Genomic DNA, 57,671 nt, shown 5'->3' with positions numbered 1-57,671 from the left:
ATAACTAAAAGACAAAAATTATTATATGGAAAAGAAAGATGATATGCGAATAATATCCTTGCTAGTACGTTCCAAAAGGAGAATAGAAGTGTTGAAATCACTCGAATTTGAAGACAAAATACCATCCAAAATAAGCAAGGAAATTGGAGATAACAGCAATCATGTTTCAAAATACCTTAAAACCCTTAAAGACGCTAAACTGGTTGAATGCCTCAACGAAGAGGACAAAAGATACAGGATTTATCGTATCACCGAAAAAGGAAGCTATTACCTAAATATTGTAAAGCAATACGAATAATTTAAATCAAAGATAAAAAGTCATAAATTACTTTTGCTGCAGTTACGGCAGTGTTTTCGCCCAGCTTATCCGTTGCAGTCTCAACAACGTCCAGACCGACAACTTCCTTAAATGCCAAAGCCTTGATTACATCCTCGACTTCGGAAGTGAACAGTCCTCCGGGAGCAGGGTTTCCAACGGCAGGAGCGATTGCAGGGTCGAAAACGTCCATATCCACTGATAGATAAATCGGCGTTTCAACAGTTGCCAGATAATACTCAACTGCGTCCATGTGACGATGAACGTCCTTGTTTTTAAAGGTCTGAATGTTATAGGTTGACTTGACGAATTCCTCTTCTTCCCAGGAAGATGACCTAATTCCGACCTGAACCAGATCAACACCCAATTCATGAACCCTTCTCATTACGGTTGCGTGTGAGTATTTCTCGCCGATAAAGTCAAATGCCAAGTCACGGTGAGCGTCAAGGTGAACTACAGTCAGTTTCTCATACTTTTCGGTTAACGCCTTGATGACACCGATTGAAGCTGAGTGCTCTCCCCCAATTGTAATCGGCTTTACGCCCAAATCAAGGATTTCCCTTACGGTATCCTCAACAATCCTGCAGGTTGCTTCACAGTTTCCCGGAACGACATTAACGTCACCGAAATCATAAAATGTAGTGTCAAGATCGCTTTTAAAATTGGTATTGTACTTTTCAAAGCCGTAAGAGGCTTCACGAACAACCACCGGACCCAGACGTGATCCTGAATGATATGATGTTGTGCTGTCAAAGGGCACTCCGATTATGCCATATGAATCCTTTTTAATGTTATCAAAATCAGTATCTGCGGAAAATGCGAATTTCCACGGTTCATAAGTATTCAATAGCATAAGGTCTCAGTATAAAAAAAGTAAAAGGTAGAGAACTTATTTAGTTCTCATGATTTTCATATTTCCTAAAGCTACGATGTATTCGACTTCAATACCTTCGGTAATTTGGTCTTTCAATTCATCAGGCATTGGCAAGTCTAAGGTTTCGTAACTTTCCATGTCCATTAACTGTACGTTAGGACCTTGGATAGATAAGACTTGACCTACTCTTTTATCGATGATAGGAATGTCTACTTTGGTATCTACAGGTTTAACGATACTTCTTTTTTGGTTATCAAAAATACCTACTGCTTCTAATCTTGCTTTAGCAGCCCCGTGTTTACCTGGGGATGAGGTAGTTAAACTAGTGATTTTAGATGCTTCTCCACCCAATACGATATATTTTCCGACTTTTAATGTTTTAATCTCTACTACTTTAGTTGACATTAATTTTCCTCCATAAATTCCAAATTTATAATCTACAATAAGAATTATTTTAGATTAATTATAATTTTATTTACTATTTTATTTAAAGTATTCGTTTTCAAGCAATTAAAATGAATGATATTGCCAAAAGGATTGTCATTATAAAAACCCAGATTATGACAAATACCTTCTTCATATCGCTTTCGCCTTTCGTAATGTAGGATTCCCCTTTTTTGTCCGATGAGATTTTCCTGTTGTTTTTATAGGTATCGTCATTTCGCAGATAATTGTAGAAAAGCCTTGAAAGCAATACAAAAGCTATTATCAAAATGCCTGAAAAGGCAATATGAAATTGTGAGCCGAATAAGGTCACCACTGACGACAACAAAAGCATCAGCATTAAAAAGAAACATCCCGTGATTACCAATGATAAAAATTTATTTAAAATCATATTCATATATTAGTTAAAAACAACATAATAAAACTTAGTGATAAAATGAAAATAGCTATTGTAAGTGGAAAGGATGAAGGACCTACAAAACTTAATGCATTTGACAACGCCCTAAGCGATGCCGGAATAGGTGACGTTAATTTGATAAGAGTTTCAAGCATGCTTGGGCCGAATACTGAAATACATGAACTGCCTTGCCTAAAACCGGGCTCAATGGTCAATTGCGTACTTTCAGACATAACATCAGACAATCCCGGCGATGAAATAACAGCAACGGTTGCAGTAGCTATCGGAGAGGAATTGGGCTGTGCTGTCGAAACACAGGGAATTAACAGGCCGCCTGAGGAATTGAGAGAAGAAGCGGAATTCATGGTTAAGTATATGATGGAAAAGCGTGAAGTTAAAATCAAGGAACTGATAGTAAAAGAAGCTACAACTACAGTTAATGACATTGCAAGCGTTGTAGCATCAGTCGTTTATTTAGAAGAGTGAAAATATGGATGCTAAAGACAAAAAAATAGCTACGGACTTAGCTTATGAGATAATTAAAGAAGTGAGTAGGGCAATCAGGCCATACGTTGGAAAGCCGGAATCAGGCGAAAAGGTTAAAATCGGGGCTGACGGAACGCCAACATCACTTATTGACATTATAGCTGAAGATAAACTAGTTAACATATTAAAGAATGCACCAGTCATGTCTTACATTATCAGTGAAGAGGTTGGCGAGCTTAAACTTGGAAAAGGAACCAAAAGAAGCATTAACTTAACCGAAGAGTTAAGACGTGACGACATTGAAGATGAGGAAAGGCCGAAGTTCATATTTCTGGTTGATCCGATTGACGGAACCAGCAATGCGATTAAAGAGATTCCCGCCTACGGAATTTCAATTGCTGTAGCAGACGTTCCCGAAGGAAGAATCGCAACTTTAGATGATGTTCAATTAGGATTTATCAGCAATTTCGGTAACGGTAATTTCTTTGAAGCCGAAAAGGGAAAAGGATGCTGGCTCAATAACGAAAGGGTTCAGCCAAGTGACGTCGTTAATTTCAGCAAAATGACCCTTGGAGGATTTACAAAAAGCGGAACATTATCAGCTTCCAAACTTGTCGACAGCGCAAGAAGGATGAGGGTTTTGGGTTCCGTTGTACTGGAGCTTTCCTATGTTGCAAGCGGAAGATACGACGCATTTCTGGACTTGAGGGGAAGCCGCATTATCGACATTGCAGCTTCAAAGCTCATCGTTGAAGAGGCAGGAGCCATCATAACATCCAAGCACGGCGAAAAGCTCAACAATAAATTAAGCATCCATGAAAAGGCAATCGTCGTTGCGGCAAACAATGAAATCATGCACAAGCAAATCATCGATATTTTAAATGACAATCAGACTGACGTCATCGGTAAAGTCGGAATCGCAAGCCGTATCGATCAGGACAAGCCTATCTTATTTGCTGCAAAGCTTGTTGACTTTTTCCTAACCAATGGAATTGAAGTTGAAGTCGAAAAGAGGCTTGTTACCAAGATTGAAGAGCTGAGGGACAATCCTAAACTTGAAAAAATCATTAAAAAGACTGTTGAGGAATCCCCCGAACTCAAGGAGCATCTTGAAAACCTTAATCTGAACATTGACTTTAAAAAGCTTGCAAAGGACGTTAATGAATTCAGATGCGACATGGCAGTCGTTTTAGGCGGTGACGGAACTCTCTTAAGGGCACAGGCAAAGCTTAAGGAAGAAACCCCTCTCTTTGGAATCAACATGGGAACGGTAGGATTTTTAACTGACATTGAAGTATCTGAAACCTTCGATGCCCTTAATGCGGTTTTAAGGGGAGAGTACTACAAGGAAAAAAGAACCAAACTTGCCGTTTCACACGAAAACCATAACTTTACCGCAATGAACGAAGTTGTCATCATGACCAACAAGCCTGCAAAAATGCTTCATTTCGAGATTCAGGTTGACGGCGAAACCATTGAAGAGGTAAGGGCTGACGGACTGATTATTTCAACTCCAAGCGGATCTACAGCATACGCCATGTCTGCGGGAGGCCCTATAGTTGACCCTAAGCTCGAAGGATTCATTATCATTCCAATCTGTCCGTATAAGCTTGGCGCAAGACCGTTTATCGTATCCGACAACAGTGAAATAACCGTAAAGCTGCTCAAGAAAGGTAAAAGTGCAGTGTTCGTTATGGACGGCCAGATTAATGAAGAGGCCGATTATCTTGAGGAAATCAAGTTCAAAAAGGCCTACAAGGACGTTTACTTCATCAGGACAAGCAGCAAATACTTCTATGAAAAGGTTAAGGACAAGCTGGGTGAAGGCGGCATCAACAAAAAGCCGGGATGCTTATAATGGATATTTTAGTAATTGATTTGACTCACGGCGGAGTAAAGATTGCCGTAAGCCTTGCAAAGAAAGGCGAAAAGGTATTCTGTTATGACATCTACAATACCCTAAAAGACATTGACAGGAGAATGCTTGATGTCTATGATGTCAAATTAATTCAATTGGAAGATTTGGCTGATTTTAAAGGGAATTTGAAGGTTATTTATCCAATACATTTGCCGTTAACTGAAAAAGAAATCGAATCCTATAATCCCGACATTAACTACACTTTCATTACCCATCATGAAGCTATAGCCGAAATTTTAAAGGATTGGGGCAAAGACATAAAAAAGATTGAAGTTACCGGAGTCAAGGGAAAGACCAGCTGCGTATTCATGCTTAAGGACATATTAATTGATGATAATCCTCTGGTGCTGTCCAGCCTTGGCGCTCTGATTTATGACGATGAAAAGGAAATCGTTTTGAAAAAGAACATATCAATAACACCCGCAAACATCAAGGAAAGCGTGGATTTGGCATATAAGCTTGCAAATCCCATCTGCGGCGGCGAAGTGAAAGAGAGAATCTATGACTGCGCCATTTTTGAAAGTTCCCTTGGAGTTTCAGGCCTTGGAGACGTAGGGCTTTTGACAAATATCGTTGAGGACTATCAAATTGCCGGTAAAAAATCATCTGCAAGCGCCGCTAAAGCACAGGTATTCAGATGTCCGGTAGTATGCATCGAAAAGGAATCATTGGATAAATACTATTCAGACATTGATCATGACAAAATCAATTCGTTCAGTCTGGACGATAAATCCGCAAATATTTATGTAACTGACGTTAACTACTCACTTGATGAAACTTTAATCGATATCAAATATAATAATGTTAATACAATTAATGATGAATTAATAAGCGGAAACATTACCGTAAAGACCTTTGCGCCGGGCTCACACCACGTTTTAAATGTTTTGGGAGTTGTCGGTACCACATTATCCATTAACGTTAATGAAGATAAAATAATTAACGGACTTCGAAATTATAGAGGAATTCCCGGAAGGACAAACAAAAGCGTCGTTAACGGAATTACAATAATTGAGGAAATCAACCCCGGCATTAATACAAAGGCGATTGAAGCTTCCATCAGCATGCTTAATGACGATTCGACGTATCTGATTTCCATCGGCGGAGACTATGGAATTACCTGTGAGGAAATCGATGAGGCAAGCGTTGCCAAATTAATAGAAAAACTTGACAAAGAGATTGTCCTGTGTGGAGAGGTCGGAAAAAACATCCGAAATAAAATAAATAAAGACATCGAATTCATTGAAGATTACCGCAAGGTTTACGGCATTGCGGGCGAAAGAAAAATGAATCTGCTTTTCATATACCGTTCGGATTACAGAAAATTAAATAAAAGATGAAAATGAGTAACGAAAACAACAACAATGTAAGCTTATTTTTACTTAAAATTGAAACATTTAATTATAATTAAATATAGATAATACAATGTAAATTTTTAATAAGTTATAAGTTAAAACTTATATGCATAAAAGAAAGTTTTTTATATAAACTTATTGAAAAGATTGGAGACGATAATTTTGATAGTTGGAACAAGAGGCAGTCAATTAGCACTCGCACAAACCAAGCAAGTTTGTCAGGACTTATCAGCAATAACTGGTAAACCTATTGACCTGGAAATCATTAAAACCAAAGGAGACAAAATCACTACCTCCCAATTATACAATATGGATTCAAAAGGACTTTTTACCAAGGAACTGGACATTGCCCTTTTGGATGAGGAAGTTGATTTCACCGTCCACAGTTTTAAGGATTTGCCTACCGAATTGGATGAAGATTTGGAAATTGTAGCCGTTCCAAAACGTGAATCACCACGTGAAGTATTAATATCTGAAAAAACCTGGGATGAACTGGAGCCAGGCTCAAAGCTCGGAACCAGCAGTCTCAGACGTGAAGCCTTCTGCAATCATTACGACAAGGGCTTTGAACTTAAACCTATCAGAGGCAATATTGAAACCAGAATCAATAAGGTCTTTGAAAGCGATTTGGATGCAACCATAATGGCCGAAGCAGGACTGAAAAGATTGGGATTAACCGAACACATCAAAACCGTTTTTCCCGTTGACTACATCACTCCGCCGGCCGGACAGGGTGCCCTTGCAATAATTACAAGAAAAGATTCAGATAAGAAAAAAATAATATCAAAATTAAATGATTATACGTCAATGCAAGAAGTTTTTGCAGAAAAGAAAGTCTTGGAGGAATTGGGCGTTGGATGCCAATGGCCAATCGGTTCCATAGCACAAATGAAAGAGAAAAAATTTAATATTTACTCAATATTACTAACAAGAGACGGAGAAATCCTTAAAGAGCAAAATGAAACTGGATCAATTAAGGATGCAGTTGAATTAGGTCAAAAGATTGGGAAAGTATTCGGGGACTATGTTTAATTGGAGGAATCAAAATTGAAAGCTATTAATGTAGGAGTTATCGGAGTAGGAGCAATGGGTGAAAACCATGTTCGTGTATACCACAAAATGGAAGAAGCCAATTTAATGGCCGTTTCTGACGTAAGTGAGCGGGCACTTAAAAAGATTGAGCGAAAATACGGTGCCAAGGGATATACCGATTACAATGAACTGCTTGAAAATCCGGAAATCGAAGCGGTCAGCGTTTGCGTTCCAACTACTTTCCACCACTCTGTTGTAATGGAAGCTATTAAAAACAAGAAGCACGTTCTGGTTGAAAAGCCAATAGCATTTACATTAAACGAAGCTGAGGAAATGATTGCTGCTGCAAAGGAAGCTGGAGTAATTCTTGCAACAGGACATGTCGAAAGATTTAATCCTGCTGTTCAAAAGGCGAAAGAACTCATAGACGACGGAGTTATTGGAGATATTGTATCCGCATTTGCAAAAAGGGTAGGTCCGCTCCCACCTAGAATTAAGGACGTTGGAGTGGCAATAGATTTGGCAATCCACGATTTGGATATAATGAATTACCTCTTTGAAGCAGATATCACACAGGTTTACGGTACAATGAACAGTATACTGGATGACTGTGATTTTGAAGACCATGCGGAAATTATGGTGAGTTTCGACAACGAATCAACCGGTATCATTGAGGTAAACTGGCTGACCCCATACAAAAGAAGAGAACTTGAACTTACCGGAACGGACGGAATCATCTCCGTTGACTACATTAAGCAAAGTATTGACGTTTATGGTAAATTCGCCCAAGATATTGAAATCATACACGAAGAGCCTCTCAAAGAGGAATTGAAATCATTCTTAAATGCTGTTGTTAATGATAAAGAACCGGAAATCACTGGTGAAGACGGCCTCAAGGCCCTTAAAATGGTAATAGCAGCAAACAGATCATCAAAAGAACATAGACCAATTAGTTTGGATGAACTTGAGGAATAGGGATATTTATGAAAAGTAAATTAATTCAAAAAGCTCAAGAGCTTAGGCAACACGGATTCACAACCGGAGAAATAGCTGATGAACTTAATGTCAGTATGGACACCGTAAGATGGCTGACCCTTCAGAAAGCAGAAGAAGAAAAGCCTGATGCACCGGTGGACTTTGCAATCAACTGGAACAGCATAGGAGGAAATTCAACCCGTTTAAGCTACGTTTCAGGAGCATTAAGTGACATGGCTCTTTCACATGGCGAAGCTGATGTTGTTTTAGGCATTGCTGTAAGTGGAGTACCATTTGCAACCGTAATGGCTGACTTTTTAGAGGACATGAGTGGAGTGGACACTTCCTTAGCAATTTTCCACCCTCACAAGCACAGAAAGGATCAGGATACTGATGACGAAGGTACAATAAGTACTAATTTCGGAAACGTTAAAGGCAAAAAGGTCATTATTGTTGATGACGTCATTACAAGTGGAAAAACCGTTCGTGAAGTCATTCACACAGTTAAAGACCAGGGTGGAGAACCTACATGCGTTACCGTTCTAATCGACAAGGCAGGCCTTTCAGAAATTGAAGACGTACCTATCGAATCTTTAATCAAAGTAAGTAGATTATAATCATCTACTTCATTCTTATTTTTCTATCCTTACCAGCATCAATGATTTAAAATGGATATCTATTTACTGCAATACGCATCGGCAATACTAATAACGGCCGTAATTGTTTTACTGATTTTCAACAAGCTGAAATTGCCTACGATGATAGGCCTGTTCATCACGGGAATCGTTATAGGTCATGCAATCAATGACACCAGCATCATTTCAACACTTTCAGAGCTTGGAGTAGTCTTTTTGCTTTTTATCATAGGGCTTGAGTTTTCAATAGAGAAATTCTCGGCAATCAAGCGATATGCCCTTATAGGTGGTGCACTTCAGGTATTTCTGACGACGATTGCCATTACTCTTTTAGGTCTCTTTTTGGGCCTTAATTTAAGAAGCGCAATATTTTTCGGATTTCTGGTGGCATTTTCAAGTACAGCTATAGTAATGAAGATAATGCAGCAGAAGCACATGACCCACTCAATTCAGGGAAGGGTTACATTGGGTATTCTGATATTCCAGGATATCGCAGTAATCGGCGTTATTCTCCTGACTCCCATACTTGGAGGGGAAACGATTGAACTACACCTGATTCCGACGGTAATCCTTAAGTTCGTAGGGCTTGGAATACTGATTTTAATCGGAGCCAAATGGTTCATACCTCTGGCGTTAAGGGATGCCGCTAAAACCAAAAACAGGGATCTGTTCATGCTTTTGACCCTGTTCATCTGTATGGGAACCACCTTTGCAACGAGCCTTATCGGAATCGGACCTGAACTCGGAGCGTTCATTGCGGGACTTTTAATTTCAAATACCGAGTATTCACACCAGACCTTAGGTTATATCCAGCCGTTTCAGGACGTATTTATGAGCCTCTTTTTCATAAGTATCGGGCTTATGGTAAACCTGCATCTCTTCTTATACAACATCACAAGCATCCTGATACTGACCGCTTTAATACTTCTGATTAACTTTGCAGTTACATTTTTCGTAGGAATGATTTTAAAGCTGCCGACAAAGGTATCCGTAACGATAGCAATTCTTTTAAGCCAGATTGGGGAATTTTCATTCGTCCTTGCAAGCGAAGGGATGAAATTCGGTTTGATGACAAAGCAGTTCTTTTCAATATTTCTGGGCGTGAGCATCCTTACGATGTCACTGACGCCGTTCCTGCAGAAGCTGACTCCAAAAATCATCAAGCAGTTCGGAAAAATCAGCTATTTCCAGGTTGACGAGGAGCTTAAAAGCATTCCAGAAGAGCTTGAAGAGGCTCGTCCCATCGAAGATCACGTTATCCTGGTCGGTATGGGAAGAATCGGAAAGCAGATGACAAGAGCGTGCAGGCAGTTCAATGTCCCGATACTTGCCGTTGACCAGAATCCTGTTGTTGTCGAGCAGCAGCAGGCCCTGGGCGTTCCAATCATTTATGGAAATGCGTCAAACGAAAGCGTTTTAAAGGAGCTTCGAATTACAAGCGCCCAGTGCATAGTTATTTCAGCTTCAACCTACGAGGGCACCCTAAAGACCATAGATACCGCAAGAAGGCTCAATCCCGACATCCACATCATAGTGAGAACCAAATACCTTAAAAACATCGAGGAAGTAATTGAAGCCGGAGCCGACGAGGTCATTCCCAAAGAGTTTGAAACAAGTATTTTAATGTTTACTAGGATTATGGACTACTACAACAAGGACATGGATGAAATAGCCGAGGCAGTTAATGACCTGAGATCAGACAACTATAACGCTTTTCGTAGCGTTTCATCCGAGGACGTTTCAGCCTATTTAAGCAATTCATTTACAGACATCGAACTGGACTCCCTCAGGGTTTACAATGATGCCCACATCAGCGATTTTCCATTTGAAAAATACGAATTGACCATTACAAGCGTTATCCGCGAGAACAACACCATTACAAATATCAGTGACAATTTTCAGTTCCTGGAAGACGACATCATTCTCTTTACTGGACAAAGAGACGATATCAACAAGTTCTTTGAAGCCATCTGAACCGCCAATAGAAAACCTTAATACATCATAAACACAAGATTATAATAAGGAAGTGTTGTGATGAGACATAAAAACAAGTACATAACATTAGTTGGATTCAAAAATCTATCAGGACCTCAGGTGTTCGATATCGGCACCATAATAAAACTAGCAAAAGAACCTAAAAACAAATACGATACAGAAGCAATCTACATTGAAGTCAGACACGTTGGAAAAGCAGCATATGTTGCAAACAGCGTATACACCGTTGTTAAAGGAACGATGAGTGGAGGAAGACTCTATGACAAATTTGATGAAGAAACTTTCGCGGAAATCAGGTTCATGAAAGACGACGTGATAATTGCCAAACTTCTAAGCGACAATAAGATAAATCAACTTAAAAAGGATCCGGAAAGCGACATATTTTATTTAATGGGTGAGTAGATGGCAAAGGCAAAGAAAAATGAAGGGGATTGCGAATACAAAACGCAGTTCACGGTTGAAAAGAAGAATATTGAAATGGAACTTTTGGAGCCCCAAATCCATGAAAACATTGCAGTCATTCCAATTAAGACAAAGGCATCCAAACTGGATATCCTCACCGTCAAAAAGGGATTTGAGCTTGGACTCATAAGCATTGATGAATGCGAAAAGAGTACCGTCGGCCAGATTGTCGTAACGAACAATTCCATCAGTCCCCTGATACTTGTTGACGGCGATGAGATTATAGGAGCCAAGCAGAACAGGATTGTAAACAATACCACATTGGTTGGTCCTAAATCAAGCATCAACCTGTCCGTAAGCTGCGTTGAGCAGGGAAGATGGGCATACACGGACAGCTTCAAGGTATCCGCAAATATCGCAACTTCAAAAACAAGAAGCGTCAAGGCAAAAGCCCTTTACAGCAATATGAACGCCCAAAGCGAAGTGTGGGACTCAATAAGTAGTCTGGAAGAGAGAAACTCATTTCACTCAAGCACCCAAGCAATGAGCGAAAGCTACGACAGGCTTAAGGCAAAGCATGATAAGTACGTCAAAAAATTCGAAAGAATAAAGGGGCAAAGCGGAGCAATGGTTTTTGTAAACGGTGAGTTTGAAGGCATGGACGTTTTCATTAACCCACAAATTTATGGAGAATACCATGAAAAGATTCTGAAAAGTTACATTATCGACAAGGACGACTCCAATCAGGAAACTGTTAATAAATATGACCTTTCAATCAAAGCCCTTGAAATACTGGAAGCTATTGAAACGTCCGAAATCAAGGAAAACAAAACTCAAGGAATAGGAAGAAGCATCAGCTTTTCAAATGAAATAGGTACTGGTTCCGCATTAATTTATAAAGACAAAGTACTGCATATTCCATTCCTAAAACATCCGGAAATAATGGAAAAGAATTGAAAAAATAAGTATTAATTCATAAATAAAAAAAAATGGGGAAAAAATATTATAACGAAACTTTTACAGCTCAAAATTAAAACTTACTGTTGTAAATTTCATTCCACTATCCCTGATTTTTTTGGATTTTATTTCAACGTCCCCATATTTCTTTAGGAAAGAATTGATTTCACTAGAAATGGGGCCATATTTTTTTCTGTCATAAACCCTGTAATTTCCCATGAATTTAACTGAATCTGCTTTATTTAAGACATTAACTTTGTCCAACCTGAAGGATTCGTCATTTTCCTCTAAAACAGTGTTTATCTTGTCTACTATCTCTTTTTTGATTTTTTCTTTTTCCTCATTGCTAATCAGGATATCCTCTTCTTACAATTGCCTCAATGAAGCCTTTTTACATCCCCAAAATGTTTGGCATAAACTTAAGTTTATTTAAATATTTATTTTCATTATTTTTATAATTGACTAGAAGATTTATTATGGACTGTCAAATTCTCAGGTGATGAATAGAGATAATTCGCATATTAATTTATATAATCATTATAATAAAGAATTAAACAATGAATCTGGAATCCGTGAAAACATCATTCCTTGGAAATAAAAAATATCTATTAATTTACCTTATTTCAATAGCTGTTTTTACATTTTCAATGTTAGGAACCAAAAATTACCAGTACCGAGGATTTGAAGAGATATCCATACCTATATTAATCATTATCGGAATTATTTGTATAATATATTCATTTTATCGTGAAATGAATCCTGAAAAGGTAGCATTAATACTCATACTTGTTTTCGGGTTGATGATGGTGTTTTTGGCTCCGCCAATGACTCATCCGGATGAAGTGAATCACTATACAAGAGCCGAAGCGCTCTCGGAAGGTGAATTCTTTCCCCAAAGCGATCAGGGCTTTTATGAAAACGATTATTTTTTAAGGCTGAATGAAGCCAAAAGGGGACTGACAATCTTTGACAATCACCACGTTACCGATCCCATCACTAGTCACAAAAGCTACATTAATGCGAATACAAGCCCATTTTATTCATATATCGCATCAGCGCTCGGAATACTTCTTGCAAAATGCCTGAATTTAACGAGTGTTTTCGCTATGTTTTTTGCAAGGCTTGCCAATTTGCTGGTTTTTGCGGGAGGCGCCTACTGGGCAATCAAAAAATCGCCTGCGTTTAAAATAGGGCTGACGGTTCTTGCAACGATGCCATTAACGATATCCCAGGCCTCTTCGGTAAGCTATGATGCATTCATATTAACGCTTACGATGATTATCCTATGCTGTTTCATTAAAATGTATAAGGATAACGTTGAAAACAAGTATCTGGCAATATTTTTCATTTCAATCCTATTGATAAGCCTTATCAAGCCACCATACGTGCTTTTTGCGTTATTAATGCTGGTGATACCAAAAGAGAATTACTCAAAAAACAGGAAATATTCCATAATCGGCATTGTCCTGGTCTTTATTGCCACATTATTTTCCTTCGGCGACTTTATAACTCCACTGCTGGGCTCAAATGTCCAAACAGCAGTTGAGACAAGCAACGTTTCATCTTCAGGCCAGATTTCCTACCTGATTAACAACCCTATGGTCATAATCCATGTAATCAAGGAGTCAATTGCCCTTTCGCCGAGCATTTTCATATTCGACCTGAACATTTTCCATTATGCGGATTTCAAGGGTCTGAAATTCTTTAACATATGCTATTTCATATTCTTTTTAGCCTATTCCATTTTCTACAGGTTCGACATTAATTTCTCTAAAATCAATCGTGCGATACTTTCGGCGATATTTATACTGATTTTCTTTGGAATTTACTTCATTTTATACATCATATGGACTCCAATCGGTTCATATACAATATTGGGAGTTCAGGCAAGATATTTCATTCCGATAACAGCTTTATTACCAATGATAATCAATTATAGTAAAAAATCAATGGCTGAGTACAAATACCTGATAACCTTTGTAATTCTCTTTTTAAGCGGTTTGATTCTCTTGACAATAACCCATTACTATTAATTTTAGAAAAAACTGTTAATTTGAGTAAAAATATAGAAAAAAAGATAAAAATTTAGAAAAGTAGAAAATCTACAAATCCAAATCAAAATTTCGCACACGAATAATTAAAAAAAACATTGGATTTTTTTAATTTTCAATTAATTATTTTGTAATGGATAGTATTTAAATATATAGTAAAGCAATTTTTAATCGAAATTTAAAATGGATGAAAAAATACTTGAATAGCCAAAAAAGCCCGGTTATTTCTCAAATTCAAAAAATCAAAATGAAATTCCAGTATTTTATAATTTTGGCGGAACGTGAAAAAATAGAATATCCTCAAAAATATTATGGCAAAAAAACTATCATTTATATTGAATTTAAGGAAGATAAAACGATATGTAAAGCAAATCATTAGTTGAATGCACGAAGCTATGATTAGAATACAATGATTTGTTGTTGTAGTTGCACTGAATTGATTAGGGCATATACACTAATCAATATGGATTAAAAAAAAAGAAAAGGATAAGAGGGGAATTTACCTCTTATGGTTCAATAATTATTTTATTTGAAATGCTTGCGCCGTTATAAGTTGAAGTAATGATATATTCATCAACAGCTGCGCCCAATTTAATATTCAAGGATGCATATCCATCAACATCAGTTATTCTATTATAGAATACACCGTGAATATTAAACGTTATTTGCTGACCTGCATAAGGATAGCCGTGTCCGTCAATCAATAATGCCCTGAACTGATCGGAAGTTCCGTATTTTTTAATCAAGTCATTTGCATAGAGAACCGGTTTAACCACAATATTATTTGATACCATGCATCCATTATACTCTGCTGTAATTACATAATCGCCAGGCTGCAGATTGATATTCATTTTGACATAGCCGTTTTCATCTGTAGATCTAGTGTAAAATACCCCATTAATATTAAATCTAACGGATTCGGCTGCACCGACAGGCTTTCCATCATCACCTATTATCCTTACAACATACTGTGAATCATTTCTATAATATTTTACCAGATCATTGTTTTCAACGATTCTGGATAAGACAGTGATGTTGTTTGAAGACATTTCACCAGTTACCGGGTTGATTGCGGTTATAATGTATTCTCCCTGATTTAGGTTAATATTCAATCTTGCCAATCCGTTATTACCATAGATATAACGGGTGTAGAAAACACCGTTGATGTTGAAGTTAACTTCAGCGCCGTTAGCCAGATAGTTTCCATTGCTGTCATGGAATGTCGCATAATATTGGGTATCATTTCTGAACATTTTGACTATATCTGTACCGTTGACAGTTGTTTTAACAGTTACTGTAGTATTTACAGAAATTACTTCTTTTTCAGCGTATTTTACTAAAACGTCATATTCACCACTGCCCAGATTTAAAGCCAATGAAGCAACACCATTTTCATCAGTAACTCTTGAATATGTCATACCATTGATACTGATGATTATGGTCTTATCTGGAATGCCTTGTCCGTCTTTATCTAGCAGGTAAACATAGAGTCTTTCAGATCCCCCATAGTATTTAACAACACTTGGAGCGGTTAGCCTAATGTATGTGGATACTGAAATGTTAATTGAATCAGCGTATTCGCCATACTTATTATCTCCCGGATAATAGACATTTGCGGCATAGGTGCCATCGTCCAATACAGAAACATCTATTATGACATCTCCAACAACAATTTCTCCTGAAAATGTGAAGTTTGCAATCTCAACACTCACATTGCCTGTAGCATCTTCAGGCAATGCAATTGAAATTGTGTTATTTTCAAAAGTTAATTCAACAGGATAATCATCAAATTTAGATACTGTGAAGTTTGTAGCTGCATTGGATGGATTATACTTGTCATTACCATTATAAATAGCTACAACACTATAATTTCCAGCAGTTAAATTATCTTTAGCTATTACCATTGATAGAATACCGTTCAATCCGAATACTGTACTTTCATTGATTAAAATTACTTGGGTGTCATTGTTTACTGTGAGCGTGACATTTCCCGTTGCATCGCCAGGCAACTTGATGACGACGTAGCTGGTTTCATTAACTTTAATGTCCTCAGAATCGACGCTGATATTATAATCAACCTTGCTTACAGTGAATGTGGTGTAATTTGACGCGTAATTATAGTTCGTATCATTGACCAATTCAACTAAAACCGTGTAATTGCCTTCAGCCAAATTGTCCAGAGTTATAATAAAGTCCTCGACGGCATATGTTAATCCGTCAATCGTGTAAGTCAAATTTCCATCGATATTTAAATCGGACAATCCCACAACAATTATTTCACTTTCTGTTGGGTTGATGTCACTTGCATTCGAAAGAATCAATGTGATATTGACCTTATTAACTATGACGCTTGAGCAGGCACTGGCATTATAATGATTATCATCGACAAGGTTTGTTACTTCCAACGTGTAATTTCCAGCATTTAAATCGTTGATGATGATGTTAAAATCTTCAATAATAATATTTGCATCAACGACATCTCCATTTTCATCATAAATAGTTGCATTAATCGCCGTAGCATTTTCACAGATTGCAGTGATATTTAAAACATCACCATAGTTGATGTCTGCATTTTCCAGACCAATGGTTGAATTGGCCTTATCAACATAAACGCTTGAATTGACAGTAGCGGAATTATAGTTATCGCTGACAATTGTTGTTAACACTAAAGTGTAATTTCCTGAGTTTAAATCGTTTATAATGATATTAAATCCATCAATAGTGATATTTGCATCAACAGTATCATAATTTTCATCGTAAATAGTTGCATTAATCGCCGTAGCATTTTCACAGACGGCAGTCAAATCAATGACATTCCCGTAAACCATTGCAGAATCGTTTATGTAAACTGTGGAATTGGCCTTGTTAACGATAACACTTGAGGAAACTGTGACTGAAGCAAAATATCCTTCTACGATTGTAGTTGTGTTTAGGATATAATTGCCGGCATCCAAACCGGAAATAGTTATATTAAATCCGTCAATCATTATATCGGCTGGTACTTCACTGGCATTTTCATCGTAAAGTGTTGCATTAATTCCGATTGCATTGCTGCATACGGCTTCAAGATTAACTGTTTCATTATATGTTACGGCGATATTGTCAACATAAACCGTTGATTCAATTTTGATTTCAAGATTTGATGAGTTATCCGCAGGATTGTGATTATTGTCTACAAGAGTTGTTACATTGATAATGTAATGGCCTGATGGGAGATTGAAAATAACCAGTTTGAATTCTCCAACGATAATATTATTGGAATATTCCGTTCCGTTGTCATCATATAATTTAACCGTGACGCCGGTAGCGTTTTCACAAATTGCATCCAACAGAATTACCTGACCCACTATGCCTGAAAAGTCTTCAATGTATACGCTGGAATTCGTTTTGTTTACAGAAATGATTGAGACATTGCTTGAAGGGAAATGGTTATTGTCCGTGACTGTCGTTACATTTAAAGTGTAATTGCCAGCATCCAAGCCTGAAATAGTGATATTAAATCCGTCAATCATTATATCAGCTGACACATTATTGCCATCCTTATCATATACTTTTGCTGAAATTCCTGTAGCATTGATGCAATCGGCTTCGATTTCAATTACATCACCATAAATACTGTCAATATGCTCTTCCAGAATGATGGTGGAAGAGGTTCTTTTAACGTAAATCCTGGATGAATTGCTTGCAGGAATGAAATATCCTTCTACAATTGTCGTTACATTTAAAGTGTAATTGCCAGCACCCAAGCCTGAAATAGTGATATTAAATCCGTCAATCATTATATCGGCAGAGACTTCACTTCCGTTTTCATCATAAACAGTAGCCATGATACCCGTGGCATTATCACAAACAGCAATAGCCGTAATGGTCTCATTATAAATAGCATTAACGTCATTAACAGTTACTCCAGAATTTGCATAAATGTAGAGATTTGAGGAAATGCTTGCATTATTATAATTTCCATCGGTTAAAGTCGTTACATTTATAATGTAGTGACCTAGAAGAAGACCTGCTACGGTAATGTTAAATCCATCGATTTCCAAATCATAGTAAGTTGCATTCTCATCATAAATGACTGCAACAATTCCTGTTGCATTCTCACAAATGGCCGTTAAGTTAACTATTTCACCATACAAAGCACCATAATCATCAAGATAAACAGTTGAATTGGCTTTAATAATAGTGAATGCCTTTGTATCGTTTGAGGCGTTGAAATTACCATATTCATTGTTGATTATTGTGATATTATAATCGCCCGCATTTAGCTTGATTAACTCTGCGGTCAGATTCGCGATATCCATATTTTCGATAACAGTGCCGTTTTCATTTTCAATCATGAAAGTAACGCTGGTCTCATTAATTACGCTGTAATCAACATCTGGTGCGGTAGTGTTATAAACACCATTGGTCACATCATTAATAGTTACAGCCGTAGAAGCTCGATAAATAACAAATTCCCCACTAGTTGCATTGGAAGCGTTAATATTTTCGTTTTTGGCATTGAATATGCTGACAGTGTAATTACCACAGTCCAAAGCCAGCAAAGCAATTTCCAAATCGGACACGGAAGTAATGTTGGCAACCACAATGCCACTCACATTATTAATGTTAAATGATACAGATGTTTCATTAACAACAACGTAATCAATGACTGGTGTTGTAGTGTTGTAAACACCATCAGTCACATTATTAATGGTTACACTGGAAGAAGCCATATTAACTGTAATAGTTGATGAATTGCTTACAGGATTGAAGTTATCTTCATCAACGACCGTAGTTACATTTAATGTGTATGTACCGATATTCAATGTATTTTTAATTGTTATATTGAAGCCGTCATATTCAAGATAATCGTCAGTGATGTCATTTTCTTCCGCATCATAAAGTTTAGGAATGATGGATTTAGCACCGATGCAGTCTGCAATGATTTCGATAGTGGTTCCATAGTAAACTGAAAGGTCTTCAATAGCGACACTTGAATTTCCTAAAGCACTTGTAAATTCGATTGTATATTCAGCATTGAAATATCCTGCAGTGATGCTCCCCGTTCCAACCGTGTCTGCGTAAAATTTAACATCTTCACCAACTAATGATTGGTCTTTAGATAGGGTTTCATTAACTGAGGTCAAATCTAAATTAATCTGGGTCAGTTCCCCATAATCCTCATCGATTATACTGGTGGATGATTGGTTATATGCTCCCAAAACGAATTTCACATAGTGTATATCGCCAGTGTAAATTGCACTTTCATCTGCTGTTGCATTTAGGAATAACCAGGTATCCAGCGTAATGGGTGAGTTAATATGATAAGGCTTTTTATCGTAATTGCTTGCATTATTCCCAAACCAATTGTAGTTAGCAACAACATTTGGACTGGATGCGTAAATATCCACGGCATCATTATTCATAAATACTGAATTGACAATTCTGTCTCCGCTTGTTTGCGGATTATAATAATAGATGGTGTATCCAGTGTTGTTTACAAATATTGAGTTTGAGATTTCATTGTTATCACATTCCCTGATGAAAAAAATTGCACTGCCTCCAATACTTGCACGATTATTAATGCATGTGATATTAGTTAATATGCCGTCTTTTAGAGAAGAGAAATATATGGCTCCGCCAAAATATTTGGCCCGATTGTCTATGAAAGTGGTATTTATAATTGAATAGTTTCTTGGAGAACCACTATAATAATAAATCGCACCCCCTCCATAAGTTGCAGTGTTATTGATGAATGTTGAATTGATTATTCTTTCATTAGTTGAATCTGTTGTAGAATAGTAGGATATGGCTCCTCCTCCAGTAGTGGAACCTGAACTCTGATTATTAGCATTATTCATGAATAATACATTAACATAAGCCATATTGCTGAGTGTAGCACCGTTATATGATATGGCACCCCCATTTTTAGCGGAATTGCTTATGAATTCTGAGTCTGATATAGTGATGTCTGATGCGTTCATTTTATTACTGTATGCGATTGCACCCCCATATCTTGCAGTATTATTAACAAAGGAGACATTTTCAAAAGATCCATCGCTGACATCTATTTCTTCATCGAAAGCAATGGCTCCACCATCTGAACCCGCAATATTGCTTTTGAAAGTCGCATTAACAAATTCAAAGCCGTCAACATCACACTCGAAGAATATAGCTCCACCATATAATTCCGCATAATTACTCTCAAAAGTCACGTTTATAAATTTTATATCTTTAACTTTTCCATCAAAAGTTATTGCTCCCCCGTTTCCATTTGAATATGCATTTTTCAAGGTTACATTATCCAGATTGAAAGTTTCGCTTTGAATGATGAAAATTCCGCTTTGAGACAATGCATCAATAGCATTGCCATTACCCCGGATTGTCAGATTATTTTTATTGATTGTTATTGCCTCACAAGTGTCTATGCCTATAGTATATGTATAATTGCACATTAATTCAATTACGTCGTTTTCTGATGCCTGATCGACCAGATATTGCAATGATTCAAAGTCTCCCACAATAGGATTAAATTCGTCAGTGAATTCTATTGAAGTATAATAACTGTCTTCAACATGATAAATGACGTATTTGAATGAATTATCCTTAGATAAGCTTGAATAATTAAACAATACACTGGCGTTTTCATCAGTTGTGTAAGTTTCATTGAAAAGCAACTCATCATTGCCTGCATTATAGATTTCAAGAGTTATGTTCTGACCAGAATAGCCAAAAACCGGTTCTGCATCATCACTGTTAACGACACCATCACCATTCCAGTAAGTCACGTTGGATAATTTAATGTTTTCCAAACCTGATGCATAGATTGCATTCATAATGTTGTTTCCACCTTCCCATACGGCGGAAATCGTGTCATTGAAAATGTTAACCCTTGGAATTAAGCTAATGGAGGATGCCTGATTGTCCAAGAAAATGTCATTTGAAAGATTTAAACTATTAATACCCCCTGCATATAAAACACTGCCATAGTCGGCTTTATTGTTTGTAAAATTTAAGTTTATTAAATTAATATTATCTATTGAATTATCAAAACAGAGAGCTCCGCCGGTTTGTGCAGAATTGTTGATAAAAACGGAATTTATATAAGTTATATTGTTTGAAGTCGAATAATAATAGATTGCTCCACCGGAATATGCAGTATTATTTTCAAAAATCGTGTTTAAAATCTGTGAATTTTGACCTGAATAGTAAAATACAGCTCCGGCACAAGAAGCAGCATAATTATTAATAAATTTTGAATTATTTATAATATTATTTGTGGAACCTGATTCATAATAAATAGCAGAACCATTACTCGCATAAGCATTTATAAATGTGATTCCATCGATTAAAACATTGCTTGATGAAACATGCCAGATCCAGGAATTTTCTTCACCATCCATAATCACATCTTCATTTCCATAAGATATTATGGACAATTCCCTATCAATAGTTAAAGCAATATTATCACTTCCGAAATAAGTTCCAGAAGCAATGAAAATCGTGTCCCCTTCACTGGAAGCGGATATGGCCTCGGAAATAGTTTTATATGGGCTGTCTTCACCACCAGTACCGGATTCGTTTACTGACCCATTAACATAAAGAAAGCCGGACGTTAATAGGTCTTCATTTTCACTAACGGAAAGAGTCACATTTGACTCGTCAACATTAAAATCATATTCATAAATAGAATAAGTCATTATTTCATTCGCATCACTTGCTGTTTGAAGTGTTTGATTATTATCTCCAATAGCTGATGCACCAGCTATTGATATGTAAAAAACTAACACTAAACACAGTGATATTAATAATCTCTTTTTCATATTAAATCTCCAGAATTAGGGCTTGTTTAAAATTATATATACATTAATAAATTTTTTTTACAAAATATATAATCATATCGACAAAAAAGGACTGTCATTTTGTTAGGCCTTTTTTTCGGTTTTCTATCCAACAATCTTTTCTAGCCATAATATAGTCAAATATTCCTTCAGGAGTCCTATATATCTTTTTAGTATGATTATCTAATGTATTTCCAAAGTAATTTTCTAATTTGTTATTTGTGCTTTCTAATTTCCCTATAAAGGGTTTTTCTAGGAATACAAGGTATTTTCTGTATTCTGAGAAGAAATTTTTATTTAAGTAGTTTTGTAGAATTATTGGAAAATTTTTTAATTAATAAAAAAATTTTACCTGGAAAATCTTAAGTTTCCAGGAATGAAAGATGAATTTATTAAATTTTAAAAAAAGACTGGAAAATGGATTTTAAAGAAATAAACACAAAATAATAACAAAAGTCCTAACAAATTGACAGTCTCCTTTGAAAGACTATTCACAATCCAACATAGTCTTCACAATATTGCCTATTGTATATTTCGGTATTTCCCAAATCACAATAGGAAACTTCCCTTTCCTCATCGCCGATAACTTCAAAGTTTTCATGGAAATGTAAACAACCTACACTGCATATTTTTCCCATTTTATCAATTCTCCATTGTTTTTTTGACTGTGTTAATGCCGAAAATAGCCATACATAACTTAACTACCATATTAACACAATATATCACTAATATTAATTTTATATTAAAAGATATTTATAATTTTTGGAATCAAATATGTTTCTTATCACATGTAATGAAATCAATTAAATCTTTTTTAAATTCAACAATATACTCGAAATAATTTTTTTATATAATCTCAGAATCTTTCAATTAGAATACATTTAAAAAAAAATAGTTTGGTAATGAATAGAAAATCACGATTAGTTATTTCAATGTCTATAACATGTTTGCACATGTTTAGGTAGATAGACATTGAATTAAACCACTAATTCGTTAGAATTTAATTGTATCCAAAAGGGATTTTAAACTCTATGATATAGTATGAAAAAATAAATATATAAACTTTATAGATTTTAATTTATAAAGTAGAAAGTGCCTATTATAAATAAACAAATCCTAATATGACCTATTAATATCATTGAAAAACAATCATTATAATATTTGATGATTTCTACAATTTAATGGCGAAAACCTTATGGCCTAATCTAAGCTAATACATAACCCAAATGAGGTAAATGCAAAGCACCATGAAATGATACTGTATATTAACATCCCCATCCAAAATTTCATTTGGATGCTCATAAGGATTCCCCCTATCGAATTAGTGGTTTTGCCAAAGGGAGCATTCATCAAAACACAAGTTTCAAATCCGACCATTGGCAATACTATCCTACCTAAAATAATATCACCCCTTATGGTCAAGAGTTTGATTACTTATAATATTCAATTTAATGATATAAATAGTTTTTATTTTTTATATTGCCAAGTAAAAATTATAATTAGCGAGTAATAATGATTAATTTTATGTTTTTTAGAAAAAACAAGCATAATTATGAAATAAATAGACCGTGCAAAGCAAATGATTAGAATTAATTTTAAACCTCTTTTCCATAAATTCAAAGAGCATCAAGTAAAAATCTAAAATATCTAACAAACACGTAAATGACAAGAACCAAAGCAATAAATGTCTGTATTGGAATAATGACGTTGAAAAATGACCATTGGTTAATTGCGAAGACCTCCTTTGACGCAACTGCTGTTATGACGAATGGAAAAGTGAATGCTGAAAAGCTGGGATAGAAATCCAGATTCCTGTATTCGATAAATTTGTAAAAGGCAAACAGGAAAAATACGAAAGCTACAGTGTATAACACCATTAGAAACTCATATGAAAGAGCATTGAAAGAATTGGTATATCCCACAATCAGTATGCTCATAACCGCCGTGAAAATGCAGATTAACGGCTTGTTTTGATCTAAAATATTAGGATATCTCACATAGCGGTAAACAACCAGAGGCAGCGTAATCAACATCATTATAAAGCCGAAAACAAAGAAGAGATAGGCGATTTCTGTGAGTCCGTGAACGTGAGCAGTGATTGCGCCCATAGTTATTCCTATGAATACTATCCAGTAGCTCGGATAGACCGTCATTATATCGAAATCACATATGATAAAACGATAGGTAAACCACACAATCAATAGAATGTGCAGGGCTACGCCCAATATCCAAACACCCAATGCCAAATCAGCATTAAATGGATTGATATATGTAGATAGAATCATCAAAGCCATCGAAAATGTTCCGGAATTCGACAGTATTATAGGGTTTGAGAGATCATGGCTTACATCCCTAGGGTAAATGATAACCCTTAAAAGAAGCATTGCCATTAATATGACTCCCACTACTCCACAGATTAATCTGGGATAGCCCTGAAGCAGGTTTCCCAATGACAGAATAGCTAAAATCAGACCTGAAATCGGTACTGGGAGTTTTTCAATGATATTCATTTAAATCTAAAGCTTTTGTCCACAGTTTGTACAGAACGCATCTCCTTCGCTTACCTGATTGCCGCAATTAGTGCAGAATTTAGCATCCGCAAATTTCTCTCCACAATTCGTACAGAATTCTGCATCCTCGCTTTCCTCAGAACCGCAATGATCGCAGATTTTTGTTTCGATATTATCCTTTTTCGGAGTGTATTTAACGTCAGGCTTATCGGCAAGGACAGGTTTTGAGTAATCGATACCTTCCTCGATTTCATCAACCAGAGACCTCATCACGTTAATCCTTTTTTCATCGGCGGGATGTGTTGAAAAAAAATCAAAATTGTTGGCGTTCTGTCCACTCATCTTTTGCCAGAATGCTGGAACACCAGTAATATCATAGCCTGCCCAGTGAATAATCAGCATGCCCAGACGGTCCGCTTCAAGCTCCTGGTCCCTTCCCCATGGATTTAAAAGGAAAAACTGTGAACCGATATCTGCAGTATTGACGGCAACCCTTGCAAGGTCTCCGATTCCGCCAAGGCCGACCAAGTCAAAAGCAAAGCTTCCAATCCATGAAGCCGTAGTCAAGGTGTTTTTGGTATTCTGGGCGCTTTGGCGGGTTCGGGTATGGTCAAGCAATGCGTGAGCCATTTCGTGGCCCAAAATAAATGCAAGCTCCTCTTCATTGTTCGCAACAGATAAAATACCTGTATACACTACGATTTTGCCTCCGGGAATGCAGAAGGCATTGACTGTATTGTCTAAAAGCAGGTGGAATTCCCAGTCGTAGTAATCCTCAACGTAATCGAGCCTTCCGATTGTGGAAAGATAGTTTTCAACCGCATTGATTAAATTGTTTGCCACATTAGCTATCAAATGACCTTCAGCCGTGTTATCGATGATTTGAGCCTTGCTTATGATGGCATAATACTGCTGATAACATTCCTCCAGAAACTTGTCGTCGTTAACGTTGTCGTGATGTTTTTTGCCGGTAAACGGATTAACGGCACTCCTATCATCTTTTGCCATAATAATTGCTTTGTTTTTAGAATAATATAAATATTTTTATCGCTTCTTTTCATGCTCTAAAAGAAATCTTTTCCTGTCGATTCCTCCGGCATAGCCTGTCAGCTTTCCATTTGCGCCAACGACCCTGTGGCATGGAATTATTATTGAAATCGGATTGTGGGCCACCGCACCGCCAACAGCTTGGGCAGACATTTTCCCCTCTTTTGAAATTCGCTTTGCTATCTCACCATAGGTAATGGTTTCGCCGTAAGGGATTTCACGTAGGATTTCCCATACTTTAAGGCGGAAATCGCTCCCTTCAGGTGCCAAATCCAAGCCATTAATAGATGGTTTATTTCCTTTAAAATAGTCATCCAGCCAGTTAACTGTTTTTATTAGAATTTCGTCTTCTTTTTCTATGATATTTTCATTAATATTGGCCAGATAATACTTCTGGCCTTCAAACCAAGCGCCTATTAATTTATTATTTTTTGAAGCCAAAAGCATCTCCCCCAAAGGAGATCTATAATAAGTAGAATTAATCATTTAAATCAATTAAAATAAAAAAACAAGGTACTCAGAATGTTTGAGTACCGCTTGTAGGGGACAGTGAAACGTCCTTGGTCGTCAGCAGCTTGCTGTTTGAGTCATAAATTTTGATTGTCGCATGGTCAGGATAGTACTTGTATGCATCAGCACTGGCTATTTCAAGATAGCCGTCTGAATGCACGCTTGCAGGAACCATGTTACCGTTGTTTAAAGCGTTTCCATCCCTTGAATAGAAGATTTGGACAATTACGTTCTCTCCGGCATGTGCCGTTCCCACATTAATCCTTGCGTAGGTCTTGTCTGCATCAGCGCTTCCGGTTGTGAAGCTTCCTCCCAATATGCTTATTGAAGACGGTGATGATGAAGCTGGAGCGGATGAAGTTGGAGCGGCAGTGCTTGAAGTCTGTTCTACCGTTGGAGTGCTTTTAGACAGCAATCCGTTTGTGTTGGTTATCTGAACTGAATTAAGCATCTTAATCATTGCCTTGTCATCGCTTCCCATCAGAGTGAATTCGTAATCGCCGACTTTTCTTTCAACTAAATATCCATCATTTCCCTGATTATCCTTGAAAATCGTAATGTCTCCTTCCTGCCTATCCAAACTAACACTTGATGGTGTCGTTTTACCTTCAATCGTTGAAACCATGATACAGTAAACCTCTTTTTTATATTTTCCACCATTTTCAAGAATGATGAAACCACCTATGTCTCCATAGGACGGCACTGAATTGGTTTCGACATAATTGGATCCGACAGGAGCAAGCATTTTAAAATCTCCGAAATTGGTCTCCTGAAGTGGAGTTTCGCTATTGAAAACTCCGCTTGCATAAAGCACACCGGCAGCAAGAATAGCTACAACAGCAATAAGACCGATTATCAGATACTTGTTTTTATCTTTTTTATCCTCCGACTTTTTTACAGCTAAATCACCTTTTGCACCACACTGCGGGCAGAATAATGCATTATCCTTGATTTCAGCTCCGCATTTTTTACAGTATTTTGCCATGATACACCTCTAGTGTAATATTTGGCCATGATAATTTATATTTTTTTGTACACAAGATAGTAACTTAAATAAAAATTATCTGCTTGAAATGGATAATCTACATTCAACAATGCAAAAAATTAATGTTTGATGATAATATCAATGATATTAATTGTAGCTTAATTTAAAATATAGTTTCCTAACACAAGCATCAAAATAATTAATCATAAAAGCAATAATTATCGAAGAAAAAATAGAAGGTTAAACTTCAACTTGAAATGGCAACAGTTGAAGAAAGATTTCCAACCCGTGACAGATTGTCACACTTCCATCACTAATTTAACCATTGATTATTTGTTAAAAAACTAGTTTTAACTAATTTTATTGCATCAACTGAGATTTTCAAACGTCGACAACTTGTCGACAGTCCAACAAAATAATGCTTTAGTTTCAACTGTCCGATATTTACGGACACTTCAAAAAATCCTAAAAAATAGCTGACTTATTGTGAAAAATAGCCCCGCCTTAAAGACAGAGCCATTAATCACGTGAAAATTTGTCATACGTTTGCTTTTATTTGTAAATCTTTTTGTGTGGAAAAAGACAATACTCCAAATAAAAAGGCATATGTCCCACCCGCCTAACCCTGGAATAATGAAATCTCTTTCATTACCAACTAATTAAAGATACATAGTGTTTCATCCTTGTTCATATCATGATAAAGCTCCGCCTTGTCCTCATCGAAGTCAATGACCTGTATCATGTCGTATATCTCGTCAGACAAATTAGGATTGATATCCTTTAAGATATTTGGACGTTCATAGACCATTTTTTTGTTGAATTCAAGGTTTTTCTCGTTTTCAAACAACGCTCCGTAGTATATTTCGGCCTCAACCAGATCCTGGAACATGTGGCTTCCGAATGAGAGCTCAGGCATGTATCCGACTTCGCTGTATGACTCTTCGAGGATTGCTGCGAAGTGGCTGATATCGGCGAAGACTACAGGAATTCCCAATTCCGGAGAGGAGGTACCGATTCTTCCTGGAACTATGAGAATGGCTGTTTTGTCATTGTTTTTGCAGTATGCGTTAACGTCACTGATTATGCGAGGTATTGAGCTTTTCTGGGCATAAGGATATTCGTAGTACTTGTGGGGATCCACATAACAGATGGTGTCAATAACGTTCTTTCTTGACATTCCCATGGAGGATTCCTTGATATGGAAGAATACGTCCTTGCCTTCAGGCATTTCAATGACCTCGTTGTTTACTGACACCTGAAGCGGACGGCACTGCAGCAGATTGATGTTGTATGTATTGTTTTCTCCGACGTTTACCGTGTATTCGATGTCAACCGGATATTCATATGCTATCTGCAGGGTGCTTAAAATCTCCTTCATGTCGCCGATGAATTCCTTGTTCTTAACCATACCCTCACAGTTGACGAATACTATATCACGGCGCTGACCGCGCTCCCTGAACATCCTTTCGGCCTCACGGTCATGCTCGACTAAAACCCTTTTGGCATGGCCCGGAATGACTTCAAGGCCGTCATCGACCGGAATGTCGTGGAGAGTAATTTCCTTCAAGTCGATTACGTCAAGATAATGCTGTGAATACCTGTGCTTTTCCTTGATGTCCTTCATTAACGTCACTTCAGGTTTATCCAAATTGATGATTCTCGGATAGTCCTTTTTGGTCCTGTCAACGGCCTTTGTACCGAGACCCATTACCAGCCTCAGCATTCCCTTGCTGTTGTCCATGTCCGGAAGCGGGGAATAAGGGCTGTATGAGAATCCAACACCTGCTGCGGTAGGGAAGAAGTAGTCTCCGTAGTATGATCCTGAAACCCTCTGAACCAGCAATGCCATCTGCTCGTCAGTATCGTCCAGGCCGTTGATTTTCCTGTATTCAAGTGCGGAAATGTTCATGGTACTTGAATAAACCGTCTTTACGGCCTCTTCAAATGCTGCGAGACGTTCCTCAAGAGAGCCCCTGTTTACGCAGAAGACTGATTCGTATTTTCCTGCAAATGCGTTTCCGTATCCGTCCTCCAGAAAACTGCTTGAACGCACGATGATAGGGTTCTGTCCGAAATAATCGAGAATCTTTATGAATTCCCTTTTAATCTGGTCTGAAAACGTTCCGTTTTTCAGGGCTTCCTCAAGCTCCTTACCGTACTTGTAATATCCTTCAGGAGTTCTTTGCTTTACCCTCAAGTCCCAAAGGCCATTTGAAACTATGTAAGTATAAAAGAGGTCTGATCCTATGTAGAATGAGTCGTCAGGCTCGAAATTGTTGTTGTAGATGTCTGGACAGTTCCGTTCTATAATCTTTCTTGCCAACAACATTCCGCAGGACTTTCCCCCAACGAGTCCGCTTCCGACACGGCGGTCATAAATCGTGATGTAGTCCTCGAAAGTGAAGTATTCCTTGATTCTTGAAAGCATCTTCTCGTCCTTGGTCATCATGAGCTCGCAGATCTTGTCGCACTCGTCGTCGATGTTCTGTCCTTCCTCATATTTCATTCTGACCTGAAGCATGTACCTTTCCCAGCTGTCCAGGGTCTGTCCGCCCTGATACTTGTCGGAATTGAGCGCCTTGTAGTATTTGCTCACTTCCTGGCCGTCCTGGAGAACCTTGACGGAACGTGTTCTCGGGTTGAACTTGTGGCCCAGAAACATCGTCTGGGAATACCTGTTCCATACCTTAAGGGGAGTGACGTAAAGCTCCTCGGGGGAGTTTGAGTAAACATTTAAGAATAATTGTGTTGTTTCACGTATCTTTGCGATTGCGTCATATGAGTGCCTTCCCCTGATGATAGGGAAAAATGCGACTGTGTCCAGCTGGAAAAGAAACGGACAGGTTACCTTGAAGAAGTTTCCCATCATCAGGTCAGTTGACCATACGGCCTGAAGGTCGCTTAAGCAGTCGAAAACGTAAAATGCGTCAAAGCCTTCCTTTTCTATGATTCTATGAACTTCAAGAGTGAATGTTTCGAACTGGTTATAAGGATTTACGCGGTAAATCTTGATTCCGTCACGTTCTATCATGCAGAACTCGGTGTCAGGATTTTCCTCTTCGATATCCAAAAGCCTGAAATCCTCGTCAGTCATTTCTATTAATGGAGGATCGTTGGAAAACCTAATGTAAATTAAGTTCCTGTTGTCTTTTTTTGCCTGTTTCACGTAAGGATCGACAAAGTATGAGAATTCGTTGAGGTTGGTGACGTTCCATACCACATTGTCCCCCAGACGAATGTTGTCCAAAGCCTTGTCAAGTCCGGGAATTCCTGATTCAATTCTATCGAATGCAGCCATAATAATATCTCCTTAATTTTTATCCTTGTTTTTATAAAACCTAATTTACCTCGATTAATACTTTTTGCTCACCATAGGCACTCCAGTCAGCTGTGATGCATCCATTGTCAATGCTACAAGGTCCTGACGTTCCAGATTTTCAATGTCCGTATTACCTGCCTGCTGGGTCAGTGAGGTTACTTCCTGAGTCATTGCCTCAATGTAGTTTGCAACCTGCTGGCCTTTCCTTATAGGGTCAAGCCTTCTTCTAAGAGCCCTGTCCTGGGTTGCGATACCTTTAGGACAGATTCCTTCAGAACAGCTCTGACAGACCTTACATCCTATAGAGATTAATGCTGATGTAGCGATGTATACCGCATCTGCACCCAGAGCTATTGCCTTTGCAACGTCCGCTCCGGACCTTATTCCCCCTGCAGCAATTAAGCTGACTTCGCTTCTTAAGTTGATTTCCTTTAATGCGTCGTCTGCCTTGACGATTGCCTCTATTGTCGGAATACCTGCATGTTCGGTTACGACTTCAGGTCCGGCACCGGTTCCTCCCTGCATACCGTCGACAACGATAATGTCTGCTCCGGCCTTAGCGGCGATTTTAACATCCTGTTCGACACGGCCTGATGCGAATTTGACAATGATAGGGATTTTCCAGTCGGTGATTTCTCTTAATTGATTGATTTTCATTCCCAGATCCTCAGGACCGACAATGTCCATGTGCCTTGCAGGGCTTAATGCTGAAGTTCCTTCAGGGATGTTTCTCACTTTAGCCACTTCTGCTGTAACCTTGTGGGCTAATAAGTGTCCTCCCATACCGGATTTTGCTCCCTGACCGATTTTGATTTCAACTGCTTCGGCGTTGTTTAGATAGCTTGCAGACACTCCAAAACGGCCTGATGCGTACTGTGCAATCAATTTGTCTGCATATTCCCTTTCTTCCGGAAGCATTCCTCCTTCACCGGTGTTTGCAATTGAGCCGACTTTGCTGCTTCCAATAGCTAAAGCTATTTTTGCCTCTTTACTTAATGCACCGAATGACATTGCCCCAATCATTATAGGAGTGTCGATTTCAATCGGATTTTCAGCAAAGCGGTCACCTAAAACCACTGAGGTCTTGCAGGCTTCTCTGTATGAGTCAATCGGAGGCCTTGATACCTGTGCCGGTAAAATGCTTAAGTCATCGAATGTCGGAATTCTTCTTGTCAATCCGCATCCACGGACCTTGTATGAACCGGTCTGGCTTTTACGCTTGATTTCAACCATCGTTGAGTTTGACCAGACACCTCTGCCTTCATCAACCAAAGGTCTTACGTAAATTGCGTGTGTCGGACACATTTCCTCACAGATTTTACATCCCACACAGTTTTCCTGATGAATAGGGAGAGGTTCGTCGTTTATAACCTCATAAACGTTATGCGGACAGTTTGAATAGCAGCTGTAACAGTTCTTACAAGAGGACTTGTGGGGATTGTCACAAAGATACCAGCAGCAGCCCGGACGGTCGTTGTTCTGACGGCAGATTTCAATTTTCCTTTCTACTGTAAATGACATTTAGTTAACCCCCTCTTCAGTGTCTTTAAGTGCCTTGAATACCGGACAGACTGAATACTTGGTTCCTCCGGATTTGACAACCTCGTCGATGTCAGCGGTTTTTTTGGCATAAGGCTTCCAGGCAAGCTCGTCCTTTTTATCGACAATTAATGCCTCGGTTACGATCTGATTGGTTAATAAATAGTCTAAAAGAGTTGTGACTATTGATCCGTCCTGACCCTGTGAATGCTTGATAGACCTTACCGTCAGCACTTTCAGATAATCGCCTATGGCTTTTGAATTATCGTTTCTTAAGTTCTCAGGTATGAATGTCCTCGGACATACGGCAAAGCATGCGTGGCAGTCCGGTGGGCATTCCCCTTTCATTCTTGGTTTCGTATCATCAATTGTGATTAGGTTTTCTGGACATGCATATTCGCACGCACCGCATAAAACACATGCTCCAACGTCAATGACATTGGTCCTTAAGTCTGAGAAATCAGATTCTGAAAACTCCTTTTCAATTGAATCGTCTGATTTGTCCCTTTGATATAATACCGGCCTTGCAAGAAACTCCCTCTGCTCGATATGCTCAAGGTTTTTGTTAATCTTGTTTTCTGCAAGTCTTTCCAATAATGCGAACTGTGAATCTGTAAAGTCTTCAGCTTCAATGTATCTCTGCTCTATTGCACCCTTTACGATTTCTTCACCTTTTTCGGTTCTTATAATCAGCGTTGACCAGCCGTCTTGTGATCCGATTGAACCTATTGAGATGTCTGAGGTTTCAGAGGTCAGTTCAACGCATATGTTACAGTTTTTCCTGATAATCCTTTTAGCTACTGATAAAGGAATTTTAATCGTTTCCTTTGTCTTTAATAATAGAAATACGAATCCTTTTTCGATTTGGAACTTTTCAATGTCATCCATTTTCAAATCATATTCTTTCAGGAGATTTACGAAATACTTATATGAAAAGTTCTCCATACAGAACAAGCCCAGTTTAACATCAATAGGGCTATCTGTGTAATGCTGAAGTTTGGATGCTGCCATAATTTCACATGGCGTTCCGACCATTGCTATTTTATCTTCACTCATTTTATTAGCTCCTATTAACGATTTTTTTAAAGTTTGAATAGTCTTCGTCTGTCAAATCAAAGCCGTATTCTGTTAAGATTTCTTCAAGCTCTTTTTTGTCTTTTTCAGTGAAATCCTCAAAAACAGCATTTTTTCCAAGGCTTTTGACGTCTCCAAGAACGTAGATTGTGCCTCTCATGATTGATTCTCCGACGTCATCTGTAACGTCACCGAGAATTATGAGTCTTCCTCCCATCATGAGAAGTCCGGTCATGAATCCGCTGTTTCCGCCGATAATGACGGTTCCGCCTTTCATAATTTCACCAGTTCTTGAACCGGCACCGCATTTAACTAAAACAGTTCCTCCATAGATTCCCTGTCCTGCGCCGTCACCGGCAGTTCCTTCGATGATGAGTTCGCCTTCGGTCATGTTGTCTCCGGCAAACCATCCTGCGTTCCCGTTGATGTGTATTCTTGGGCCGTTGACCATGGTTCCCACAAAATATCCTGCAGAGCCGTTGATTTGAATTTCAACCTCTTCGCTGAGCCCTGCGCAGATGTTGTGCTTGGAATCGGGATTGTCGATGATTAATTTATCATAGTTAATTGCATGCTCCTTGATGGCACGGTTTAAATCCTTTTCTTCCATGTTTTTAGCGTCAATAACGTATTCTTTCATGAAAATCCCTTCCTAGATTGTGTAAGCCCTTGTCTCGCCAGGAGCAATCTGTTCAATCTGGTCGGAATCGACGACGTCGTGAAGTGCCATTTCCTCTGAAGCAACGGCAAATATTTCATCGGTTTCAACCATTACGCCCGGCCTTAGTCCGAGCTTGTCCTTTGCGATTCCAATGCCGTTCGGGGTTCCGACAAGTATTGAAAACGGACCGTCCAGATCAATCACTGCCTGGTCCAAAGCTTCCTCAAGCTTGTATCCCTGATTGAGCTTGTCTGCCATGTAGTGAACGATGCATTCGGTATCGTTGAATGACTCGAAGGTGTGTCCTTTCCTTTCCAAAGGATCTCTTATTTTCCAGTAATTGGTGATCTGGCCGTTGTGCACTACCGTGATGTCAGGTATGATATAGCTCTGGTAAGGGTGTGCGTGATAACGGTCAACGCCGCTTTCTGTTGCAAAACGAGTGTGTCCTATTCCGTGGGTTCCCATTCTGCTTGGAACGTCGAAACGCTCTGCAATGTCTTTGACTTTACCAGTGTCCTTTATCATTTCAAAGGAATGTGAACCGTTTATGACGTTAACGTCTTTTAAGTCGTCTATTTCGCTGATACATGGTTTTAAAAGTGAATATTCGTCCAATGCGATTTTGCATTTGTACACGTCTGAGTCCCCTACGGATTCGACGATTTCCTCTTCAAATATTGGACTGAATTGGGTTAATAATGATTTTAAATTGTCTAAAACTCCCCTTTTTCTTTTGACTTCAATGTTTAACTGATAGTAGTTATCAGGGAAGTTTAAACTTCCGTATATTGCATAACCTGCTGAATCCGGACCTCTGTGCTGAAGTGATTCGAGCATTGAGGTTAATGCCTCACCCACATGGTGAGATTTCTTATCCTTATATATTACACCTGCTATTCCACACATATTTTCTACCTCCAAAAATAAATAATCAGTGTATTAAATTCTTCATATGCCTTTCAAATAAATCTACAATATGCCTTTTCAAATAAAAACAAATTTTCATATGCCAAAATGATCTTTCCCAAACTTTTCAAAATACCTCCCAAAAAAATTTTAGAAAGGGCAGATTTGACTGCCCGGAAATGATTCTATACGTCTAAGTATTCATCCCTTTCGTAATCGAATACCTGAATTCTGTAAGCGTCCCATTCAGCCCTTTTGATGTTGTAGAACTGGTTGAAGACCTTTTCTCCGATTGCGTTTTTGACAACCTCATCCTCTTCAAGAGCATGGTATGCTTCCCATAAACTGGTTGGAAGGCTTGAAATTCCTTTCTCTACGAGCTCATCTTCGGAAAATGCGAAGAGGTTTTCTTCGGTTGGTTCACCAGGATCAATCTTGTTGTCCATACCGTCTAAACCAGCTTCAAGAAGCACAGCGAATGCTAAGTAAGGGTTACAGGATGGGTCAGCTGACCTGCATTCGATTCTCGTACCTAAGCCACGGGATGCAGGAATCCTTAATAATGTTGACCTGTTTTTGAATCCGTATGCGATGTAGCATGGTGCTTCGTAACCAGGTACAAGACGTTTGTATGAGTTTACGGTAGGGGATAAAATTGATGATAAAGCCGGAGCGTGTTTTAACAGTCCTCCGATGAAGTACAATGCTTCCTGTGAAATCTGGGTTTCGGTATCTGGGTCGTAGAAGATGTTTTCTCCGTTTTTGAATAAACTCTGGTTACAGTGCATTCCGCTACCGTTGATTCCCAGGAATGGTTTTGGCATGAATGTTGCCTTGAAACCTAAATTGTTAACTAAAGCTTTAACAGCTTCCTTGAATGTGATAACAGCATCTGCCGTTTTTAAAGCATCTGCGTATTTGAAGTCGACTTCGTGCTGACCTGCTGCCACTTCGTGGTGGCTTACTTCAACGTCGAAGTCAAGCTTTTCGAGACCTAATACGATTTCCCTTCTGATGTCAGTTCCCTGGTCTAATGGCTCTACGTCAAAGTATTCAGCTTCGTCTGCAGGGATGTAGTGTCCGTCTTCGTCCTTTTTGATGATGAAGAATTCCGGTTCAGGACCCATGTTGAACTGGTATCCTCTTTTTTCTGCCAGCTGTAATGATTTTTTTAAGACTCCCCTTGGGTCTCCGTCGTAAGGTTTGCCGTCGGTTGTGAAAATGTCACAGATGAAACGGCTGGTACCTTTTGCTTCAGGTCTCCATGGAATCATTGAGAAGGTGTTGATATCCGGTTTTGCAAGCAGGTCACTGTCATTGATTGAAGCTAAACCTGCGACAGATGATCCGTCAAAGAGTAATCCGTCATTTACAATGTCTTCAACGTCAGCTGCTTTTTTAAGCGGAACAGCCATGCTTTTAGGCAGTCCATGGATATCTGAGAACTGTAATTTCAGAAATTTTATATCATTTTCGTCAATCGTCTTTATTATTTGGTCTAATTTATTATCTTTTCCTGACATAATTTTCACATCATTTTATTCATTTATTTAATGAACGGAAGGTGGAAAAGCCTTCTGACAAAATCGGCAATTTAGTCGGAAGGAAGTTTCCTTCCTACTATACTTTATCATTAGTGATATATAAATATTTTGATGAACGAAAAAATTTGGGATTGCTGTAATTAAGTGTTTTCAATTGAAGGGTGACAATATGGTTCAGTTAAGGCATCGGGGAAAAAACGTCTACGGATGGTCGGTTATCGGCTCTGATAATAGCATACGCTTTCCTTCAGAGGTAATTAATGATTATGGTCTTGGTTGTGAGGCAGATATAGTGCTTTTTACGGCAAGCAAGGCTTCAGGAGGCTTCTGCATATCAAAATTTGAAACCTTAAAGTCTTCCGGGCTGTCCCATATCATATCCGAGAACCCGGAACTTGAAAGCGATTCAGGCCGGATTATAGGCTATAAGGGCAAAAGCTATTGCCGTTTGCGAATGATCGGTGATAGGTTGGAATTGTCTTCGCAGATAATGAATCATTTTGAATTGGAAAGAGGCGATAAGCTATTGATAATCAAAGGAAGCAATATTGCCTTTGACTGCATTGTGAAAGGTCCTCTCGTTGATATGGCCAATGAAAGCGAAAAGGATATTGGGGTTTATTGAAAATAACCTTATACATCAATAATATAAGCAAATAAATAAGTAATAAAATTTCTTTATACTATCAGAAAAGCGGAAAATAATTTTTATTTATTATCAGAAAAGAGCATACTAACCACTACAGATGTTATAACCCCAACTATTATTAATATAAATGTTTGATTTCCCCAAAGCAAAGATAATGCACTTGACATAGTTTCTCCCCATAATAATGAAACTACAGGCATGCATAATATAGAAGTAAACAAACCAGTTATAAAACCGCATGAAACTTTATAAATTAGATTTTCTTCGGATATCCCTATAAGACAGGACATAACAAATACTCCTACGATAAAACTCCACCAAGTAAGACCTGAGTCATATCCCCATATTAAATTGCCGTTTATAGTGCCCATTGTTAATGCAAGGAAAATAACACCAATTAATAAAGCAATAACAGTATAAATTCCACCAATTATTAATATACTTATCAAATAATCGCTATCTATCGTATCTGCATTGGTTACTACTTCATTAGTGCCTTTATTATTTACTGTTTTATTACTGGTTTCGTTATTTTCTATCTTAGATCCACAATTTTCACAAAATTTATCATCGTGACTTACTACATGACCACAATTCGAACAGTATTTTACCATATAATCACCATTTTTATTAAGCTACTCTCCCATTTGCTTTCTTTGAATTTTAAGATTATTTCCACATTCCATACAGTAATCAGATTCGTCTTCATAAGGTGTGCCACAATATACACATTGCTTATTTTTTCCTCTGTTATATTTTCTTAATGATGTGTATACTGGCCCACCTACCAAATCTTTCCAATCCAAATGTTTTAAACTTCGTTTCGTATTTGGTATTGCTTCTTTTAAAATATCCTTAGAACCTATTTCTGCATCATTAATTGTTTTATCGATATTTTCACAATTTTCCATTTTATTTCCAGAGAAGTTATCGCCATTTATTTGATTTCCACAATATGAACAAAATTGATCATTCTCTTCCACCAGTTCACCACAATTAGTACAATATTTAGTATTATTAATATCTGACAAATCATTATCAACCTTTCTTTCTTTATGGATAGCTGAGCCACAATTCGAACAAAATTTTTCATCTTCTATAGATTTTCCACAAACAAGACAATTAACCATGTTTATCACCTAATAAATGATTTTTTAATTATTTGTTTCATTATTAACCTTTAAATTTAATAAATCAATGTCCAATTTCATAAAACCCCATTCAATAGTTTTATACAAATCAGAACCTTCATTAATTACTTTAAAGTCATTTTTAGAAAAATAATCCATGATTTTCAGAAATACAAATTCATGATGTTGTTCCTCATATTCAGGAATATCTATATCAGCATATATTTGATCCAACAATAATTTGATAAGATTGATAAAATCCTCATTATCTTCAGCATTTTTTCTGGATTTAAATTCATCAGGAGACATATTGGTCTTAATTAAGAACATGTCTTCCTCGTTTCCATTAATATAAATAGCATATCCCTTATTTTCAATGTAAATTGTACAGATATTTTTTTCTCCATATATGCTTACTTCAACTTTTTTATAACCATGTTTAGGCATCAAAAAGTTCAGTTTACGAACAATCATACATTATCACCACCTTCAATTCTTTTTAAAATATCATACTTACAGATATTTTTGATAAACACAACATATAAACATTACTAATAGTATACTAATAGTTTACAATTATTAATAAAATAGTATAAAATCAAAACTTTAAATATGGACAAGGAAGAATTGCTGAGTGAGAACCTGGAACTGAAAAAAGAAAATAAAAAACTGAGAAGAATCATTGAGGAACAAAAGCTTAAGGAAGAACAGATACAGCTGAAACAGGAAAACCAGGAATTAAAAGAAATAATAAAAAATGAAAACATTAGCTATAACAAAATCAAAGCCAATACTCCATTTCCAAATCACAAAGAAAGAGAAAGTGCAGAAGTTATCTCATTATTGAATCGTTCCGAAAAAAGAATAAGAGTATTGGAATCATTGGAAGAAGAAAGCAAAATACCATCACAAATCAGCAAGGACATAGATGACAGCAGCTATAACATATCAAAATATCTTAAAACGCTGAAGGAATACGGATTGGTCGTTTGCCTTAATGAAAACGACAAACGATACCGGTATTACAAAATCACCGATAAAGGTAAAAATTATTTAGACATTATCAAAAACCAATAGAAAATAACGCCCTCCCCAAGCAATTAATTAAATCTGCTGGAGGAATGGTTTAAAAGATTAATAAGATTAAATTAACGTTCAACGTCACTTATAAATTTCAAATCATCGTAATCAAATTTCTTAACGTTTTTAAAAGCATTGCGATATCTCTTGCTCACTTCCTTATCAAGATTCTTATCCCACAAATCATAATCTTCATAGCCGTTTTCATCAACAAAGCCGATTATGTCCAAATCCATTCTTGTACATGCATTAACATAAACTACGGGCTTTTCATCTTCAATGACCAGAAAATAGGATATCCACCCGAATGGTATGTAAAATGCTTCCTGCTGTTCCAATAAGTCTTCAGTTAATTTAAGTTCATCAATACGATAAACTCCTTTAATTAATCTTGAATTTAAGTATTCATGAAACTTCTCTTCAACCTTTTTTAAATCATGCATATTATTAACTCCCATTTTGATATTTGTAGCCACTATATTAACTTCTTTTTCAAAGTAACTTAAAAATCGAAATTGTAACCGACCCAACATTTCATTTTCCTTGATAGAATTTACTTATCACAAAAAATTGGATAAATCGAAAACTGCGATTTCAGTAAAAATTAAAAAAATCCAATAACTTTATTAATTTTTACCTGCTTTTTAGCATGTTGATTCCGGAAGGTAATTTTTCACTGATTTTTAAAATATGAATAAATTGTTTTAAATAATTTCCTGCATCACATGTTGCTGATGAAAAATATTGATTTTACATGACGATGTTTATAAATCGCATTTTGCTTTTATAATTATAAGTAATTTGTTTGGAGAATGCCATTTTATTGAAGGTAAATTGATTTATTTGGAGTGTTTTTCTTTCCAGATTTTTCACCGAATTATGATGCCCGATTTTATTTGAAGTATTTTAATCTTTTTTTCTAAAGTGATTATAATTTCACCTTTTCATTAGAATATTTATTTAATGAGGTTATATTGTATGAAAAGAAACTAGCTAGTTTATATACTACTTTAAAATTAAATATTTTTGTCAATTTGATAACGCCGGCAATATCATTGATTAAAAAATCATAAAAGGTGATTGAAATTTATCAAATAAAACCTCTTGAGAATAACATGACAAAGCCATATGATTCTATTTTAAAAATAGCTACATATTCTTTTGTTAATGCATTAGTTCGAGGTACTGATTTGGCAGATGATGATTATGAAGTCATTGCGTCAGATATTTTCAGACCAGGATCAGATGTTAAATCAATGGATATTTTGCTTAAAGGAAAAAAGGGTTACGTGAACATCGAATTTCACAAACAGCCTCTATCCAAATCTCATTTAACCCGAGATTTCAAATATGTGATGGATGCTTACTTCTTCTACGAAGAAATTATCGATCAAAGGATTATTGTTGTCGATAATGACAGAAAATCCGTTGACAGACTTCATGTCATGCCGAATTGGGACTATGTTGCAAAATATCATATCCTGCCGGATATTGATGGTGCAACAGTATTAAATACTATTAAAAACAAAGTTGAAAACAACTTAGAATTAGATGAAGATGAGAAATACGTTTTCTCCATCTTACCATTAACCAATCATGGCTATGATAATGAAGACCAATTAATTAAAGAGTTATGCCAATTAACTCCTCGATTAAATATCTGCGAAAAAGACAGAGGTAAAATCTGGTTATGTCAACTGATTTTAGTCGATTTGATAGTGGATGATGAAGATTTGGCTGATGACTTAATGGAGACGATAACCATGTCATATTCAAGACTCGAAAGACGCGAAAAACGATTAATCAAAGAAGCTGTTGAAAAAGCAGAACAAGAAAGAGACGAAGCAAAAGATGCTGTTAAAAAAACAGAACAAGAAAGAGACGAAGCAAAAGATGCTGTTAAAAAAGCAGAACTAGAAAAAAAGGAAATGAATGATATTTTAGAAGAAGCCAAAAGTAAAATGGATGGCGAAGGGCGCGTTACATTAAACAAAGACACGTTTGAAAAACTGTTATCAATTACTGCTAAAATTTAATATCTGGTGGGAAACATCATGGATGAAAAAGAATGCTATAACTGCGAACACGTGGAATTTGATATTGGCCTTTGCACCCAATACTACTGCGGATTCCATAAAAAATTAGTTAAAATAGATGATACCTGTGATGACTGGAGCGAATCATCCAATTAGGCTCTATTTAATATTAGCTTCAACACTTAGATGTTTTCAAATAAATTAAGGCCTTATTCAACATCAAAACCTTTTTCTATCATGCTTTTTTTAAGAATCTCCATGGCCTTTATCGTATCGGGCCCTGAAACCCTCTTGATCATGCGATTGTTTTCATTAAACCTTCCAACAAAATAATCCTGCTGCTCCTTGCTTACAAGGTCAAGCCGTGTATAGTTTGTAAGGCATTCCAGAAGGGCGAATACTCCACGGTTTAAAGCCTTTGCACATGGATTGTTCTTGACGATTTTAACAACATCGCTGCTTATGATATAAGCTTCCCCGTTTGATGTTACATGGTCTTTTATCGGATCCATCTTTCTAATGTCTGTGACATCACAAATGACATATGCCTCTGCATTTTTCAGTATTGCAATGTCCTCATCATCCGTAAACTCTTCAATATCCAGGTTTCCGATTGTTGAATTTGCAAAATTTATAGGATCGAAAGTAATGTTTACAACATATTTGCGCGTTTCCATAATGTTTTTCAGGGTTGTGGTGCCGACAAACAGTCTGCATCCAAGTTTATCCTTGCCTTTGCATACAATTCCTATTGGCGCGGCATTTTTTACACCGTCCCTGCTCATGGTAGTGTAAATCCCCTCATATTTCTGTCCTTCTTCAATTCCGATATCTGTCAAATCCATAGCCATCTCATCCCCATTAATAACTTTCAATATTAATATCTATTCAATAATCTAATTAAAAATAGTGGTTAATCATATCACGGAACATGCCAATTGCATGAATTAACATAAAAACAGTAATTAATGAATTGATTTTTCAGTTAAAAAAAGAAAAAATAGAAGGAAATCTATACGATTCCCTGTGAGTTCATTGCGTCAACAACTTTCTTGAATCCTGCAATGTTTGCTCCGGCAACGTAGTTTTTGCCTAAGCCGTATTCTTCTGCAGCTGCTGCAGCTTCAGCGAAGATGTTTTCCATGATAGTCTGGAGTCTTGAGTCAACTTCTTCAAAGGTCCATGCTAATCTTTGTGAGTTCTGTGACATTTCAAGTGCTGAAGTAGCTACTCCACCTGCGTTTGAAGCCTTACCAGGTGAGAATAAAACGTCATTAGCCTGTAAGTATTCGGTTGCTTCGATAGTGGTTGGCATGTTTGCTCCTTCACCGACAGCTAAAACGCCGTTTTCAACTAAAGTTTTAGCATCTTCTAACTGTAATTCGTTTTGGGTAGCGCATGGAAGTGCGATGTCACATTTTACGGTCCATACGCCTTTTCCTTCGTGGTATTCTGCAGATGGTCTTGCTTCAGCGTATGCAGTTAACCTTTCACGTTTTACTTCTTTGATTTCTTTTAATAATTCAACGTCGATTCCTTCAGGATCGTAAATCCATCCGGTTGAGTCGGAACAGGTTACTGGGTTTCCGCCTAACTGCTGAGCCTTTTCGATAGCGTAAATTGCAACGTTACCTGCGCCTGATACTGCAATGGTTTTTCCTGCAATATCAATATCGTTTGCTTTTAACATTGCGTTTGTGAAGTATAATAATCCGTATCCGGTAGCTTCAGTTCTTGCCAGAGATCCACCGAATGATAATCCTTTACCGGTTAATACTCCTTCGTATAATCCTCTGATTCTTTTGTATTGACCGAACAGGAATCCGATTTCACGGCCGCCTACACCGATATCTCCTGCAGGCACATCAGTGTCAGCTCCGATGTATTTGCATAATTCGGTCATGAAGCTTTGACAGAATGCCATGATTTCCCTGTCTGATTTTCCTTTAGGATCGAAGTCTGATCCTCCTTTTCCTCCGCCGATTGGAAGGCCGGTTAATGAGTTTTTGAAAATCTGTTCAAATCCTAAGAACTTGATGATACCTAAGTTTACTGAAGGGTGGAAACGTAATCCGCCTTTGTACGGTCCGATAGCTGAGTTGAACTGGACACGGTATCCGGTGTTGACCTGTACCTGTCCGTTGTCGTCTATCCATGGGACACGGAATTTGATTTGTCTTTCCGGATTGGTTAATCTTTCAAGAAGTGCGTTTTTTCTGTATTCTTCTTCATTTTCTTCAATAACAACCCTTAAGGATTCCAATACTTCGCGTACAGCTTGGTGGAATTCCGGTTCGGAAGGGTTTTGTGCAATAATAGTTTCAATTACATCGTCTACGTATGACAAAATTATTCCTCCAATTAAATAATTATCAAAATATCAATTTGATAATACATTAATTTTTTTGTAGTTTCTCATATTTAATATTTTACAAATTTTTTGAAAAAAACCGAATAAATTGAGTTTAATTAATGATTTTGTTGGACAAACTAACAATAAAATTTTAAAAGCATACATATTTATATACCAGTTTCAATATATTAATCTACAAAATTTAGTAAAAAATGATATTTTATATACAAAATCATAAAAAATTAAATATTATTCAAAATAATTAATAATTTTTACTTAAAAATAAAACAATTGACAACATATTTGAAAAAAGCTGAACAAAAATGGCTGGAAGTATATGTCCGACTATAAAAAACAACAAAAGGGGGTGGAAGCATGTATCCGACCCATAAAAAAATAAAAAGAAGCAGGTATGAAAAACTGAAAAAAGACTATTTGAAAAAAGACAGGACTCTCCATTCACTCTACATGGAGCTCAACGAGGAAATTCATATAGAAAGGCAAACCTTCTTCAGGCTGATTGACATGATAAGAATGGAAGAAGGCTATAAGCCCCTAAACAGAAAAAAATAATTAAAATCCTTAGTGTCCAACGTAATACCTAAGGATTGCGCCGATACCACCGAATGCACGGTAAAGCTGCATTCCCTCTTCGGTTTCGGTTGAAATGAACTCTACTGAGGTATTCATATCTTCAGCCAACTCCACAAACTCGTCCACCAGAAGCTCTGAATCAACTTCTTTTATCAATTCGTTGCAGTTAGGACATCTCTCTTCTATGGCATCAGCTTCGGACTGCTTTTTAACCGTGATTCCCTTTTCAAAGCCACAGCTTGGACACTGGAAGGTCTTTCTCATTGAATCCAAATCCTCTGATAAAAGCAGGGTGTCAACGGCACCGATAACGAGATTGTTTCTTACTTCATTTTCACCATAGGAATAAAGACCATCATCCTTTCGAAGCTCGCCTAAAAACTTCTGAATGACTTCCTTTTCATGGATAACGTCAAGCTCATTTAACAAATCGGTTGATTTATTGATCACTTCACGGATACCGAACTCTCCGGTGTATGAAGTGTCCACGGTTGCAATGATTTTGTCCTTGATTTCATACTGGATATAGTCGGCTTCAACCAAATCGGTTTTGGTAAATCCAGGACCTCCGATAACGACAGCCTTCAAATCGTCCTTCAACGGTAAAAACTCATCGTTAATGCGCCTTGCGATACGCTTTAAAAATTCCCTGGCCTCATCTTCAATAACACGGTCAAACCTTCTCTGAGATTGTCCCCCAGCCTTGTGCTTTCCCGGAACACCACTTGTCAAATGACCGACAATAGTGATTTTTTTGCCCTTCAAAGTGGCAATCGTAGCTTCCTTTCTGTCAACTACCGCCAGTCCGTAGGTATCCCTTTCCTCAATCATGTATTCGAGAGGTTCAAGGAAAAATTCATTGTTACACTTGTACCAGTAGGTAACTACAGGCTCAGGTGGCTCGATGATGTACTTTTCCATCTTTTCGGTACCCGGACCGCCTTTCGGAATCATGCCCACAAACAGTACAAGACCGTGTTCAGGAGGCTTCTTGTATAAACGAATGCTCTGCAGAATAACCTCAATTGCTGACTGAACGTTTTTCTTGGTGGTCTTACTCTTGATGTTGGCACTCTGTCCGAGTTCATCCCTCATGTGCTTTCCCACATCACTTAATTGCTTGTCCGGAGGGATATAAACTGAAACAAGTTCCGTACCTCTTCCCCTTTTTTGTGATAATTCCTTTAACGTTTTTTTAAATTCATATAATTCTTTTGATGATACATCAGACATAATAATCACTCAATGATAAAATTAATATAATATATAAAATTATATCATTACAGATATAAATAATTAATTAAAATTAGGGGCTTTCAGCTCTTTTTTGCATAATTATTGAATAATTCAATTTCATCTTCGGGAATCGATTCGAGTTCAAGCAAATCAAAGGATGTCATCTCCCTGATTTTAGATGCCAGTGCGGGATAGCTGTCCGGATACTCATTATGGCAACTTAGATTCCATATTACCGAATCCTCAAATATCAGTTCCAGATACCAGTCATAGCCGTCCAGAACCACTGAATCATGCTTTTCGGACTTTTTGTGATAGTCTTTAAAAATCCATTGATAAACATCATATTCGGATAAAAGGCTTAAAATCAACTCAGAATCGATATTTTCCTTCTCAAGATACCCTGAAATATTTCCAGCATTGAAATCAATGATAAAATTGGAATGAGGTAAAGTATCTGACTCGTAATGGCCGAATTCAAGGACCATCAGCTCTAACTTATCCTCCCGATAGATTCCATCCTTTCGCACATCAAAAAAGAGACCGGTCACGATATTTTCAAGATGCCCCACATTTAAAACGTCAAAATTAAACATCCTAATCAGCAAATCACTGAACTCAAGCCATCTTAAGGGAAAATCGTTTTTAATACAGCATTCCTCATACTTATCCGAATAATAGACGTTAACGTTACAGGAATAGACGTTTTCAAGCTTTTCGAAATACCTGAAGCTTTCCCCTTCAAAATCATTGAACAAATCCAATTCCATAAAATCGTTTTTAAAGCCTTCACGGGACTTCTCATCCAGATGGAATATCCTGCTTGTCACCCGAGATTTCAAGTCATTTAAAATCAACGCAAAAGAATCCTCAGTGGATAAATTCCCTTCAAAGTACTGGTCGGGATAAATCATTTCGCTGATGTTGAAATAAGCGTTCCCGTTTACCAAATCAATGATGAAGCACTCGTAGTGCTTGTTTGATTTTTTGAAATTGAACCTCTGCGTAATTTCCAGTCTTTCAATCATTAATTATAAGTATATCAATAATTTTATATAAATTAATAAACAATATTTTAAGTGATTATTATGGTAGTTAGAAGATGTCCTCAATGCCACACGACGGGCGATGATCAGTACGGATTTTGTATCAAATGCGGGTATGAGTTTTCCAAAATCGAAAATGCTGGAAACGTTTGTCCATTATGCAATTTTCCAAATCCTGACGAAGCCGATTACTGCGTCAAATGCGGCACTCCATTATTGCGCATTTACAACATGCAAGGTGAAGGAGACTCCATAAATCCAGTAATCATCAAAAGAAGCATCGCAAACGAGCCTATAGACGCTGACGTTCCACATACAAGCAGGATTTTGATAGTGCTCGGCTATATCTTCTCCATTTTAGGAGGACTCATCGGGCTAATCATAGCAATCTATCTGATAACGAGAAGGGATCCGGTTGCAAAAAGGCACGGAAGAATCCAGCTTGGAATATTCATATTCTATCTGATTCTGATACTGATTTTCATACTGACCGGAGCGATAACAACAGATACATTGATGCAGTACACCCAGATGACGGGTCTTGAAAACCTCACAAACCTGCGCCTATAGGAAGATACATCACGATGGCGCCGTCTCCTGAAGCGTAATAGCTTGGAACTATCCTGTCAACCTTAAAGTTAAAGCTTTTGTAGAATTCATAGGCTCCGCAGTTTTTCTCATTTACTTCCAGGTAGATGTTTGCGACATTGAAAAGCATAAGAACCTGAATGGCTTTAGACAATAATCTGGTTCCGGCCCGCATTCTCCTGTAGTTCTTGTCCACCGCAAGAGAGATTATGTGGCCCTGATTTTGATACTTTATCCAAAAAAGAATATAACCGATGACGTATCCGTCAACTTCGGCTACCAGAAAGCCCGTTCCCATATCATAGAGGCTTTTGAACATGTTTATTCCATAAGACTGGTCAAAGGACATGTTTTCTATTTCATAAACCCTTTTCAAATCGGTAGGCGTGAATTCACGAATTATCATCATATCATTAATTTAGGCAAAAAATTATTTAAATATTTTCAAAAACAAAGACTAATGTAGTGATATTAATGTGGGAAAGTTTCGCCGAATATATCCTGACGCAGTCAGACAAGAACCCGACAAGAATAGCTGAAATTGGAGTTGGCAAATACTCTTTTGTCTATGATTATTTAAACGCTCATGAAAACATCGAAATAATAAAGACAGACATCTCGCCTGCAGATTCAAGCGTAATCAAAGATGACGTCACCGACCCTGACCTGAATCTTTACAAGGATTTGGATATCATCTATTCTGTCAGGCCTCCGGGCGAACTTCAGCCATACATCGTCAATCTGGCATTAAAAGTCAATGCGAAACTTATAATAAAGCCATTGTTTAATGAAGATATAAATACTAAAAGAGTGAAATTAAAATTAAAAAATTACAAAAAGGCCAGCTTTTTTGAATTAGGTGTATAAATTGACAAGTGACATATTATCCAAATACGAAACATCTAAGAACGGATTGACAGAAAGTGAAGCAAAAACAAGACTTGAGAAGTACGGCTTTAACGAGCTTATAGAAAAAAAGCCCAAAAGTCCCGTTGTATTATTTTTAGAGCAGTTTATCGACGTGTTAATCGGACTTTTGTTTGTAGCCTCCGTTGCGGCATTCATCGTCGGAGACGTCCTCGATTCAATCGTCATTCTAATTGCAATCATACTTAACGCCATTTTGGGATTCATTCAGGAATACCGTTCCCAGAAGGCCGTTGAAACGTTAAAGACATTAATTACTCGAGAAGCCATCGTCAAAAGGGACTCCAAAGTCAGGAAAATAGATTCAAAATACCTGACCGTCGGAGATATCGTGATTTTAGAGGAAGGAGACAAGGCTCCGGCAGATTTGATGCTGATTGAATCAAACGATTTAAACGTTGACGAATCATATCTCACCGGAGAGTCTGAAGCGGTTGAAAAAATGGTGGAAGATGAAGTCTATATGGACTCAAACATCATAAGCGGAAACGCTGTGGGCGTCGTCTCAAAAATAGGCATGAAAACCTCAATCGGAGAGATTGCAGCAGCAATACAGGAGGAAAGCGAGGACACGCCACTCCAAAGAAAGGTTGCAAAGCTCGGAAAGACTATATCTGCAATATCCATCGTTGTATGTATATTCGTTTTTATTCTGGAGCTTTCACAGGGAATTCCAATTGTCGAAACCTTCATGACAGCGGTTTCCCTTGCGGTTGCGGCTGTTCCCGAAGGCCTTCCGGCCGTGCTGACGTTGACATTGGCTTTGGGAATGCAGGAAATGTCCAAATCTAACGCAATCGTAAAAAGGCTTCTTTCGGTTGAAACCCTCGGTTCATGCAGCGTCATCTGCAGCGACAAGACCGGAACCCTAACCGAAAACAGGATGACCGTAACAGAGACATTCCTTTTCAATGAGGAAATGACCTCATTAATTGGAGTTCTGTGCAACAATGCAGTAATTAATAACGGCGAAACAATAGGCGATCCGACCGACGGGGCAATACTGAAGCATTTTCATGACGAATCAAGGGACCTGAGCGATTATGTCAAGGTTAACGAAATAGCTTTCAACAGCAATCGTAAAATGATGAGCGTTGAATATACACTAGGCGATGAAAACAATACGATATATTCGAAAGGTGCTCCAGAAATAATTCTAGATAAATGCAAATACATAGATGATAATGGAACTATTAAAATTATCACACCTGAAATCAAGGAAACAGTATCCAAAAAGGTTGGCGAAATGGCCGGCAATGCATTGAGAACAATCGGCTTTGCATACAAGCAAAAAGATGAAAATGACGATGAGACAGATTTGATTTTCACAGGACTTCTCGGAATGATGGATCCTCCTAAAAAGAGTGCCAAAAAAGCAGTGAAAGACTGCAAGAACGCCGGAATTAAAGTAGTGATGATAACCGGAGACCATGAAAAGACCGCAAGGGCAATAGCCAGGGACCTTGAGATATTAACCGACGGTAAAGTAATCACCGGAGCACAGCTGGACGAACTGAACGATGATGAATACTTTAAGGTCGTTGAAGACATTGACGTTTATGCCCGAGTAAGGCCGTCACAGAAGGTAAGGATTGTGGAAACCCTCAAGGCCAAAGGCCACATCGTTTCAATGACCGGTGACGGAGTCAATGACGCCCCAGCCCTTAAAAAGGCTTCAATTGGAGTTGCAATGGGTAACGGAACCGACGTTGCCCATGAAGCATCGGACATGATCATTCAGGACAACAACTTCGCAACGATTGTCAAGGCGATTGAGGAAGGAAGGAAAATCTATGATAACATAAAGAGATTCGTCAAGTTCCAGGTGTCAACGAACGTCGGTGCAATCATTACGATTATCGGAACATCATTATTGAACCTGCCGATTCCATTCAGTCCGGTTCAATTATTATGGATTAATATAGTGATGGACGGGCCCCCTGCACAGACTCTGGGAATGGAAGGGGCCGAAAAGGACATCATGAAAAGAAAACCTGAAAACGGAGATATCTTAAATAGAAAAACCATAAGCAGAATTTTAGTATTGGGTTTGGTAATGGCTATCGGAACAATATCCCTTTACTGCTATCAGTTAAGCGTTTCAAATCAGGCAAAGGCGATGACAGTTGCATTTACGGTATTTGTAATCTATCAGCTTTTCAATGCCCTGAACTGCAAGGCCGACTCAGACGCTTCAAGCAGATACCTTTATGCCGGAATTGCCATCTCCCTGATATTGCAGGTCCTCATTATTTACATTCCGCAGCTTCAGATGATATTCAGGACAACATCCATTGATTTGATTGACTGGGTATTGATTATAATAGTTGCGTTTACGATTATCATATCAGAAAAAGTATTGAACCGAGTGATAAAATGAAAATATTACTTCTTGGCGGAACAAAGGACTCGACGGATTTAATAAAGCATTTAAAAAGCAATTACGACACATACATACTGACTACGACAACGACCGAATACGGATCCAGGCTTGCATTGGAAGCCGGAAGCGACGATACCATATCAAGGCCGCTTTTAAAAGATGAGATAATCGGCATTATAAACAATTCCGATTTTGATTTATTGATAGATGCAACCCACCCCTTTGCAGAACACATCACCCCGACGAGCGCAAGCGTTGCTGAAATCTGTGATATCCCATACATCCGCTTTGAAAGGCCTGCACTAAGCTTTGATGATATTGACACTTCACACATTATTTTTGCCGAATCATTCGAGGATGCTGGCAAAATAATTTCAGAAAAGTTCCCTGATGGAAACGTACTTCATTTTGCGGGGGCAAACACCATGGAGGACGTGCTTAAAAACGTTTCAATCGACAATTTCTATCCGAGAATCTTAAAGGTTGAAAAGTCAATTGAAAAGTGCAATAACTTAGGAATTCCTCCGGAGCATATCATCCCCATGAAAGGTGCCGCCAGCCTTGAGGAAAACATCGATTTAATCGAAAGGTACGACGCAAGTGTCATGATAACAAAGGAAAGCGGCGAGATAGGTGGAGTCATTGAAAAAATCGATGCGGCAAACATTAAGGATATATCTCTCATAATGATTATGCGGCCGGTCATTAAAGAAGTGAAAAAAGAAGATATTGTCAGTGATTTGGAAGAATTTGATGAAAAAATTAAAATAAACGCCGAGACTGAGATTTGAACTCAGGAGGAGAAACTCCACGGGATTTCAAGTCCCGCGCCTTACCAGACTAGACTACCTCGGCACAAATGCAATGTAAAAACTAGAAATAACTTTTTTTAAAAATAAAATAAATGAACGCCGAGACTGAGATTTGAACTCAGGAGGAGAAACTCCACGGGATTTCAAGTCCCGCGCCTTACCAGACTAGACTACCTCGGCTTTATGAAAATAACAAGGATATGGTTAGAGAATTGAATCTCAATATCTATCCTTTAAGTTCTATTTCGATACTTACGTTATCAGGAACGTTGACCTTCATTACTTGTCTCATTGCACGTTCGTCAGCTCCGATACCGACTAAACGTTTGTGAATCCTTAATTCCCATTTTTCCCAAGATGCTTTTCCTTCACCATCTGGTGATTTTCTTGTAGGGACTACTAATTTTTTAGTAGGCAGTGGGATAGGACCGGATAAATCAACACCAGTTCTTTCAGCAATGTTTTTGAGTTGATCACAAACATATTGTAATTTTTCCGGATCAGTTCCTGTAAGCTTAATTCTTGCTTGATTCATTAATTATCCTCCAAAATACAAAAAAAGAAAAGGAAGTTTAAGTTAAAAAACTTAAACAAGATTTTCTACAAACTTATTGTTTTTCAGTAATTTCTAAACATAAACCAGCTGCAACAGTTTGACCCATGTCTCTGATAGCGAATCTACCCATTTGTGGGATTTCTTTTGCGTTTTCGAGACACATTGGTTTAGTAGGTTTGATTTTAACAATAGCTGCGTCACCAGTTTTTAAGAAGTCAGGGTTTTCTTGGTCAACAGCACCGGTAGCAGGGTTTAATTTTTGCATTAATTCTAAGAAAGTACATGCTACTTGTGAAGTGTGACAGTGGAATACAGGAGTGTATCCAACGGTGATAACACCTGGGTGTTGTAAAACAACAATTTGTGCTTTGAATTCTCTTGCTACGGTAGGGGAAGCGTCAGTGTGTCCTGCTACGTCTCCTCTTCTGATATCGTTTTTACCTACACCTCTTACGTTGAATCCGATGTTGTCACCAGGTTCAGCTTCTTCAAATTGTTCGTGGTGCATTTCGATAGATTTTACTTCTCCGGAAGCTCCAGCAGGTTGGAAGATAACGTTTTCTCCTTTTTTCATTACACCGGTTTCGACTCTTCCTACAGGTACGGTACCTACACCAGTAATGGAGTAGACGTCTTGAATAGGAATTCTTAAAGGTAAGTCGGTTGGTTTTTCAGGTGGAGTTAATTTGTCTAATGCGTCAATTAAGCTGTCACCTTTGTACCAGGAAGTGTTAGGACTTGCTTCTTTAATGTTGTCCCCTTCAAATGCAGATAATGGGATGAAAGGTACGGTAGCAGGGTTGAAACCGACAGTTTTGATTAAGTTTGAAACTTCTTCTTTTAATTCGTTGTATTTGTCTTCGCTGTAGTCTACTAAATCGATTTTGTTAATAGCTACGATTAATTGGTTGATACCTAAAGTTTTTGATAAGAACACGTGTTCTTTAGTTTGTGGCATGACACCGTCGTCTGCAGCAACAACTAAAACACCAGCGTCTGCTTGGGAAGCACCGGTGATCATGTTTTTAACGAAGTCTCTGTGTCCAGGACAGTCTACAACAGTGTAGTCGTATTTTTTGGTGGAGAATTTTTGGTGAGCTAAGTCGATAGTTACTCCTCTTTCCCTTTCTTCTCCTAATTTGTCCATAACAAATCTGAATTTGTTTTCTCCGTCATCTAATTGTTGTTCAGCGATTGCACCAGCTTTTAATAATAAGTGTCCAACTAAAGTGGATTTTCCGTGGTCAACGTGTCCAATAAATGCTAAGTTAAGATGTTCTTTTTCTTTTGCCATTATAATACCTCATTTAAATATATTATTAACAAACATTAGTAAGCTTAAATGTTAGCTTAAATTTAATTTATATTTTAACATATAAATAGATAATGTTTTTTCCATGATTTTTTGATAAAAATATAAAAAATTAAAAAATTTAATTTTTAAACTTATATGTCACCTAAGTAGTGACTGGTTGGGAACGGTTCAGCAGACAAGCCTTTTCTTTGCCTGATTTCACGGACAATTTGAGCCTGCATTTCACGTGGGAGCGGTTCGAATCCTGCGATTTCAGTAGACCATAAACATCTACCTTCAGCTGCGGATCTGATGTCTCCGGCGAAACCGAACATTTCAGCTACAGGAACCTTGGATTCGATTCTTGCCATATCTCCTTCCTGACCCATGTCTACGATTTGACCTCTTCTGTTTTGGATTTCACGGGTACATGCTCCCATGTAATCGTTAGGAGTGTCGATAACTACTTTCTGCATAGGTTCAAGTAAAGCAGGTTCTGCAAGAGTCATTGCACCTAAGATTGCGTTTCTGATAGCAGGCAATACTTGTGCAGGTCCTCTGTGGATTGCGTCTTCGTGAAGTTTTGCGTCGTTGAGCTTGAATTTTAATCCCATGGAGATTTCTTCACCTAAAGGACCGCTTTCAAGGGTTGATTCGAATCCTTCAAGCAATAATTCCTTAACTTCGTCCAGGTACTGGATACCTCTGGTCATGTTGAGGAAGATGCTTCTGTTGTGAACAGCCCAAACTCTTCTGGCTTCTTCTTTTTCTAAACCGGCTTCAATAAAGTCATTTGCAGATTCTTTACCTTTGACTCTTCCTTCTTTGATTTTACCTTCCTGAATAGCTTCATAAAGGCTTGGTTCAATAGGTTCAACTGTGAGGTAGAATCTGTTGTGCTTGTTAGGGGATTTACCTTCAACTTGAGGAGAGAGTTTCCTTACGGTTTCCCTGTAAACTACGATAGGTTCGGAAGTGGTAATGTCCACACCTTTTTCACCGATTCTGTAACCGATAACTTCCAAGTGGAGTTCTCCCATACCGGATACTAAGTGTTCACCGGTTTCTTCGTTAATATCGATTTTAACTGTTGGGTCTTCCTTACCGACTTGTCTTAATACTTCAATGAGTTTTGGCAAGTCCTTGGTATTTTTAGCTTCTACAGCTACGGTAACTACAGGTTCGGAGATGTGTTCCAATCCTTCAAACTCTTTGATTTTGTCTTCAGGAGAACAGAGGGTTTCACCTGCGATTGCGCCTTTTGCACCTGCAATGTATACGATGTTTCCTGCAGGAACCTTATCGGTATTAACCCTTTCAGGACCGAAGTATACACCTACTTGCTGTACTCTGGATTTTCCGTGGGAACCGACCATGTAGACTTCAGTACCTTTTTCGATAGCTCCGCCGTAAACCCTACCGGTTGCGATTTCACCTGCGTGCTTGTCTACGGATACATTGGTAACCATAACAGCTAAAGGTCCGTCAGGAGAGGTTTCCACCATACCTTTTCCAGCTGGGGATTCGATGTCTCCGTCCCAGATGTTAGGAACCCTGTAGACTTGAGCTTCCTTAGGGGAAGGCAAGTGTTCAACTACCATACCTAACAGTACGTCGGATAAAGGTACTTTTTGAGCTAATTCCTTTTCGTTTTCATTGTTACAGTGTTCGATAATGTCGTTGAAGTTGATTCCGGTTTCCTGCATGGTTGGAACATTGATAGCCCAGTTGTGGTATGCTGAACCGAAAGCTACACTACCGTTAGTGAAATCGAGTGCCCATTCTTCTTTTTTGTCTTCAGGAGCCATGTTCTTGATGAGTTTATTGGCTTCCATGAAGATTTTGATGAATCTGTTCTGCAATTCATCAGGCTGTAATTTCAATTCGTTGATTAATCTGTCAACTTTGTTGATGAATAAAACAGGTTTTACGTTTTCTTTTAGAGCCTGTCTGAATACAGTTTCGGTTTGAGGCATGATACCTTCTACAGCACAAACAACAACTACTGCACCGTCTACAGCTCTCATTGCACGGGTAACGTCTCCACCGAAGTCGACGTGTCCTGGAGTATCGATTAAGTTGATTAAGTATTCTTCATCTTTGTAATCGTGTACCATGGATACGTTAGCTGCGTCGATAGTGATACCACGAGCTTGTTCTTGTTCATCAAAATCCAAGAATCTCTGGTCACCTGCAAGGTCTTCGGAAATCATTCCGGCACCTGCTAAAAGGTTATCAGATAAAGTGGTTTTACCGTGATCGATGTGAGCACAGATACCAATATTTCTGATTTGATCAGGTTCGTACATCAATTCCTTGATTTTTGCAATCATTTTGTCTCTTCTACTCAAAATAACCACCTAAGTATTAATAAGATTAATGTGCTGCTTTAGCAACTCTTTCTTTCTCTTCAGCTTTTTGTAAAGCAAAGCTTCTTGAATCTTCTTCAGAAGCAAGTATTAATTCATCAGCTAAACATTCAGCAACAGATCTTTTGTTTTTGAATGATGACTGTAAAGTACCTCTTGTTAAAAATCCTAAGGATAAGTCAACTCTTCTTTGAGGGGAAATGTCAACGGCAACCTGGTAACCGATACCACCGTATTTGATACGGGTGGTTTCTTCACGAGGTGCAGTGTTTTCGACTGCGGTGACTAAAACCTGAACTGGGTTCTTTTTAGTCCTTTTGTTGATGATTTCCAATGCTTCTTTTACAATGTTATAAGCTTTATTTTTCTTACCTGAGTTGAGGTGGGTTCTCATAACCTTGTTAATTAATCTTTCAACAATGGATACTTTTGATTTTGCGAATTGTCTTCTTACGTGTCTGCCTGAAGTGTGAGGTACGAGAGTTTCATCCAAACAGATGTATTTAACTAAACCTAAGTCCTCAACTTTTACTTCATCGAGATCCCATTTATCAAATAACTTACTCATAAAAATTACCATCCTTATCTTACAGGTTTTTCTATTTTTCCACTTACCATTTCAGATAAAGCTACATTGTTTACTTTGGATACTTTCCAACGGACTCCAGGAATATCACCCATGGATCTTCCGGATGGTCCTCCAATTCCTTCAATCATAACTTCATCGTGCTCATCGATAAATCCGATAGCTCCGTCACCTGGGGCGAAAGCAGTTAATTGTTTACCGTTTTTAATCAATTGAACACGTACACATTTACGAATAGCAGAGTTAGGTTGCTTTGCTTCAATACCCACTTTCTCGATAACGATTCCTCTAGCCTGAGGAGCTCCTTCGAGAGGGTCAGCCTTAACGTCCAACCTTAAAGCTCTCCTTTTGTAATCTACATCTTTCCACTTAAAATTTTGTCTGTTTCTTTTAAGTTTTTTTGCAGCAAAAAGTCCTGGCATATTATTTTCCTCTAAACATTTTGTCAAAAAACATATCTGAGAATCCACCGCTGCGATTTATACCATATTTACATAGTACAATCTAAATTCACAGATATAAATTAGTAATAATGATTAATTTAGATAACTGATGAGTTTTATCTAAAATAATAGATATCCTGAGATTAAAATTAAACATCGACAAAAAGCACACATAGTCAATGTTCGAATAAATATAGATATCTTAGATTAAAATATATGTTTTAACCTTTATAAAGGTATGGTTTTTAGTGGCATTTGCATGAGTTTTATTTGAATGTTTCAAAATTTGATTTGGAATTATTTATTTTATCAAAGTGATTTAACTAATAAAAACAGTCCTCAACCATTACCTGAAAACTGAAGAGTCCAGAGCCACTGAAAATTTTTATCCATTTTTTCCGGGGCTTTTCTAGAAATTTTCCAGATTTCATATTTGTTTTCTTGAACACACATATTATAACGATGTTATGAATTAAAATCGTTCATTTATTTATTAAATTATAAAACAGTCCGATAAATAAATTTTCAATTGGATATTGACTGATTATAATTTTTTGAAAAATTGATTGAAATGTATAACTATATATATTATGAGAGAATATATAATATAAGCTATCCTGAATAGGGATTGCTGTTAATGAGATAAACGGTTAAACATTAACCTTTAATCATCAAAAAATGGGGTAAATTATAAGAGTTTTAAATGAATATTTAATTGTTAATTATTTTTTTAATGAGGGAGTAATTATGATAGGAAAATCGATTTTTAATAGTGTTAGTAGCTTTAGAAGCTACATTGGGAGTCGTTAGCGCTTCCAATAATATAATGACTCAAATGGAAGTCCATTGAAAGGTTGTGTGTTAATGGATTTGAAGGATATTATTATTTCATGTTTAATGATTTTAATTATTGGTACAGTGATTTTCGGTTCACTGGGCACTTTTTTAGGTCACGTTCATACGGTCGTCAGTGATGTTGCAAACGGCGCTGACGCTGAGAAAAGCTTTACTGTAGATTTTTTAGAAAAGAACAGCCCTTCCATTTCGGAAAGCGGCGTTTTGGAAAGGGAGATTACAAGAAGCGATGATGTTTCGGTCGACTACTCTTCGGGCAATGGCAAATCAACCGGCAAGGTTTCAACTGATGATAGCCAAGACAAGACTTCGTTTTCTGATTTTTCAATCATTGATTTGCTGGGCTCAAAAATGGGATCATCCGCTTCAGAATATGAAGATTATCAGCATGATTTTCTAACCGACAAGGTCGACTCAGAGGGAAATCCGATTTACAGAAGCGTAGTTTCAACAAGCGGAGGCCACATGGATCCGGGAGTCTATGAAGTCTACTGGTCCAAAATGGGAGTAATCAACCATACCCGCATCAGATAAGAGAGGTATTCACTTGTCTCGCGTAAAGATTTATTTCAAGGGATATGAGAATAAGAACCTGCAGCATGATTATGACGATTATCTCTCATACCTCTTTTACAGGAAGGTAAATGACCTGTTCAACGGCACCAAATTCGAAGACTTCAAGTTCTATACCTTTTCCGCATTCAGGATTGAAAGAAAAGCCATCAGCGTTATCGTATCCAGTGTCGATGAAATATTTCTTAGAAGCCTTGTTTCAGCATTTGTTATGGGAGAAAGCATCTACTTCAACAACTGCAAGCTTGAACTCGACAAGGTAGAATTTTTAGAGAAAATCCCATTAATCAATGGGGAAGCTTCATTCATCACAATTTCACCGATATTTCTGTCCGATTGCCTGGTCATTGATAATCTTGGAGACATTCTTGAAGACATTCTCATTAAAAACTTTTGTGAATAC

General features: G+C 37.7%; 52 protein-coding genes and 2 tRNA genes. 22 read left to right on the top strand and 32 right to left on the bottom strand.

Annotated features, from left to right (window positions below):
• Positions 1-25 precede the first annotated feature (25 nt).
• Positions 26-298, top strand: coding sequence for a winged helix-turn-helix domain-containing protein (locus F3G70_RS00260; protein WP_149730712.1), 273 nt, complete (start codon positions 26-28; stop codon positions 296-298).
• A 1-nt stretch (position 299) separates the two neighbouring features.
• Here the strand turns inward: F3G70_RS00260 and speB are convergent, their stop codons facing one another.
• From speB to F3G70_RS00245, 3 genes are all read right to left on the bottom strand, one after another.
• Entirely contained in the window at positions 300-1,169 is an 870-nt protein-coding gene (gene speB / locus F3G70_RS00255; RefSeq protein WP_149730711.1) for an agmatinase, read from the bottom strand.
• Between the two features lie 36 nt (positions 1,170-1,205).
• Positions 1,206-1,595 (bottom strand): translation initiation factor IF-5A, encoded by a 390-nt coding sequence (locus tag F3G70_RS00250; RefSeq protein WP_149730710.1) that lies wholly within the window; start codon positions 1,593-1,595, stop codon positions 1,206-1,208.
• A 97-nt stretch (positions 1,596-1,692) separates the two neighbouring features.
• Positions 1,693-2,025, bottom strand: coding sequence for a hypothetical protein (locus F3G70_RS00245; RefSeq protein WP_149730709.1), 333 nt, complete (start codon positions 2,023-2,025; stop codon positions 1,693-1,695).
• 45 nt (positions 2,026-2,070) lie between these two features.
• Here F3G70_RS00245 and F3G70_RS00240 point away from each other — a divergent pair, with 45 nt between their 5' ends.
• From F3G70_RS00240 to F3G70_RS00200, 9 genes are all read left to right on the top strand, one after another.
• Positions 2,071-2,517: a pyruvoyl-dependent arginine decarboxylase gene (locus F3G70_RS00240; protein ID WP_149730708.1), complete on the top strand. Its 447-nt coding sequence runs from the start codon at positions 2,071-2,073 to the stop codon at positions 2,515-2,517.
• A gap of 4 nt (positions 2,518-2,521) precedes the next feature.
• Entirely contained in the window at positions 2,522-4,375 is a 1,854-nt protein-coding gene (locus F3G70_RS00235) for a bifunctional NADP phosphatase/NAD kinase (protein WP_149730707.1), read from the top strand.
• Positions 4,375-5,775, top strand: a complete 1,401-nt coding sequence (cfbE, locus tag F3G70_RS00230; protein ID WP_149730706.1) for a coenzyme F430 synthase — start codon at positions 4,375-4,377, stop codon at positions 5,773-5,775. Before F3G70_RS00235 ends, cfbE begins: the two co-directional genes overlap by 1 nt.
• Positions 5,776-5,952: 177 nt before the next feature.
• Entirely contained in the window at positions 5,953-6,822 is an 870-nt protein-coding gene (gene hemC / locus F3G70_RS00225) for a hydroxymethylbilane synthase (RefSeq protein WP_149730705.1), read from the top strand.
• A gap of 15 nt (positions 6,823-6,837) precedes the next feature.
• The gene (locus F3G70_RS00220; protein WP_149730704.1) at positions 6,838-7,797 is read left to right on the top strand and encodes a Gfo/Idh/MocA family protein; all 960 of its coding nucleotides are present in this window, start codon (positions 6,838-6,840) and stop codon (positions 7,795-7,797) included.
• An 8-nt stretch (positions 7,798-7,805) separates the two neighbouring features.
• Positions 7,806-8,414 carry an orotate phosphoribosyltransferase-like protein gene (locus F3G70_RS00215; protein WP_149730703.1) on the top strand — a complete coding sequence of 203 codons (609 nt, stop codon included), beginning with the start codon at positions 7,806-7,808 and terminating at the stop codon, positions 8,412-8,414.
• A gap of 51 nt (positions 8,415-8,465) precedes the next feature.
• Complete coding sequence (locus F3G70_RS00210; protein WP_149730702.1) at positions 8,466-10,406, top strand: cation:proton antiporter; 1,941 nt, start codon at positions 8,466-8,468, stop codon at positions 10,404-10,406.
• 60 nt (positions 10,407-10,466) lie between these two features.
• Positions 10,467-10,829 carry a hypothetical protein gene (locus F3G70_RS00205; protein ID WP_149730701.1) on the top strand — a complete coding sequence of 121 codons (363 nt, stop codon included), beginning with the start codon at positions 10,467-10,469 and terminating at the stop codon, positions 10,827-10,829.
• Positions 10,830-11,786, top strand: a complete 957-nt coding sequence (locus F3G70_RS00200; RefSeq protein ID WP_149730700.1) for an ARPP-1 family domain-containing protein — start codon at positions 10,830-10,832, stop codon at positions 11,784-11,786.
• Between the two features lie 60 nt (positions 11,787-11,846).
• Here the strand turns inward: F3G70_RS00200 and F3G70_RS00195 are convergent, their stop codons facing one another.
• Entirely contained in the window at positions 11,847-12,050 is a 204-nt protein-coding gene (locus F3G70_RS00195) for a hypothetical protein (RefSeq protein ID WP_223165961.1), read from the bottom strand.
• Positions 12,051-12,433: 383 nt separating this feature from the next.
• On the opposite strand from F3G70_RS00195, the gene F3G70_RS00190 reads away from it, so the two are divergent.
• The gene (locus F3G70_RS00190; RefSeq protein WP_188118007.1) at positions 12,434-13,819 is read left to right on the top strand and encodes a DUF2142 domain-containing protein; all 1,386 of its coding nucleotides are present in this window, start codon (positions 12,434-12,436) and stop codon (positions 13,817-13,819) included.
• A gap of 524 nt (positions 13,820-14,343) precedes the next feature.
• Here F3G70_RS00190 and F3G70_RS00185 read toward each other — a convergent pair.
• The 12 genes from F3G70_RS00185 to glnA all read right to left on the bottom strand — a co-directional run bounded on the left by F3G70_RS00185 (position 14,344) and on the right by glnA (position 35,737).
• Positions 14,344-21,642 carry an Ig-like domain repeat protein gene (locus tag F3G70_RS00185; protein WP_149730697.1) on the bottom strand — a complete coding sequence of 2,433 codons (7,299 nt, stop codon included), beginning with the start codon at positions 21,640-21,642 and terminating at the stop codon, positions 14,344-14,346.
• 509 nt (positions 21,643-22,151) lie between these two features.
• Complete coding sequence (locus F3G70_RS11935; protein ID WP_188118006.1) at positions 22,152-22,298, bottom strand: hypothetical protein; 147 nt, start codon at positions 22,296-22,298, stop codon at positions 22,152-22,154.
• 978 nt (positions 22,299-23,276) lie between these two features.
• Complete coding sequence (locus tag F3G70_RS00180) at positions 23,277-24,170, bottom strand: TDT family transporter (protein ID WP_149730696.1); 894 nt, start codon at positions 24,168-24,170, stop codon at positions 23,277-23,279.
• A gap of 6 nt (positions 24,171-24,176) precedes the next feature.
• Entirely contained in the window at positions 24,177-25,178 is a 1,002-nt protein-coding gene (locus F3G70_RS00175) for a M48 family metallopeptidase (protein WP_149730695.1), read from the bottom strand.
• A gap of 36 nt (positions 25,179-25,214) precedes the next feature.
• Positions 25,215-25,703 (bottom strand): methylated-DNA--[protein]-cysteine S-methyltransferase, encoded by a 489-nt coding sequence (locus F3G70_RS00170; RefSeq protein ID WP_149730694.1) that lies wholly within the window; start codon positions 25,701-25,703, stop codon positions 25,215-25,217.
• A gap of 31 nt (positions 25,704-25,734) precedes the next feature.
• Entirely contained in the window at positions 25,735-26,712 is a 978-nt protein-coding gene (locus F3G70_RS00165; RefSeq protein ID WP_149730693.1) for a zinc ribbon domain-containing protein, read from the bottom strand.
• Positions 26,713-27,367: 655 nt separating this feature from the next.
• Positions 27,368-30,010, bottom strand: a complete 2,643-nt coding sequence (locus F3G70_RS00160) for a PEP/pyruvate-binding domain-containing protein (RefSeq protein WP_149730692.1) — start codon at positions 30,008-30,010, stop codon at positions 27,368-27,370.
• 54 nt (positions 30,011-30,064) lie between these two features.
• A complete protein-coding gene (locus tag F3G70_RS00155) occupies positions 30,065-31,552 on the bottom strand; it encodes a glutamate synthase-related protein (protein WP_149730691.1) in 1,488 nt (495 codons plus the stop codon).
• Positions 31,553-32,626: a Coenzyme F420 hydrogenase/dehydrogenase, beta subunit C-terminal domain gene (locus tag F3G70_RS00150; RefSeq protein ID WP_149730690.1), complete on the bottom strand. Its 1,074-nt coding sequence runs from the start codon at positions 32,624-32,626 to the stop codon at positions 31,553-31,555.
• A 4-nt stretch (positions 32,627-32,630) separates the two neighbouring features.
• A complete protein-coding gene (locus F3G70_RS00145) occupies positions 32,631-33,284 on the bottom strand; it encodes a GltB/FmdC/FwdC-like GXGXG domain-containing protein (RefSeq protein WP_149730689.1) in 654 nt (217 codons plus the stop codon).
• A 12-nt stretch (positions 33,285-33,296) separates the two neighbouring features.
• Complete coding sequence (locus tag F3G70_RS00140; protein WP_149730688.1) at positions 33,297-34,214, bottom strand: glutamine amidotransferase; 918 nt, start codon at positions 34,212-34,214, stop codon at positions 33,297-33,299.
• A 185-nt stretch (positions 34,215-34,399) separates the two neighbouring features.
• A complete protein-coding gene (gene glnA, locus F3G70_RS00135; protein WP_149730687.1) occupies positions 34,400-35,737 on the bottom strand; it encodes a type I glutamate--ammonia ligase in 1,338 nt (445 codons plus the stop codon).
• Positions 35,738-35,927: 190 nt separating this feature from the next.
• On the opposite strand from glnA, the gene F3G70_RS00130 reads away from it, so the two are divergent.
• Complete coding sequence (locus F3G70_RS00130; protein WP_149730686.1) at positions 35,928-36,383, top strand: hypothetical protein; 456 nt, start codon at positions 35,928-35,930, stop codon at positions 36,381-36,383.
• An 83-nt stretch (positions 36,384-36,466) separates the two neighbouring features.
• Here the strand turns inward: F3G70_RS00130 and F3G70_RS00125 are convergent, their stop codons facing one another.
• Genes F3G70_RS00125 through F3G70_RS00115 form a run of 3 tightly spaced genes read right to left on the bottom strand, consistent with a single transcriptional unit; the run spans position 36,467 to position 38,011 of the window.
• The gene (locus F3G70_RS00125; protein WP_149730685.1) at positions 36,467-37,021 is read right to left on the bottom strand and encodes a zinc ribbon domain-containing protein; all 555 of its coding nucleotides are present in this window, start codon (positions 37,019-37,021) and stop codon (positions 36,467-36,469) included.
• A gap of 21 nt (positions 37,022-37,042) precedes the next feature.
• Positions 37,043-37,537, bottom strand: coding sequence for a zinc-ribbon domain-containing protein (locus tag F3G70_RS00120; protein WP_149730684.1), 495 nt, complete (start codon positions 37,535-37,537; stop codon positions 37,043-37,045).
• Positions 37,538-37,561: 24 nt separating this feature from the next.
• Positions 37,562-38,011, bottom strand: coding sequence for a hypothetical protein (locus tag F3G70_RS00115; RefSeq protein ID WP_149730683.1), 450 nt, complete (start codon positions 38,009-38,011; stop codon positions 37,562-37,564).
• 138 nt (positions 38,012-38,149) lie between these two features.
• Between F3G70_RS00115 and F3G70_RS00110 the strand changes: the two genes are divergently transcribed.
• Positions 38,150-38,614, top strand: coding sequence for a winged helix-turn-helix domain-containing protein (locus tag F3G70_RS00110; RefSeq protein WP_149730682.1), 465 nt, complete (start codon positions 38,150-38,152; stop codon positions 38,612-38,614).
• Between the two features lie 71 nt (positions 38,615-38,685).
• Here F3G70_RS00110 and F3G70_RS00105 read toward each other — a convergent pair whose 3' ends face one another.
• Positions 38,686-39,060, bottom strand: a complete 375-nt coding sequence (locus F3G70_RS00105) for a hypothetical protein (RefSeq protein ID WP_149730681.1) — start codon at positions 39,058-39,060, stop codon at positions 38,686-38,688.
• 672 nt (positions 39,061-39,732) lie between these two features.
• Here F3G70_RS00105 and F3G70_RS00100 point away from each other — a divergent pair.
• The gene (locus F3G70_RS00100) at positions 39,733-40,653 is read left to right on the top strand and encodes a hypothetical protein (RefSeq protein ID WP_149730680.1); all 921 of its coding nucleotides are present in this window, start codon (positions 39,733-39,735) and stop codon (positions 40,651-40,653) included.
• 18 nt (positions 40,654-40,671) lie between these two features.
• Positions 40,672-40,809 carry a hypothetical protein gene (locus tag F3G70_RS11930; RefSeq protein ID WP_188118005.1) on the top strand — a complete coding sequence of 46 codons (138 nt, stop codon included), beginning with the start codon at positions 40,672-40,674 and terminating at the stop codon, positions 40,807-40,809.
• A gap of 53 nt (positions 40,810-40,862) precedes the next feature.
• Here the strand turns inward: F3G70_RS11930 and F3G70_RS00095 are convergent, their stop codons facing one another.
• Both F3G70_RS00095 and gdhA read right to left on the bottom strand, forming a co-directional pair.
• Positions 40,863-41,504 (bottom strand): DUF447 domain-containing protein, encoded by a 642-nt coding sequence (locus tag F3G70_RS00095; RefSeq protein WP_149730679.1) that lies wholly within the window; start codon positions 41,502-41,504, stop codon positions 40,863-40,865.
• A gap of 161 nt (positions 41,505-41,665) precedes the next feature.
• Positions 41,666-43,000 (bottom strand): NADP-specific glutamate dehydrogenase, encoded by a 1,335-nt coding sequence (gene gdhA, locus F3G70_RS00090; RefSeq protein ID WP_149730678.1) that lies wholly within the window; start codon positions 42,998-43,000, stop codon positions 41,666-41,668.
• 381 nt (positions 43,001-43,381) lie between these two features.
• Between gdhA and F3G70_RS00085 the strand changes: the two genes are divergently transcribed.
• On the top strand, positions 43,382-43,579 hold the full coding sequence (locus F3G70_RS00085) for a hypothetical protein (protein ID WP_149730677.1): 198 nt from the start codon (positions 43,382-43,384) through the stop codon (positions 43,577-43,579).
• A gap of 9 nt (positions 43,580-43,588) precedes the next feature.
• On the opposite strand, the gene prf1 is transcribed toward F3G70_RS00085, so the two are convergent.
• Positions 43,589-44,833 carry a peptide chain release factor aRF-1 gene (gene prf1, locus F3G70_RS00080; protein WP_149730676.1) on the bottom strand — a complete coding sequence of 415 codons (1,245 nt, stop codon included), beginning with the start codon at positions 44,831-44,833 and terminating at the stop codon, positions 43,589-43,591.
• A gap of 83 nt (positions 44,834-44,916) precedes the next feature.
• The gene (locus F3G70_RS00075) at positions 44,917-45,864 is read right to left on the bottom strand and encodes a hypothetical protein (RefSeq protein WP_149730675.1); all 948 of its coding nucleotides are present in this window, start codon (positions 45,862-45,864) and stop codon (positions 44,917-44,919) included.
• Positions 45,865-45,924: 60 nt separating this feature from the next.
• Between F3G70_RS00075 and F3G70_RS00070 the strand changes: the two genes are divergently transcribed.
• Positions 45,925-46,452: a zinc ribbon domain-containing protein gene (locus F3G70_RS00070; protein ID WP_149730674.1), complete on the top strand. Its 528-nt coding sequence runs from the start codon at positions 45,925-45,927 to the stop codon at positions 46,450-46,452.
• Here F3G70_RS00070 and rimI read toward each other — a convergent pair.
• On the bottom strand, positions 46,433-46,876 hold the full coding sequence (gene rimI / locus F3G70_RS00065; RefSeq protein WP_149730883.1) for a ribosomal protein S18-alanine N-acetyltransferase: 444 nt from the start codon (positions 46,874-46,876) through the stop codon (positions 46,433-46,435). The two genes, F3G70_RS00070 and rimI, sit on opposite strands and share 20 nt — an antisense overlap.
• A gap of 68 nt (positions 46,877-46,944) precedes the next feature.
• Between rimI and F3G70_RS00060 the strand changes: the two genes are divergently transcribed.
• The 3 genes from F3G70_RS00060 to cobK are packed head-to-tail and all read left to right on the top strand — an operon-like array spanning position 46,945 to position 50,571.
• The gene (locus F3G70_RS00060; protein ID WP_149730673.1) at positions 46,945-47,337 is read left to right on the top strand and encodes a UPF0146 family protein; all 393 of its coding nucleotides are present in this window, start codon (positions 46,945-46,947) and stop codon (positions 47,335-47,337) included.
• Between the two features lies 1 nt (position 47,338).
• Complete coding sequence (locus F3G70_RS00055) at positions 47,339-49,777, top strand: calcium-translocating P-type ATPase, PMCA-type (protein WP_149730672.1); 2,439 nt, start codon at positions 47,339-47,341, stop codon at positions 49,775-49,777.
• Positions 49,774-50,571: a precorrin-6A reductase gene (gene cobK / locus F3G70_RS00050; protein WP_149730671.1), complete on the top strand. Its 798-nt coding sequence runs from the start codon at positions 49,774-49,776 to the stop codon at positions 50,569-50,571. The genes F3G70_RS00055 and cobK overlap by 4 nt, the downstream gene beginning before the upstream one ends.
• Here the strand turns inward: cobK and F3G70_RS00045 are convergent.
• The 7 genes from F3G70_RS00045 to F3G70_RS00015 form a co-directional block, all read right to left on the bottom strand.
• Positions 50,553-50,635 (bottom strand) — tRNA-Ser (locus F3G70_RS00045). The two genes, cobK and F3G70_RS00045, sit on opposite strands and share 19 nt — an antisense overlap.
• A 54-nt stretch (positions 50,636-50,689) precedes the next feature.
• Positions 50,690-50,772 (bottom strand) — tRNA-Ser (locus F3G70_RS00040).
• 46 nt (positions 50,773-50,818) lie between these two features.
• On the bottom strand, positions 50,819-51,127 hold the full coding sequence (rpsJ, locus tag F3G70_RS00035) for a 30S ribosomal protein S10 (RefSeq protein ID WP_149730670.1): 309 nt from the start codon (positions 51,125-51,127) through the stop codon (positions 50,819-50,821).
• Between the two features lie 73 nt (positions 51,128-51,200).
• A complete protein-coding gene (tuf, locus tag F3G70_RS00030; RefSeq protein WP_149730669.1) occupies positions 51,201-52,442 on the bottom strand; it encodes a translation elongation factor EF-1 subunit alpha in 1,242 nt (413 codons plus the stop codon).
• Between the two features lie 152 nt (positions 52,443-52,594).
• Positions 52,595-54,793, bottom strand: a complete 2,199-nt coding sequence (locus tag F3G70_RS00025; protein ID WP_149730668.1) for an elongation factor EF-2 — start codon at positions 54,791-54,793, stop codon at positions 52,595-52,597.
• 25 nt (positions 54,794-54,818) lie between these two features.
• The gene (locus F3G70_RS00020) at positions 54,819-55,379 is read right to left on the bottom strand and encodes a 30S ribosomal protein S7 (protein WP_149730667.1); all 561 of its coding nucleotides are present in this window, start codon (positions 55,377-55,379) and stop codon (positions 54,819-54,821) included.
• A gap of 14 nt (positions 55,380-55,393) precedes the next feature.
• Entirely contained in the window at positions 55,394-55,819 is a 426-nt protein-coding gene (locus tag F3G70_RS00015; protein WP_149730666.1) for a 30S ribosomal protein S12, read from the bottom strand.
• A gap of 885 nt (positions 55,820-56,704) precedes the next feature.
• On the opposite strand from F3G70_RS00015, the gene F3G70_RS00010 reads away from it, so the two are divergent.
• Positions 56,705-57,229: a hypothetical protein gene (locus F3G70_RS00010; RefSeq protein WP_149730665.1), complete on the top strand. Its 525-nt coding sequence runs from the start codon at positions 56,705-56,707 to the stop codon at positions 57,227-57,229.
• Between the two features lie 13 nt (positions 57,230-57,242).
• A partial coding sequence (locus F3G70_RS00005; protein ID WP_149730664.1) for a hypothetical protein occupies positions 57,243-57,671 on the top strand: 429 nt, incomplete at its 3' end.

This window comes from Methanobrevibacter millerae (genome assembly GCF_900103415.1).
GTDB classification, from domain to species: domain Archaea; phylum Methanobacteriota; class Methanobacteria; order Methanobacteriales; family Methanobacteriaceae; genus Methanocatella; species Methanocatella millerae.
This window is presented reverse-complemented; position numbering and strand designations above follow the sequence as displayed.

Bases quoted from the DNA above. Each gene is read 5' to 3' on its own strand.
- F3G70_RS00160 (WP_149730692.1), bottom strand. From the start codon at position 30,010: ATGGCTGCATTCGATAGAATTGAATCAGGAATTCCCGGACTTGACAAG.
- F3G70_RS00185 (WP_149730697.1), bottom strand. From the start codon at position 21,642: ATGAAAAAGAGATTATTAATATCACTGTGTTTAGTGTTAGTTTTTTAC.
- F3G70_RS00180 (WP_149730696.1), bottom strand. From the start codon at position 24,170: ATGAATATCATTGAAAAACTCCCAGTACCGATTTCAGGTCTGATTTTA.
- F3G70_RS00190 (WP_188118007.1), top strand. From the start codon at position 12,434: ATGTTAGGAACCAAAAATTACCAGTACCGAGGATTTGAAGAGATATCC.
- F3G70_RS00245 (WP_149730709.1), bottom strand. From the start codon at position 2,025: ATGATTTTAAATAAATTTTTATCATTGGTAATCACGGGATGTTTCTTT.
- F3G70_RS00100 (WP_149730680.1), top strand. From the start codon at position 39,733: ATGACAAAGCCATATGATTCTATTTTAAAAATAGCTACATATTCTTTT.
- rpsJ (WP_149730670.1), bottom strand. From the start codon at position 51,127: ATGAATCAAGCAAGAATTAAGCTTACAGGAACTGATCCGGAAAAATTA.
- F3G70_RS00095 (WP_149730679.1), bottom strand. From the start codon at position 41,504: ATGGCTATGGATTTGACAGATATCGGAATTGAAGAAGGACAGAAATAT.
- F3G70_RS00120 (WP_149730684.1), bottom strand. From the start codon at position 37,537: ATGGTTAATTGTCTTGTTTGTGGAAAATCTATAGAAGATGAAAAATTT.
- F3G70_RS00175 (WP_149730695.1), bottom strand. From the start codon at position 25,178: ATGGCAAAAGATGATAGGAGTGCCGTTAATCCGTTTACCGGCAAAAAA.
- rimI (WP_149730883.1), bottom strand. From the start codon at position 46,876: ATGATAATTCGTGAATTCACGCCTACCGATTTGAAAAGGGTTTATGAA.
- prf1 (WP_149730676.1), bottom strand. From the start codon at position 44,833: ATGTCTGATGTATCATCAAAAGAATTATATGAATTTAAAAAAACGTTA.
- F3G70_RS00150 (WP_149730690.1), bottom strand. From the start codon at position 32,626: ATGAGTGAAGATAAAATAGCAATGGTCGGAACGCCATGTGAAATTATG.
- F3G70_RS00075 (WP_149730675.1), bottom strand. From the start codon at position 45,864: ATGATTGAAAGACTGGAAATTACGCAGAGGTTCAATTTCAAAAAATCA.
- F3G70_RS00240 (WP_149730708.1), top strand. From the start codon at position 2,071: ATGAAAATAGCTATTGTAAGTGGAAAGGATGAAGGACCTACAAAACTT.
- tuf (WP_149730669.1), bottom strand. From the start codon at position 52,442: ATGGCAAAAGAAAAAGAACATCTTAACTTAGCATTTATTGGACACGTT.
- F3G70_RS00200 (WP_149730700.1), top strand. From the start codon at position 10,830: ATGGCAAAGGCAAAGAAAAATGAAGGGGATTGCGAATACAAAACGCAG.
- F3G70_RS00215 (WP_149730703.1), top strand. From the start codon at position 7,806: ATGAAAAGTAAATTAATTCAAAAAGCTCAAGAGCTTAGGCAACACGGA.
- F3G70_RS00125 (WP_149730685.1), bottom strand. From the start codon at position 37,021: ATGGTAAAATACTGTTCGAATTGTGGTCATGTAGTAAGTCACGATGAT.
- F3G70_RS11935 (WP_188118006.1), bottom strand. From the start codon at position 22,298: ATGGGAAAAATATGCAGTGTAGGTTGTTTACATTTCCATGAAAACTTT.
- F3G70_RS00165 (WP_149730693.1), bottom strand. From the start codon at position 26,712: ATGGCAAAATACTGTAAAAAATGCGGAGCTGAAATCAAGGATAATGCA.
- F3G70_RS00250 (WP_149730710.1), bottom strand. From the start codon at position 1,595: ATGTCAACTAAAGTAGTAGAGATTAAAACATTAAAAGTCGGAAAATAT.
- F3G70_RS00015 (WP_149730666.1), bottom strand. From the start codon at position 55,819: ATGCCAGGACTTTTTGCTGCAAAAAAACTTAAAAGAAACAGACAAAAT.
- F3G70_RS00085 (WP_149730677.1), top strand. From the start codon at position 43,382: ATGTATCCGACCCATAAAAAAATAAAAAGAAGCAGGTATGAAAAACTG.
- F3G70_RS00010 (WP_149730665.1), top strand. From the start codon at position 56,705: ATGGATTTGAAGGATATTATTATTTCATGTTTAATGATTTTAATTATT.
- cfbE (WP_149730706.1), top strand. From the start codon at position 4,375: ATGGATATTTTAGTAATTGATTTGACTCACGGCGGAGTAAAGATTGCC.
- F3G70_RS00205 (WP_149730701.1), top strand. From the start codon at position 10,467: ATGAGACATAAAAACAAGTACATAACATTAGTTGGATTCAAAAATCTA.
- F3G70_RS00210 (WP_149730702.1), top strand. From the start codon at position 8,466: ATGGATATCTATTTACTGCAATACGCATCGGCAATACTAATAACGGCC.
- F3G70_RS00235 (WP_149730707.1), top strand. From the start codon at position 2,522: ATGGATGCTAAAGACAAAAAAATAGCTACGGACTTAGCTTATGAGATA.
- F3G70_RS00260 (WP_149730712.1), top strand. From the start codon at position 26: ATGGAAAAGAAAGATGATATGCGAATAATATCCTTGCTAGTACGTTCC.
- speB (WP_149730711.1), bottom strand. From the start codon at position 1,169: ATGCTATTGAATACTTATGAACCGTGGAAATTCGCATTTTCCGCAGAT.
- F3G70_RS00115 (WP_149730683.1), bottom strand. From the start codon at position 38,011: ATGATTGTTCGTAAACTGAACTTTTTGATGCCTAAACATGGTTATAAA.
- F3G70_RS00105 (WP_149730681.1), bottom strand. From the start codon at position 39,060: ATGCATGATTTAAAAAAGGTTGAAGAGAAGTTTCATGAATACTTAAAT.
- F3G70_RS00155 (WP_149730691.1), bottom strand. From the start codon at position 31,552: ATGTCATTTACAGTAGAAAGGAAAATTGAAATCTGCCGTCAGAACAAC.
- F3G70_RS00140 (WP_149730688.1), bottom strand. From the start codon at position 34,214: ATGTGTGGAATAGCAGGTGTAATATATAAGGATAAGAAATCTCACCAT.
- F3G70_RS00145 (WP_149730689.1), bottom strand. From the start codon at position 33,284: ATGAAAGAATACGTTATTGACGCTAAAAACATGGAAGAAAAGGATTTA.
- glnA (WP_149730687.1), bottom strand. From the start codon at position 35,737: ATGTCAGGAAAAGATAATAAATTAGACCAAATAATAAAGACGATTGAC.
- F3G70_RS00020 (WP_149730667.1), bottom strand. From the start codon at position 55,379: ATGAGTAAGTTATTTGATAAATGGGATCTCGATGAAGTAAAAGTTGAG.
- F3G70_RS00070 (WP_149730674.1), top strand. From the start codon at position 45,925: ATGGTAGTTAGAAGATGTCCTCAATGCCACACGACGGGCGATGATCAG.
- F3G70_RS11930 (WP_188118005.1), top strand. From the start codon at position 40,672: ATGGATGAAAAAGAATGCTATAACTGCGAACACGTGGAATTTGATATT.
- F3G70_RS00060 (WP_149730673.1), top strand. From the start codon at position 46,945: ATGTGGGAAAGTTTCGCCGAATATATCCTGACGCAGTCAGACAAGAAC.
- F3G70_RS00130 (WP_149730686.1), top strand. From the start codon at position 35,928: ATGGTTCAGTTAAGGCATCGGGGAAAAAACGTCTACGGATGGTCGGTT.
- F3G70_RS00170 (WP_149730694.1), bottom strand. From the start codon at position 25,703: ATGATTAATTCTACTTATTATAGATCTCCTTTGGGGGAGATGCTTTTG.
- F3G70_RS00110 (WP_149730682.1), top strand. From the start codon at position 38,150: ATGGACAAGGAAGAATTGCTGAGTGAGAACCTGGAACTGAAAAAAGAA.
- cobK (WP_149730671.1), top strand. From the start codon at position 49,774: ATGAAAATATTACTTCTTGGCGGAACAAAGGACTCGACGGATTTAATA.